Annotated in this window: 53 protein-coding genes (2 of these 53 cut by a window edge); 32 read left to right on the forward strand and 21 right to left on the reverse strand. The window is 45.9% G+C overall.

What is annotated here, in order from left to right:
• On the reverse strand, positions 1-358 hold the 5' portion of the coding sequence (locus tag VC178_RS03765) for a YaeQ family protein (protein WP_216124065.1). The gene continues 191 nt to the left of window position 1, outside the view; 358 of the gene's 549 nt are visible here — the first part of the coding sequence; the start codon lies at positions 356-358; its stop codon lies beyond the left edge, outside the window.
• Between the two features lie 78 nt (positions 359-436).
• Here VC178_RS03765 and VC178_RS03770 point away from each other — a divergent pair, with 78 nt between their 5' ends.
• Both VC178_RS03770 and VC178_RS03775 read left to right on the forward strand, forming a co-directional pair.
• Positions 437-1,426, forward strand: a complete 990-nt coding sequence (locus VC178_RS03770; protein ID WP_323481643.1) for a tripartite tricarboxylate transporter substrate-binding protein — start codon at positions 437-439, stop codon at positions 1,424-1,426.
• Between the two features lie 27 nt (positions 1,427-1,453).
• The gene (locus tag VC178_RS03775; protein WP_323481644.1) at positions 1,454-3,064 is read left to right on the forward strand and encodes an NAD(P)/FAD-dependent oxidoreductase; all 1,611 of its coding nucleotides are present in this window, start codon (positions 1,454-1,456) and stop codon (positions 3,062-3,064) included.
• A 6-nt stretch (positions 3,065-3,070) separates the two neighbouring features.
• Here the strand turns inward: VC178_RS03775 and VC178_RS03780 are convergent, their stop codons facing one another.
• Positions 3,071-3,670 (reverse strand): AAA family ATPase, encoded by a 600-nt coding sequence (locus VC178_RS03780; RefSeq protein ID WP_323481645.1) that lies wholly within the window; start codon positions 3,668-3,670, stop codon positions 3,071-3,073.
• A gap of 76 nt (positions 3,671-3,746) precedes the next feature.
• On the opposite strand from VC178_RS03780, the gene VC178_RS03785 reads away from it, so the two are divergent.
• Entirely contained in the window at positions 3,747-5,675 is a 1,929-nt protein-coding gene (locus VC178_RS03785; protein WP_215296677.1) for an ATP-binding cassette domain-containing protein, read from the forward strand.
• Between the two features lie 12 nt (positions 5,676-5,687).
• On the opposite strand, the gene VC178_RS03790 is transcribed toward VC178_RS03785, so the two are convergent.
• The 4 genes from VC178_RS03790 to VC178_RS03805 are packed head-to-tail and all read right to left on the reverse strand — an operon-like array spanning position 5,688 to position 9,587.
• Positions 5,688-6,008 (reverse strand): chaperone modulator CbpM, encoded by a 321-nt coding sequence (locus tag VC178_RS03790; RefSeq protein WP_215296678.1) that lies wholly within the window; start codon positions 6,006-6,008, stop codon positions 5,688-5,690.
• 4 nt (positions 6,009-6,012) lie between these two features.
• On the reverse strand, positions 6,013-7,002 hold the full coding sequence (locus VC178_RS03795) for a DnaJ C-terminal domain-containing protein (RefSeq protein WP_323481646.1): 990 nt from the start codon (positions 7,000-7,002) through the stop codon (positions 6,013-6,015).
• A 48-nt stretch (positions 7,003-7,050) separates the two neighbouring features.
• Positions 7,051-8,598 carry a UxaA family hydrolase gene (locus tag VC178_RS03800; RefSeq protein WP_215296680.1) on the reverse strand — a complete coding sequence of 516 codons (1,548 nt, stop codon included), beginning with the start codon at positions 8,596-8,598 and terminating at the stop codon, positions 7,051-7,053.
• 26 nt (positions 8,599-8,624) lie between these two features.
• Entirely contained in the window at positions 8,625-9,587 is a 963-nt protein-coding gene (locus tag VC178_RS03805) for a tripartite tricarboxylate transporter substrate binding protein (protein WP_323481647.1), read from the reverse strand.
• Between the two features lie 64 nt (positions 9,588-9,651).
• Here VC178_RS03805 and VC178_RS03810 point away from each other — a divergent pair, with 64 nt between their 5' ends.
• Positions 9,652-10,797, forward strand: coding sequence for a mandelate racemase/muconate lactonizing enzyme family protein (locus VC178_RS03810; protein WP_323481648.1), 1,146 nt, complete (start codon positions 9,652-9,654; stop codon positions 10,795-10,797).
• On the opposite strand, the gene VC178_RS03815 is transcribed toward VC178_RS03810, so the two are convergent.
• A complete protein-coding gene (locus VC178_RS03815; RefSeq protein WP_323481649.1) occupies positions 10,784-11,719 on the reverse strand; it encodes a 3-hydroxyacyl-CoA dehydrogenase family protein in 936 nt (311 codons plus the stop codon). The two genes, VC178_RS03810 and VC178_RS03815, sit on opposite strands and share 14 nt — an antisense overlap.
• Positions 11,720-11,861: 142 nt before the next feature.
• Here VC178_RS03815 and VC178_RS03820 point away from each other — a divergent pair, with 142 nt between their 5' ends.
• From VC178_RS03820 to VC178_RS03835, 4 genes are read left to right on the forward strand one after another with little or no spacing between them, the layout of a single operon-like run.
• Complete coding sequence (locus tag VC178_RS03820) at positions 11,862-12,794, forward strand: SMP-30/gluconolactonase/LRE family protein (protein ID WP_251370061.1); 933 nt, start codon at positions 11,862-11,864, stop codon at positions 12,792-12,794.
• The gene (locus VC178_RS03825) at positions 12,795-13,529 is read left to right on the forward strand and encodes a GntR family transcriptional regulator (protein ID WP_216176148.1); all 735 of its coding nucleotides are present in this window, start codon (positions 12,795-12,797) and stop codon (positions 13,527-13,529) included. It abuts the gene before it with no gap.
• Positions 13,530-13,535: 6 nt separating this feature from the next.
• On the forward strand, positions 13,536-14,585 hold the full coding sequence (locus tag VC178_RS03830) for an Ldh family oxidoreductase (protein WP_323481650.1): 1,050 nt from the start codon (positions 13,536-13,538) through the stop codon (positions 14,583-14,585).
• A gap of 19 nt (positions 14,586-14,604) precedes the next feature.
• Positions 14,605-15,588: a tripartite tricarboxylate transporter substrate binding protein gene (locus tag VC178_RS03835; RefSeq protein ID WP_323481651.1), complete on the forward strand. Its 984-nt coding sequence runs from the start codon at positions 14,605-14,607 to the stop codon at positions 15,586-15,588.
• Between the two features lie 22 nt (positions 15,589-15,610).
• On the opposite strand, the gene VC178_RS03840 is transcribed toward VC178_RS03835, so the two are convergent.
• The gene (locus VC178_RS03840; RefSeq protein WP_323481652.1) at positions 15,611-16,312 is read right to left on the reverse strand and encodes a pirin family protein; all 702 of its coding nucleotides are present in this window, start codon (positions 16,310-16,312) and stop codon (positions 15,611-15,613) included.
• Between the two features lie 79 nt (positions 16,313-16,391).
• Here VC178_RS03840 and VC178_RS03845 point away from each other — a divergent pair, with 79 nt between their 5' ends.
• Positions 16,392-17,834, forward strand: a complete 1,443-nt coding sequence (locus VC178_RS03845) for a TAXI family TRAP transporter solute-binding subunit (RefSeq protein WP_323481653.1) — start codon at positions 16,392-16,394, stop codon at positions 17,832-17,834.
• A gap of 1 nt (position 17,835) precedes the next feature.
• Here VC178_RS03845 and VC178_RS03850 read toward each other — a convergent pair whose 3' ends face one another.
• The 3 genes from VC178_RS03850 to VC178_RS03860 are packed head-to-tail and all read right to left on the reverse strand — an operon-like array spanning position 17,836 to position 19,968.
• The gene (locus VC178_RS03850; protein WP_216860801.1) at positions 17,836-18,288 is read right to left on the reverse strand and encodes a phosphate-starvation-inducible protein PsiE; all 453 of its coding nucleotides are present in this window, start codon (positions 18,286-18,288) and stop codon (positions 17,836-17,838) included.
• 60 nt (positions 18,289-18,348) lie between these two features.
• A complete protein-coding gene (locus tag VC178_RS03855) occupies positions 18,349-19,623 on the reverse strand; it encodes an NAD(P)/FAD-dependent oxidoreductase (protein WP_215320105.1) in 1,275 nt (424 codons plus the stop codon).
• A 12-nt stretch (positions 19,624-19,635) separates the two neighbouring features.
• Positions 19,636-19,968 carry a c-type cytochrome gene (locus VC178_RS03860; protein WP_323481654.1) on the reverse strand — a complete coding sequence of 111 codons (333 nt, stop codon included), beginning with the start codon at positions 19,966-19,968 and terminating at the stop codon, positions 19,636-19,638.
• A 190-nt stretch (positions 19,969-20,158) separates the two neighbouring features.
• Here VC178_RS03860 and VC178_RS03865 point away from each other — a divergent pair, with 190 nt between their 5' ends.
• The 3 genes from VC178_RS03865 to VC178_RS03875 are packed head-to-tail and all read left to right on the forward strand — an operon-like array spanning position 20,159 to position 23,762.
• Positions 20,159-21,880, forward strand: a complete 1,722-nt coding sequence (locus VC178_RS03865) for an ArnT family glycosyltransferase (RefSeq protein ID WP_323481655.1) — start codon at positions 20,159-20,161, stop codon at positions 21,878-21,880.
• A complete protein-coding gene (locus VC178_RS03870) occupies positions 21,877-23,142 on the forward strand; it encodes a sialidase family protein (RefSeq protein ID WP_323481656.1) in 1,266 nt (421 codons plus the stop codon). Before VC178_RS03865 ends, VC178_RS03870 begins: the two co-directional genes overlap by 4 nt.
• Positions 23,142-23,762, forward strand: a complete 621-nt coding sequence (locus VC178_RS03875; RefSeq protein WP_323481657.1) for a hypothetical protein — start codon at positions 23,142-23,144, stop codon at positions 23,760-23,762. Before VC178_RS03870 ends, VC178_RS03875 begins: the two co-directional genes overlap by 1 nt.
• 55 nt (positions 23,763-23,817) lie before the next feature.
• Here VC178_RS03875 and VC178_RS03880 read toward each other — a convergent pair whose 3' ends face one another.
• The 6 genes from VC178_RS03880 to fabI all read right to left on the reverse strand — a co-directional run bounded on the left by VC178_RS03880 (position 23,818) and on the right by fabI (position 30,209).
• Positions 23,818-24,807 (reverse strand): tripartite tricarboxylate transporter substrate binding protein BugD, encoded by a 990-nt coding sequence (locus VC178_RS03880; RefSeq protein ID WP_215296694.1) that lies wholly within the window; start codon positions 24,805-24,807, stop codon positions 23,818-23,820.
• Between the two features lie 96 nt (positions 24,808-24,903).
• Positions 24,904-25,749, reverse strand: a complete 846-nt coding sequence (locus VC178_RS03885; RefSeq protein WP_323481658.1) for a CoA ester lyase — start codon at positions 25,747-25,749, stop codon at positions 24,904-24,906.
• A 19-nt stretch (positions 25,750-25,768) separates the two neighbouring features.
• On the reverse strand, positions 25,769-27,145 hold the full coding sequence (locus VC178_RS03890; protein WP_323481659.1) for an MmgE/PrpD family protein: 1,377 nt from the start codon (positions 27,143-27,145) through the stop codon (positions 25,769-25,771).
• A gap of 42 nt (positions 27,146-27,187) precedes the next feature.
• Positions 27,188-28,063 carry an FAS1-like dehydratase domain-containing protein gene (locus VC178_RS03895; protein ID WP_323481660.1) on the reverse strand — a complete coding sequence of 292 codons (876 nt, stop codon included), beginning with the start codon at positions 28,061-28,063 and terminating at the stop codon, positions 27,188-27,190.
• A gap of 32 nt (positions 28,064-28,095) precedes the next feature.
• A complete protein-coding gene (chrA, locus tag VC178_RS03900; protein ID WP_323481661.1) occupies positions 28,096-29,427 on the reverse strand; it encodes a chromate efflux transporter in 1,332 nt (443 codons plus the stop codon).
• On the reverse strand, positions 29,424-30,209 hold the full coding sequence (gene fabI / locus VC178_RS03905; protein ID WP_323481662.1) for an enoyl-ACP reductase FabI: 786 nt from the start codon (positions 30,207-30,209) through the stop codon (positions 29,424-29,426). Before fabI ends, chrA begins: the two co-directional genes overlap by 4 nt.
• A gap of 50 nt (positions 30,210-30,259) precedes the next feature.
• On the opposite strand from fabI, the gene VC178_RS03910 reads away from it, so the two are divergent.
• The 5 genes from VC178_RS03910 to VC178_RS03930 all read left to right on the forward strand — a co-directional run bounded on the left by VC178_RS03910 (position 30,260) and on the right by VC178_RS03930 (position 36,659).
• The gene (locus tag VC178_RS03910) at positions 30,260-32,128 is read left to right on the forward strand and encodes an extracellular solute-binding protein (RefSeq protein WP_323481663.1); all 1,869 of its coding nucleotides are present in this window, start codon (positions 30,260-30,262) and stop codon (positions 32,126-32,128) included.
• An 11-nt stretch (positions 32,129-32,139) separates the two neighbouring features.
• Positions 32,140-33,204 (forward strand): microcin C ABC transporter permease YejB, encoded by a 1,065-nt coding sequence (locus VC178_RS03915; protein ID WP_215297336.1) that lies wholly within the window; start codon positions 32,140-32,142, stop codon positions 33,202-33,204.
• Positions 33,201-34,226, forward strand: a complete 1,026-nt coding sequence (locus VC178_RS03920; protein ID WP_323481664.1) for an ABC transporter permease — start codon at positions 33,201-33,203, stop codon at positions 34,224-34,226. The genes VC178_RS03915 and VC178_RS03920 overlap by 4 nt, the downstream gene beginning before the upstream one ends.
• Positions 34,223-35,857 (forward strand): dipeptide ABC transporter ATP-binding protein, encoded by a 1,635-nt coding sequence (locus VC178_RS03925; RefSeq protein ID WP_323481665.1) that lies wholly within the window; start codon positions 34,223-34,225, stop codon positions 35,855-35,857. The genes VC178_RS03920 and VC178_RS03925 overlap by 4 nt, the downstream gene beginning before the upstream one ends.
• A 148-nt stretch (positions 35,858-36,005) precedes the next feature.
• Positions 36,006-36,659 carry a C40 family peptidase gene (locus VC178_RS03930; protein WP_323481666.1) on the forward strand — a complete coding sequence of 218 codons (654 nt, stop codon included), beginning with the start codon at positions 36,006-36,008 and terminating at the stop codon, positions 36,657-36,659.
• A gap of 27 nt (positions 36,660-36,686) precedes the next feature.
• Here VC178_RS03930 and VC178_RS03935 read toward each other — a convergent pair whose 3' ends face one another.
• Entirely contained in the window at positions 36,687-37,589 is a 903-nt protein-coding gene (locus VC178_RS03935) for a patatin-like phospholipase family protein (protein ID WP_215296704.1), read from the reverse strand.
• 191 nt (positions 37,590-37,780) lie between these two features.
• Between VC178_RS03935 and scpB (VC178_RS03940) the strand changes: the two genes are divergently transcribed.
• From scpB (VC178_RS03940) to scpB (VC178_RS03985), 10 genes are all read left to right on the forward strand, one after another.
• Positions 37,781-38,464 carry an SMC-Scp complex subunit ScpB gene (gene scpB, locus VC178_RS03940; protein ID WP_215296705.1) on the forward strand — a complete coding sequence of 228 codons (684 nt, stop codon included), beginning with the start codon at positions 37,781-37,783 and terminating at the stop codon, positions 38,462-38,464.
• A 6-nt stretch (positions 38,465-38,470) separates the two neighbouring features.
• The gene (locus tag VC178_RS03945; RefSeq protein WP_323481667.1) at positions 38,471-40,237 is read left to right on the forward strand and encodes a pseudouridine synthase; all 1,767 of its coding nucleotides are present in this window, start codon (positions 38,471-38,473) and stop codon (positions 40,235-40,237) included.
• Between the two features lie 173 nt (positions 40,238-40,410).
• Positions 40,411-40,902, forward strand: coding sequence for a ribosome maturation factor RimP (gene rimP / locus VC178_RS03950; protein ID WP_215320133.1), 492 nt, complete (start codon positions 40,411-40,413; stop codon positions 40,900-40,902).
• On the forward strand, positions 40,899-42,380 hold the full coding sequence (nusA, locus tag VC178_RS03955) for a transcription termination factor NusA (RefSeq protein WP_071465019.1): 1,482 nt from the start codon (positions 40,899-40,901) through the stop codon (positions 42,378-42,380). Before rimP ends, nusA begins: the two co-directional genes overlap by 4 nt.
• 13 nt (positions 42,381-42,393) lie before the next feature.
• Complete coding sequence (gene infB / locus VC178_RS03960; RefSeq protein WP_215296708.1) at positions 42,394-45,132, forward strand: translation initiation factor IF-2; 2,739 nt, start codon at positions 42,394-42,396, stop codon at positions 45,130-45,132.
• Positions 45,133-45,142: 10 nt separating this feature from the next.
• Positions 45,143-45,511 carry a 30S ribosome-binding factor RbfA gene (rbfA, locus tag VC178_RS03965; protein ID WP_215296709.1) on the forward strand — a complete coding sequence of 123 codons (369 nt, stop codon included), beginning with the start codon at positions 45,143-45,145 and terminating at the stop codon, positions 45,509-45,511.
• A gap of 2 nt (positions 45,512-45,513) precedes the next feature.
• Positions 45,514-46,425 (forward strand): tRNA pseudouridine(55) synthase TruB, encoded by a 912-nt coding sequence (truB, locus tag VC178_RS03970; protein WP_323481668.1) that lies wholly within the window; start codon positions 45,514-45,516, stop codon positions 46,423-46,425.
• 35 nt (positions 46,426-46,460) lie between these two features.
• Positions 46,461-48,278, forward strand: a complete 1,818-nt coding sequence (gene typA, locus VC178_RS03975; protein ID WP_215296711.1) for a translational GTPase TypA — start codon at positions 46,461-46,463, stop codon at positions 48,276-48,278.
• Positions 48,279-48,533: 255 nt separating this feature from the next.
• Positions 48,534-48,749 carry a hypothetical protein gene (locus tag VC178_RS03980; RefSeq protein WP_216124155.1) on the forward strand — a complete coding sequence of 72 codons (216 nt, stop codon included), beginning with the start codon at positions 48,534-48,536 and terminating at the stop codon, positions 48,747-48,749.
• A 26-nt stretch (positions 48,750-48,775) separates the two neighbouring features.
• Positions 48,776-49,564, forward strand: a complete 789-nt coding sequence (gene scpB / locus VC178_RS03985; protein WP_215296713.1) for a methylmalonyl-CoA decarboxylase — start codon at positions 48,776-48,778, stop codon at positions 49,562-49,564.
• 22 nt (positions 49,565-49,586) lie between these two features.
• On the opposite strand, the gene VC178_RS03990 is transcribed toward scpB (VC178_RS03985), so the two are convergent.
• Complete coding sequence (locus tag VC178_RS03990) at positions 49,587-51,206, reverse strand: FMN-binding glutamate synthase family protein (RefSeq protein WP_323481669.1); 1,620 nt, start codon at positions 51,204-51,206, stop codon at positions 49,587-49,589.
• A gap of 114 nt (positions 51,207-51,320) precedes the next feature.
• Here VC178_RS03990 and VC178_RS03995 point away from each other — a divergent pair, with 114 nt between their 5' ends.
• The 3 genes from VC178_RS03995 to VC178_RS04005 all read left to right on the forward strand — a co-directional run bounded on the left by VC178_RS03995 (position 51,321) and on the right by VC178_RS04005 (position 53,785).
• Positions 51,321-52,235 (forward strand): pseudouridine synthase, encoded by a 915-nt coding sequence (locus tag VC178_RS03995; protein WP_323481670.1) that lies wholly within the window; start codon positions 51,321-51,323, stop codon positions 52,233-52,235.
• 173 nt (positions 52,236-52,408) lie between these two features.
• Positions 52,409-53,311, forward strand: coding sequence for an AAA family ATPase (locus VC178_RS04000; RefSeq protein WP_323481671.1), 903 nt, complete (start codon positions 52,409-52,411; stop codon positions 53,309-53,311).
• Positions 53,312-53,320: 9 nt separating this feature from the next.
• Positions 53,321-53,785, forward strand: a complete 465-nt coding sequence (locus VC178_RS04005; RefSeq protein ID WP_215320144.1) for a bactofilin family protein — start codon at positions 53,321-53,323, stop codon at positions 53,783-53,785.
• On the opposite strand, the gene VC178_RS04010 is transcribed toward VC178_RS04005, so the two are convergent.
• Complete coding sequence (locus tag VC178_RS04010; protein WP_323481672.1) at positions 53,782-54,684, reverse strand: M23 family metallopeptidase; 903 nt, start codon at positions 54,682-54,684, stop codon at positions 53,782-53,784. The two genes, VC178_RS04005 and VC178_RS04010, sit on opposite strands and share 4 nt — an antisense overlap.
• Positions 54,685-54,765: 81 nt before the next feature.
• Positions 54,766-55,581, reverse strand: coding sequence for an SPOR domain-containing protein (locus VC178_RS04015; protein ID WP_323481673.1), 816 nt, complete (start codon positions 55,579-55,581; stop codon positions 54,766-54,768).
• A 282-nt stretch (positions 55,582-55,863) separates the two neighbouring features.
• On the opposite strand from VC178_RS04015, the gene VC178_RS04020 reads away from it, so the two are divergent.
• Positions 55,864-56,913, forward strand: coding sequence for a tetratricopeptide repeat protein (locus VC178_RS04020; protein ID WP_323481674.1), 1,050 nt, complete (start codon positions 55,864-55,866; stop codon positions 56,911-56,913).
• Positions 56,897-57,671 carry the 5' portion of a L,D-transpeptidase family protein gene (locus VC178_RS04025; protein ID WP_323481675.1) on the forward strand. 296 nt of this gene lie beyond the right edge of the window, so the window shows 775 of its 1,071 coding nt (coding positions 1-775); its start codon is at positions 56,897-56,899; its stop codon lies off the right edge, out of view. The genes VC178_RS04020 and VC178_RS04025 overlap by 17 nt, the downstream gene beginning before the upstream one ends.

Here is a 57,671-nt window from a genome sequence, read left to right on the forward strand (position 1 = left end):
CAATGCCATCCCACCAGATTTTGCTAGTATGTCCACCATAGCAATACACAACAACTTGGTCTGCCCTTCCACAAGCTTTGAGAATGCGCCGTTCATCGGGTTGACCAATTTCAATCCAGAGCTTAATAGCATCTGTCAGATCTTTAATCCATAAATCAGGTTCATCGGTATCGCTCAAGCCTTTAGTGAAGACGAGGTCTTCGTGGGCCTGTAATGCAAAAGCGATGATTCTGACCATCATTCGCTCCTCAGTTTCAGAGGGGTGCTTTGCGATGGTTAGAGAATGACTACCATAGTAGTGGCGGTCTGAATCTGCGACATGAAGGTCGACTTTATGAATAGTTGCGCGGAGAGCCATACGGCATTATCGCCTTTAAATGGTGGCACCTCAGATTGCCGTATCATTTTAGTAATTTATTCTTCCCCTGGGCCTCCTATGAACACTGCTATTACTTGGAAAATTCGCATTGCAGCGATTTTTTTGATAGGTACTTGTGCTGCCAGTTTTCATCATGCAGCAGTAGCGGCAGATGTATGGCCGAGTAAGCCCATGAAGATCATCGTACCTTTTTCTCCTGGAAGTGTTCAGGATGCTTTGGCAAGATCATTTTCCAATGAATTAGGTTCAGCACTAGGTGAACCAGTCGTAGTTGAAAACAAAGCAGGTGCAGGTGGTACGGTTGGCACTGGCATTGTAGGAAAGTCTGCGCCCGATGGATATACCTTTTTAATGGCAGCCGCAAGTCATAACATTAATGGCAGTCTATTTAATAAACTCAGTTTTGATCCGATAAAAGATTTCACGGGCGCAGCATATATTGGTACTAGTAGTTACATCATGATGACCAATGCAGAGTTTCCAGCGAAGTCTGTTGCAGAGTTTATTGCCTTAGCAAAAGCAAACCCAGGACAATATAACTATGCTAGCGCTGGTAATGGCAGTGCTTCACATTTGGCCATGGCTTACTTTAATAGTATGGCCGGCATTCAGCTGGTGCATATTCCAACCAAGGGTACGGGGGACGCTATTACCGAGTTGTTAGCAGGACGTGCTCAAGCAGTCATTGCTGCCAATGTAGCGGCATTGCCTTTTGCTAATGATTCACGGATTCGTTTCTTGGGCGTTTCCTCAGAAAAGCCATCACCGTTTGTGCCTGGTGTTTCTCCAATTGGCGATACCTTGAAAGGCTATGTCTTTGATAGCTGGTTTGGGCTACTTGCTCCAGCTAGTACTCCGAATAAAATCATCACGAAGATGCAATCTGAAATGAGTAAGTTATTAAAGCAGCCAGAGATTATTGAACGTATGCGCCGCCAAGGTATTGAAATTGGCAACTTATCACCTAATGACTTCAATCAGCTATTGGTGAGGGATTATGTACGTATGGCTAATGTAGTAAAAGCTTCCGGCGCGAAAGCCGAATAAGAAAATGACTATGTACCGTAGAGCCCCATGATCCGTATCACCGAACTGCGTTTACCCATTGCTCATGCTCCAGATGATCTTGAGCTGGCGATTCTGAAGCGTCTGAATTTATCATCAAAAGATTTAATTTCTTTTGCAATCTTTAAGCGTAGCTATGATGCGCGTAAGAATGTTGCTCTAGCCTTCATTTATACAGTAGATCTTTCAGTCAGAAATGAAGCAGCGGTACTCAAGCAGTTTGCTAACGACACTCATGTCAGACCATCGCCGGACACTAGTTACCATTTCGTAGCTAAAGCACCTGAAACTATAAGCGCTGGCAAAGTATTGCGACCTGTAGTGATTGGCTTTGGCCCTTGTGGCATCTTTGCTGCTTTGACCTTGGCACAAATGGGATTTAAGCCCATCGTGCTTGAGCGCGGCAAGCGAGTTCGAGAGCGCACTCAAGATACTTGGGGTTTGTGGCGCAAAAATATTTTGAATCCTGAGTCTAATGTCCAGTTTGGTGAGGGTGGTGCTGGAACGTTTTCCGATGGCAAGCTCTATAGCCAAATTAAAGATCCGAAATTCTATGGACGTAAGGTGATTGAGGAGTTTGTTAAAGCGGGTGCACCAGCAGAAATTCAATACGTGGCAAAACCCCATATTGGCACTTTCCGTCTAGTTGGCGTAGTTGAAAAAATGCGTCAAGAAATTATTGATCTGGGTGGTGAAATTCGTTTTTCTCAAAAAGTGATTGGCTTTGATATTGAGAACGAGCAAATTGCTGGAGTCAAAATCGAAGGGCAACCTGATTTGCAGGCTAAGCACGTAGTGTTGGCTTTGGGTCATAGTGCACGTGATACTTTTAAGGCTCTGCATGATGCAGGTGTATTCATGGAAGCCAAGCCCTTCTCGGTGGGATTTCGTATTGAACATCCTCAATCCTTGATTGATAAGGCGCGTTTAGGGCCCCATGCAGGTAATGAATTAATTGGCGCTGCAGATTACAAGTTGGTACACCACGCCAAGAACGGACGAGCCGTTTATAGTTTTTGTATGTGCCCCGGTGGAACTGTAGTTGCTGCAACTTCAGAACCTAATCGCGTTGTTACTAATGGGATGAGTCAATATTCTCGTAACGAGCGCAATGCAAATGCTGGCATCGTTGTTGGCATTACTCCAGAAGACTATCCAGGCGGACCGCTTGCTGGACTTGAGTTTCAGCGTCAACTGGAGTCAAAAGCATTTGAACTTGGTGGTAGCACATATGAGGCTCCAGGGCAATTAGTGGGAGATTTTTTAGAGGGCAAGGCTTCAACTGAGTTTCGAAGCGTACTGCCATCCTATAAGCCAGGTGTTCATTTGACTGACTTAGCACAAGCCTTGCCTGCTTATGCGATTGAAGCTATTCGTGAGGCCTTGCCTGAATTTGAAAAGCAAATCAAAGGTTTTTCAATGAAGGATGCTGTTCTCACGGGCGTTGAGACTAGAACTTCATCACCTTTGCGCATTACTCGAGGATCAAACTTTCAGAGCTTGAATATTAAAGGCCTCTACCCAGCTGGCGAGGGGGCTGGATATGCCGGTGGCATCTTATCTGCTGGAGTGGATGGGATTAAAGTAGCAGAAGCAGTAGCGCTGGACTATTTTTCTTGAGCCACTTTATTGCTTGATTAATTTGCCAATCAGTTTTTCAAAGTCGGCTTCATCGAAGTGGAGATTATCAAAGCGCATGATCGAAAGATGCTGAGGCGGATCAATTCTACGTTGGGCATATTGATCCCAGTGCGCTAACTTCCATTCATCTCTAGCGTCACCACGCTTTTGCATACGAACCTTTGCTTCATTCTCATCGAGATCAATCCACGCAATGGATATGCTGGTCTGGAGTGGTATCCCCAATGCTTCTGGATCCAGCATCCTGCCGCTGTGTATTTCTTTCGAAAAGGGACCCACCAAAATCACGTTTACTCCAAGTAATAAGTTTTCTCTGGCGATATCTAGTAAGCCTTGATATTCCCAGTCACGCAGATTCTCGAGATAGTAGGGGCTATCGCGATCATTGGGGTTCTGGGTGGTAAGTTGCATCACATGGGCGCTATAAGCTCCATAGACCGTATCTTTATCCAAGAAGAAAAAGTCCTCCCCTGTTTTCTCAATAATGAGGGGAAGTGCCTTTTTGGCTAAAGTGGACTTGCCAGTCCCTGCGTGCCCTGCAAAGAGGATCAGGCGGGGTGCGTTAGGGGTGAGTTTGCAGATCATTTGTTACTAGTCTCGCAGAAATGAGGGGTAAGAGTGGAAATATCTCCTATTTTTCTGAAGTGACGATAATGTCGCCATGGCTTTAATCGTACTGACTGATGCAAAACTGGCTTTTGGCCATGTTGACCTCCTCGCAAATACCGCTTTTTCACTCGAATCTGGCGAACGTGTTGGCCTCATTGGCCGCAATGGCACAGGTAAATCTTCTTTATTGAAGATTTTGGCTGGTATTGAAAAAATGGATGATGGCTTGTTGCAATATCAACAAGGTCTGCGAATTTCTTATGTACCTCAAGAACCGATCTTTGATGCTGAAGAAACCGTGTTTGAAGCAGTTTCAAAGGGTGTAGCTGAGGCTAAAGCTCTGCGCGAAGAGTACGAAGCCCTGAGCGTGGGCGAGTGGGATGACGCCGCTCACCATCGTTTAGACGAGGTGCAATCTAAGCTTGAGGCTTTGAGTGGCTGGAACTGGGAGCAGCGTGTTCATGAAACCTTAGACCGCTTGCATTTAGATGCCGAAGTCAAGATCAGCACTCTTTCTGGTGGCACAAAGAAGCGGGTGGCTCTAGCGCGTGCTTTAGTAGAGGTGCCTGATGTGCTGTTATTGGATGAGCCCACCAACCACTTGGATTTAGATTCGATTGCCTGGTTAGAAGAGCTCCTGAAAGAATATCAAGGTTCTGTCATTTTGATTACCCATGATCGTGCTTTCTTGGATAACGTTTGTACTCAAATTGTTGAGCTTGATCGCGGTATTTTGAGGAGCTACCCTGGTAATTTCACGCAATACGAAGTTCTTAAGGATCAAGAGCTAAATGCAGAATCCCTAGCTAATGCTCGTGCAGATAAATTGCTAGCTCAAGAAGAAGTCTGGATTCGGAAAGGGGTCGAGGCGCGCCGCACACGCAGTGTGGCCCGAATCGCTCGCTTAGAAAAGTTACGCTCTAGTCGTGCGGAGCGCAGAGATGCGATCGGTCAAGTCAAGCTTGCAGTATCTGCTGGAGATCGCAGTGGCAAGATCGTTGCAGAACTAGAAAACGTGAGTAAATCTTACGGCAGACCGATTGTGAAAGATTTCACGGCAACCATCTTGCGCGGTGATAAGGTTGGATTGCTTGGACCTAATGGCGCAGGCAAAACCACTTTGCTAAAACTCATTTTGGGTACGATTGCACCCGATTCTGGAACGGCAACGATGGGTACTCGTATTGAAGTGGCTTATTTTGACCAGATGCGGGAAGGTCTTGATCTCAATGCTTCTCTTGAGGATTACATTAGTCCGGGGAGCGAGTGGATTGAAATTAACGGCAATAAAAAACATGTCAAGAGTTATTTGAGCGATTTCTTATTCGCGCCTGAGAGAACCAATTCCCCTGTCAGCACCTTATCTGGTGGCGAGCGCAACCGTCTTTTACTCGCACGTTTGTTTGCTCGCCCAGCCAACGTCTTGGTCTTGGATGAACCAACCAATGACTTAGATATCGATACCCTTGATTTGCTGGAGCAATTGTTACAAGACTATAAGGGTACGGTTTTCTTGGTGAGTCATGATCGTTATTTTTTGGATAACGTAGTGACCAGCATTATTGCTAATGAGGGTGATGGCTTCTGGCGTGAGTATGAAGGTGGCTATGAAGACTGGAAAATTCAAAAGGCGCGCTCTGACAAAATTCGTGCTGCAAACTCTAATCAAAAGTCCACCCCGAAGGCAGAAGTCAAGTCTGAGCCTATAGTAGAAGTAAAGTCAGTGGCTAAGCCAGCAGCTAAGAGTGGGGTGCAAAAACTCAATGGCAAAGAGCGTCAAGAGCTAGAGACCTTGCCTTTGGAAATTGAGCAATTCGAAATAGAGCAAGCTGATATTGGCATTGCCATGAGCAATCCTGATTTATATAAGAATGAACCAGAGTTAGCCGCTAGTATGCAAGCGCGTTTAAGTGAAATTACTGAGCAGTTAGAGCAAAAATTACAGCGTTGGGAGCAACTCTTAAGTCGCTCTGAGTCTTAATGCCTTATGGGATCAATCGCCCCGTTTCAGGCGAGCCCGTAACTCAGCGATTTCATCAAGAAGATTCAAAGCCAGGGCAACGCCGGGAACATTGAGTTCTAAGTCATGACTCAGATGCGCTGCGGTCTTAGCTCTTCTCAAAGAGTCACCACCAAAACGCCAATCCTCTGGGGAAGAGCCGGTAGGACTTAAAACTCCTTCTGTGACCCACGACATGATCATGTCCTCAGGTGTACGTGAAGCGTGTGAGAGCTCCACAATGCTCATATGTACTTCGTTTTCAACCACGCTACCTTCAATCCAAGTGATATTTGTAGTGTTTATTTGCGTCATCGCATCATCCCTTCAAATGGGTTCTGGGGTTGAAATCAAAAGCCTTTTCAAAAGCTTGATAAGCCTCTTTGTGGGCGTCACTATCTGCAGGTGGTAGTGCAATGGTTGGGACAACAAACAGATCACCCGGTTCAGCGCTTGGAATACCCTTACCTTTAAGGCGCATCTTGCGGCCAGCCACAGTGCCTGCAGGAATCTTCAGTTCTAAGGTAGAGCCTGTAGGAGTGGGGATATTCACTGTTGTGCCCAAGGTGGCTTCCCATGGTGCTAAAGGAATATCAATGAATACATCTTTTCCATCCACGCGATAGATCGGGCTTTGGTGGAATTCAATTTCGAGATAGAGATCACCCGCTGGCCCTTCGCCAATTCCAGGTCCACCTTGGCCGGAGAGCCTGAGGTTTTGCCCAGCTTTAATTCCCTTCGGAATGCTGACATCGAGTTTGCGTTCTTGCGTAGTGACATGCCCACTCGCATCTTGGGTCGGCATGTGTAAGGCAATCGTCCGCTTGGCGCCGTTATAGGCGTCAGCAAGATCAATCAAAATTTTGGCGTGATGATCTTGACCTTTGAAATTCATGCCTTGGCGTGGATTACCGCTGTTACTGCCTCGTCCACCTTGGCGATGCTTGCCTCTACCAAAAAGAGATTCAAAGAATTCACTTTGATCACCCTCGAAGCCGCCACCATAGCCAGGGTGACCGCCACCATAGTCGGTATCAGAATATTCAAAGCCTTCATTCCAATTTGGGGGAGGCGTGAAGTCTTGACCGTTTTTCCAGTTAGCACCAAAGCGATCATAGGCAGCACGCTTCTCGGTATCTTTTAAGACTGCGTAAGCTTCGCCAATTTCTTTGAACTGCTCTTCAGCACCAGCCTCTTTATTCACATCTGGGTGATATTTGCGAGCTAACTTTCGGTAAGCTGTTTTGATTTCTGCCTCGGTGGCCGTCCGTGCAACACCGAGGGTTTCGTAGTAATCCCTAAATTTCATAAGCCAGTATTAATCCTAAATACGTAGTGGATTAATTCTACAGGCGTATTAGCTCATGACACCAATTTGCCAGGGCACAAACTCATAATCCCCCAAGCCTAAAAGCTCGCTCTTGGAGGGTTCGCCTGAGGCAGTTCTGAGGAACAATTCAAAAATGCGTTGACCCATCTCCTGAACCGAGACCGTGCCATCCAATATTTCCCCGCAATTAATGTCCATGTCTTCGGTAAGTCGCTGATACATCGGGGTATTCGTAGCCAGTTTGATACAAGGAGCGGGCTTAGAACCGAACATCGATCCACGACCAGTCGTGAAAGCGATGAGATTAGCGCCGCCGGCAATTTGTCCGGTAGCAGAAACTGGATCAAATCCAGGGGTATCCATAAAGACAAACCCCTTAGTTGTAACTGGTTCTGCGTATCGGTAGACTTCCATGAGTGGGCCAGTGCCACCCTTCATAGAAGAACCTAGAGACTTCTCAAAAATATTGGCGAGACCACCAATTTGATTGCCTGGGCTCACTTGACCATTAATTTGCACATCGCGACCTACTGAGTACTCATCTTTCCACCAACGAATCCGTTTGATGAGTTTTTCGCCAACCGATTGATTTGCTGCGCGGCGGGTGAGGGTATGTTCAACACCATAGATCTCTGGCGTCTCAGACAAAATTCCAGTACCGCCATGACGAGACAAAATATCAATCGCTGCTCCTAATGCTGGATTGGCAGTAATCGAAGAAAAGCCATCGGAACCGCCGCATTGCAAGCCAACAGTCAGATGACTGGCGGAAACAGTTTCTCGTTTGGCTTTATTGGCTTCTGGTAATAGAGCCTTCACTGCCTCGATACCCGCTTCAATTGTTTTGCGAGTGCCACCAGACTCTTGCATGATGAAGGTATGTAAGTTTGTTCCTGCCTTGAGGTCTTCCTGTTCCATCAAGCCTTTGAGTTGATTGCGCTCACAACCTAAACCGACGATGAGTGCAGCAGCGAGGTTAGGGTGGCGTGCATAACCAGCAATCGTGCGGCGTAGCAATTGCATGGGCTCACCACTCATTTCCATACCGCAACCGATATCATGGCTAAATGCCACCACACCATCTACATTCGGAAACTCTTTTAATCTTTCGGGTGTAAACCAATCCGCAATTTTGTTCACAACCGTTGCAGAGCAGTTTACGGTTGACAGGATGCCTATGAAATTGCGGGTGCCTACTTGACCATTCGGTCTGACGTAGCCTTGGAAAGTGGCACGCTCTGACTCAGGCAACATTTGTGTAGGTTTGAATTCGCTTGCATAGGCATAGTCACGATCAAATTCACGAAACTCTGTATTGTGGCTATGAACCATGGTGCCAGGTTCAATATCGACGTTAGCAAAACCTACAGTGACGTTGTATTTCAGAATGGGCTCGCCCTTGAGAATCTTTTTGGCAGCTATCTTGTAACCTGCAGGCACTTGGCTACGACTTGTAAAGCCCTCGCTCGGCACTTCAGCACCAATGCCGATGTCAATTCGTGCCACGACTATATTGTCGTTTGGGTGTAAGCGAATGATCGGGCCGATCAGGCGTTTTTCGGAAATTTCAATCATGGATTTCTTTCAATAAGATAGTTTGATTATTCAGCAGTCGCGCCAGATTTCTTCACAATCGGACCCCACTTAGCAACCTCGGACTTAATGTATTCGCCTAATTGATTGGGTGTGCTGGTGATGATTTCAAATCCTTTGCCATTTATTTGACCTTTGATTTCTGGATTATTCAGAACGCTAATGAGTTGAGAATTGAGTTTGTCAACTACTGATTTTGGCGTATTCGCTGGCGCTACGATTGCATACACGAGCTCTACTTCAAATTTTGGTAAGTATTCTGAAATTGCTGGAATCTCAGGAGCACTAGGCGAGCGTTTTAGGCTCGTAATGCCTAGAGGAATTAATTTTCCAGAGCGAACATAGGGGAGTGCAGCTGGAGTACCTACTAGCGCAGTCTCAATTTGACCGCCAAGCACATCTGTTAATGCCGGTGCAGCACCTTTGTAAGGCACGTGCAGAATATCAGTGCCTGCCTGAGTATTAAAGAGCTCGCCACCAAGGTGAAGCGGTGTGCCAGCTCCCGATGAACCAAAGCTCACCTTATTTGGGTTGGCTTTAGCGTAAGTAATCAATTCAGGAATAGTCTTGAAAGGTGCGGAAGGGTTTGCTACAAATAGCAAAGATGAAGAAGCGACTAGGCTTACTGGTGCAAAGTCTTTAATCAGGTTGTAATTTAATTTTTTATACAAAGTTTCGTTAATCGCTTGTGTACCTACCATCATGAGAAAGAGGGTGTATCCATCTGGTTTGGCGTTAGCAACATATTCTGCTGCTAGGTTAGCGCCAGCACCTGGTTTATTTTCAATAATAATGGGCTGACCAAGATTGTCACCCAGCTTAGGAGCAAAACCTCTCGCCAAAACATCTGAAGGACCGCCAGCAGCAAATGGAATGATCAATTTGATGGGTTGAGTAGGGTAGCTCTGTGCCTGTGAGCTTGTGGCAAAGCTCATAGTGACCAGCGACAATGCTAAAAAGATTTTTCTCATGTAATGTTCTCCGTGTTCTTAATGTGTATTCTTATTCAATCTTGATTTAAATGCATTGTAAAAAATGAAAATTATTCAGGCGACAATCTTTCCGCTGTCAATACCGCTGATTGAGCCCATCAAAATGGCCAAAGAGCTGATTGTGGATGCCAAAACCGTATTACTTCGTTTAACGGATGATGAGGGGCGCCAAAGCTGGGGTGAGGCTTCTGTTGCACCACTCATGACTGGGGAGACTCTCGATAGTCTATTGGCTAGCGTCAAGTATCTGGTAGAAAGCGCCCGCGCTATCGACTGGAGTGACCCAGCGCTGTTCTCCACATCTTGTGATGCGATCCTATATGGCAATCCATCTGCCAAGTCTTGCCTAGAGATGGCATTACTTGATCTATATACGCAGAAAAAATCTATTCCTTTATGGAAATATTTGCGCACATTAACTGGTGATGCTGTTTCATCGGCGCCGGCTGATCTTCCATTGCTTCGGATGCTAGGCGGTTCGCTAGAAAAAGAGATGGCTGATGCCAAATCATTTCGCGAAGCTGGATTTAAGCATTGGAAAATTAAGATAGGCTCGCTATCACTTGAAGAAGACCTACATCGCGTAAAGCTACTTTCCGATCTGCTCGAAGGTGATGTTATCTCGGTAGATGCTAACGGCGCTATGTCTTTGGATAATGCAATTCGTTTTTGTGAATCTACGCAAGCAAGCAAATTATCTTTTGCAGAACAGCTCATCCATGCAGATTCTCCCTTGGCAGATTTTGTATTGCTCAAGCAGCGCTCGCCAATTCCAATTGGCCTAGATGAGTCTATCCATGGCTCTAATGAAATTGAGGAATTCAGGAAGGCGAATGCGCTCGATGGCGCAAGCCTCAAGTTAATTAAGACGGGCGGAGTATTAGGGGCATGGAAATGCGCGCAACTCTTGCGAAGCAATAATCTCAAGCTCAATCTTGCTTGCAAAGTAGCTGAAACATCCTTATCAGGTGCTGCAACAGCAGCTGTTGGTTTTGCGATCGGTGAAGCGCCTTGGGGATTTAGCATGTCAAATCAATATCTACGTTTTGATATTTGCGATCAACCATTAATAGCAAAGCATGGTCATCTTGATGTTCATCAGCTCAGCAGTACCGGAGTTGGAATTACTCCCAACCTGGATCGCGTTAAAGATGCTGTAGCTCAAGCCTATTCCATCATTCAATATTAAGAACATCAAAAGCAGCTTTTAATCTCTTGGAGTAGGAGTCTGAAACGGTTTTAATTTCTTCTGGGGTCCACTTCCTAAAGCCTTCGCCTGCTTTCATGCCCGTTTTTCCATCGGCCATGAGTTGAACAACTTTAGGTGGCAGGGTGGTGATATTAGAAAGTGATGGGTAAATCTCTTTAGCGGCATTAGCCATGCCATCCCATCCTGAAATTTCTTTTTGGGTCATAGGTCCAACGGCAGCATAGCGGAAACCAAAGCTATATCTCACTGCATCATCAATATCTTCCGGTGTCGCGATACCCTCTTGAACTAGCGAGAGGGCCTCTCTCATTAATGCATGTTGAATACGATTGGCTAAAAATCCGGGGATATCTTTTTTGACCAAGACAGGCTTCTTACCTATGGCCTTATAAAGCTCGCAAGCTTGCTCCGCAAATTGGATGGCAGTCTTTTGTCCCATGACGATTTCAACTAAGGGTACGACTTCTGCTGGCATGAAGTAGTGAGCACCCATCATGCGCTTGGCAGTCTTGAGCCCCTCTGCAATTTTGCTGATGGGGAAGCCAGAACTATTGCTACCAATCGGAATATTTTCTGGCACCACTTGATCAAGATACTGGAATACCCGTTGCTTGAGTTCTAAGTTCTCGGCCACGGTCTCAATCACCCAAGAAAAGTTGCCCCAATCTTGCCATTTCTCTAAGACTCCAACGAATTGCTGCTTCTTCATGTCAGCTTCATCTTTGGTGGCATTGTCTCCATCCACGCCAATTTTTTTTGCCAGAGCGATGGCTTTATCCAAGCAAGCATCAGCCTTGTCTTTTGATCTACCTAAAATAACCACTGGGATATTTTTGGCAATAAAGCCGGCTGCAATGCCAGCACCCATTATCCCGGTTCCGATAACAGCTACAGATTTCATAGTTTTAAACCTATACGGTTAAGTAATAAATGATTGCTGATCACTTCAGATCAATAAGTGCTTAAGGTTATCATTAATTATGGTTTAATAGTTCAATAATAAAACTTACTTGTCCGTATAACTTATCTAAGGAGCCCCCTTCATGACGATGCATAACCCCTTCCAGCCGGTTGAGAAGATCAAAACAGAAGTTTTTTCTACGATGCCTGAGAAATTCAGAAAGAAATCACGCACAGGTTGGTCCGATCCAAATCGTCAAGGCGCTGAAGTAGAGTGCTTTTTAGAGGGGCCCTCCTTTGATCGTGAAGGCAATTTATGGTTTGTCGATATTCCTTTCGGTCGCGTTTTCCGCATTGATACCAAGGGTGAATGGGAGCTTATTACTCAGTACGACGGATGGCCTAATGGCTTGAAGTTTCATAAAGACGGCCGCGCATTTATTTGCGACTACAAAGCAGGCTTGCTTGCACTTGATCCAAAGACTGGAAAAATCGAAACAATCTTGGGTTCGATGTATAGCGAAAACTTCAAAGGTTTAAATGATTTGCATTTTGCCTCCAATGGCGATTTGTATTTCACTGATCAAGGGCAGACAGGTATTGCTGATCCAACAGGGCGCGTATTTAGATTGCGCGCCAATGGTCAATTAGATCGCTTAGCGCTCAACGTACCAAGTCCTAACGGCATCACTTTGAATACACAAGAAAAGCATGTATTTGTAGCGGCTACTAGATCCCAGCAAATCTGGAGACTACCTTTGATGGCTGACGGCTCTGTGTCTAAAACAGGCGTGGCAGTTCAACTGACTGGCGGCGTAGCAGGTCCTGACGGGATTGAGATGGATTCAGAAAATGGCTTGTTGGTATGTCATCTTGGGATTGGTATCTGGAGATTTGATAACAATATGTTGCCAACTCACTTGATCTATTCTGAGAACCCACATCACCATCATTTGGCCAATATGTGTTTTGGTGGTGCGGATGGTAAAGATCTCTACATCACCGAGTCTTTATCTGGCGACATTCTGAAAGCACGCGTACCAGTTGCTGGTAAAAAAATGTTTGGGCTTTCTTAATTGGCTGAGCGATTACCGTTATATAAGTCTCTAGCAAATACGCTAGAGCAGCGTATTTATAACGGTGATTGGTCTGTGGGATCTGTCTTACCTGCCGAGGCGGACCTCTGTCGTGATTTTCAATCCAGTCGGCACACCTTGCGGCATGCCCTGCAAATTCTGGAAACGAATGGCTTGATTTATCGTCATCAGGGCGCTCCTACTAAAGTGGTATCACGGCAGCGCTTACGGCGCTTTACACAAAGCTTTAATTCTCCAATCGATATCTTGAGTTATTCACGAGATACTTATCGTGAAAATTTAGTTGAAGAATATATCGAGCTCAATGAGCGCCTCAGTCAAATTGTTGGGGCGCCTCTGGGATCATCTTGGTACCACATTGGCGGGATTCGTAAACGTCAACAAGCCGAAGAAGTTATTGCTTGGACCGATATTTATATCTTGCCTCGGTTTGCCTCGCTGACAAAAGATCCCGAACATACTCAGGTGATGGTTTATGAGCAGATCGAGAAAAAGTATGGTGCTCGAATTGAGCGGGCTGAAGTCGATGTGTACGCCGCTTTGGCGCCACCTGAGGTTGCAGTAAAGCTCAACATCAAGCCTGACACCTCATGCTTGGTAATTATTCGTCGCTACTTCGACGATCAAGATAAGTTATTTGAGGTAACAGTAACGCATCACCCAGAAAATAAGTATGTCTACAGCATGGAATTTAAAGCGAGCTCAGAGGTTTAGGTCACGATGAAATATTTAGCCATTGCTGACGCTGAAGTATTCATTTCAAAAGCACTGCAGTCGCAAAAAGTTCCTGCGGCCGATGCCGATACGATTGCAAATCTCATGGTGCAGTCTGATCTGGTTGGGGCTGATGGTCATGGCATTTTTCGTTTACCCGCTTATCTCAAAAGAATTCAGGCTGGGGGCGTGAATCTCAAGCCGAACATTCATATAGAGCGTGAGCAGGGTGCTACAGCACTGATTAATGGTGATAACGCTTTAGGTCATTTGGTGATGGACAAAGCCGTTCAACTTGCCATTGAAAAGGTAAAGCAACATAGTGTCTGCTGGATTGGTAGTCATTACGGCAATCATTCAGGCGCCGCCTCAGTCTATGTTCGCAAGATAGCAGAGCAAGGCTATATTGGAATTTATATGGCAGTTGGTAATGCAAACCATATGGCGCCCTGGGGAGGAATTGACTTATTACTCTCTACTAACCCTATCGCTATTGCAGTGCCAGCGGGTGATGGCCCTATGGTACTGCTGGATATTGCGACGACTGTAGCGGCTTATGGCAAGGTGAAAGTCGCGGCACAAAAAGGCGAGACTATTCCGGATGATTGGATGATTGACCGTCAAGGTAAGCCCATTACAGATCCTAAAAAATCGGCTGAGGGTTCACTATTGCCCATTGGTGGCTATAAGGGATATGGCTTAGCAGTGATGATTGGCTTGCTTGCAGGCACCCTGAATAATGCGGCAGTTGGTAAAGGTACGATTGATTTCAATGCACATCACGACTTAGTAACCAACACTGGGCAAACGATTATTGCAGTTGATCCAAGCGCTTTTGGAGATCAGGAAGCTTTTATTGGTAGAGTGATTGCATTGATAGAGGACTTAAAAAATTCTGCCACACTACCTGGTGTTAAAGCAGTTCGTGTTCCAGGTGAAGGCTCAGCCAAGACTATGGCCGAGAGAAATCGAATGGGTATTCCGGTGTCCCCGGAGCTGCTCGATGTATTAAACACTTGCGCTCAGGAGTGCGGTATTACAGCTTTAGATTTATAACATGACTGGAGGAGACAATATGTTCAAAAAATTTATTAAAAACATAGCAATCAGTGCAGCAGTGATACCAGCAGTTGTTCCAGTCCTGATGGGTTCAGCATTTGCTGCTTACCCAGATAAACCGATCAAGATGATGATCGGCTATGCTCCCGGAAGCTCTACTGACATTGTTGGTAGGATGATTGCCAATGATCTTAGTCTTGCTTTAAAGCAGCCCATCATTGTAGAAAATCGTGGCGGGGCTGCTGGTAGCTTAGCTGCAGACGCAGTTGCAAAAAGTAGCTCAGATGGCTACACCATTTTATTTGCGCAAAATGGTTTAGCAATTAATGTGGCAGCCAATCCAAAGCTACCATTTAATGGACAAAAAGATTTACTTCCAGTGGTCGGTGTTGCAGCGACTCCCCATATCTTGATCGTCAATAACAATTCTCCAGCTAAGACAGTGGCCGATTTAATTGGGATGCTCAAAGCCGATCCCGGTAAGTTAAGTTTTGGTTCTTCTGGAATCGGAAATTCAGATCACATGGCAGGCGAATTATTTTTAGCTACTACTGGATTGCAAGCGATTCATATTCCGTACAAAGGTGGGTCACCTGCCGCAACGGATTTAGTTGGTGGTCAAATTGATTTTTACTTTGCCGGCATGCCAGTTGGTCTACCTCTATATAGGGGCGATAAGGTCAAGGCCTTGGCAGTGACTAGTAAGAATCGCTTTAGTGGTGCTCCAGAATTGGTCACTATTCAAGAGGCGGGTGTGAAGGGTTATGAAATGGCTTTGTGGCAGGGTATGTTTGTGCCAGCTGGCACGTCACCAGCCATTATTAAGGAGCTGAACAATTCTGTTTTGAAGATTTTAGAAACACCTGAAATGAAAGATCGCTTTCAAAAGGCCGGTGTACAAATTGCCCCAATGAATACACAGCAATTTTCAGACCTTTATTTCTCCGATATTGCTCGGTGGAAAGTCGTTATAGAGAAAGCCAAGATCAAGCTAGATTAACTCTTCATTTCTCTAAACATCATTAAGCGCTGAGGTCGAATACTAAGACTTCAGCGCTTTTTCCATGAGAGATAGCCAATTGATTTTCATCCTGAAGCATGAGGGCGTCTCCATCATTCAAAACCTGACCGTTCACCTGCAGTGAGCCACGAATCAGGTGAACGTAGGCTTTGCGGCTCGGGTCCAATGTAAGCGAAGTGGATTGATCGTCATTAAATAGGCCCGCGTACATCTTCGCATCCGCAGAAATCGATACCGACCCATCTTGACCATCTGGCGATGCAACCAAGCGGAGGGTACCTTCTTTGCTTGCCGGCGGAATGGTCTTCTGCTCATAGCCAGGTGCAATTTCTAAAACATTAGGGTCAATCCAGATTTGTAGGAAATGAGTCGTTTGATCTTTTGCGTGATTAAATTCGCTATGGGTGACACCGCTACCTGCGCTCATGCGTTGGATATCTCCCGGAGGAATACCTTTGACGTTTCCCATACTGTCTTGATGTGCCAATTCACCGGATAGTACATAGCTGATGATTTCCATATTGCGATGACCGTGCTTACCAAAGCCCATTCCTGGCGCAACGCGGTCTTCATTAATGACTCTGAGATTCCCCCAACCCATAAACTTCGGGTCCTGGTATCCCGCAAAGGAAAATGAGTGGAAGCTTTTGAGCCAGCCATGATCTGCATAGCCCCTATCTTCAGATTTTCTGAGAAATAACATGTTGACCGCCGTTTATTTTGATGAAATTGGGATAAGGACATTATCATTAGCTTTTAGAATATTTGCTGATCGGTAGCGTATGGCAAGCTTTAAAGACAATACTAAGGAAACCTTTTTAGGTCTCATTGAGAGCGCTCAGGAATGGTGGGCAGACTTTACTCAATTCTTGCAAGAGACTTGGCCGCTTTTGATATTGCTCCTAGCTATTCTCATGGGTATCTGGTGGTACGCAGATCCACCTCCACCTCGCCATGTATTAATGGCAACCGGATCTCCCGGTAGTTCTAATGAGCTTTTAGGCAAACGTTACGCTGAATTTTTTGCTAAAAAAGGAATTACTCTTGAGCTAGTGGCTACCAATGGCGCACAGGAAAATATTGATCGCTTAGCAGACCGTAAAGATGATCTCCAAGCTGCTTTTGTTCAGGCAGGCGTTGTCCATACGTCAGGAGTGACTGGTGTCGAGTCCTTAGGTGTTATTGCTTATGACCCTGTTTGGTTTTTCTATCGGGGCTCAGAACTGAAGGAGAAAGATTTTCAAGGTTTTGATAGCAAGTTTCAGTATTTCTTAAGCAAAAAAATCTCCATTGGCATAGAGGGTAGCGGTACTTACGCACAGGCCACGAAAATTCTCAAACTTTCAGGCTATGAGCCAGGACCCAGTTTTCTAAAACTTCCACCAGATCAGGCTATTCAGGCAATTCAAAAAGGAGAGATTGATGGAGTTTTTATTGTAGATACCTATTACTCTCAAAATGTACAAGCCTTATTGAATGATCCTAATTTACAAATTGGTACGTTTGGAAGAGCAGAGGCCTATGTCAAACTGATTCCATATCTGCGCATACTGAATGTACCTGAAGGTGCATTTGATTTAAAACGTAATTTCCCCAGTAGTGATATGAAACTTCTTGCCACTACTACCAATCTGCTGATTGATGATCGCATGCATCCGGCAATACAATTTTTATTTCTAGAAGCCGCAAAAGAGATTAATGGCAAGGCATCTTTTTTTGCTGCTAGAGGCGAGTTCCCCTCATTTAAAAATACGATGCTTCCAGAAAGCTCGGTTGCGATTCATTACGAAAAGAATAGCTATCCATTTTTAGTGGCCTACTTACCATTCTGGCTTGCAGAATTAGTCAATCGACTGGTTTTTATTTTGCTGCCATTCCTGGTGATTTCTTATCCCTTGTTGCAAGCACTGCCTGGCTATAGAACAAGGCGGATGCAAAACAAAATTAATCGCTTGTATTCGGACTTAAAAGGTTTTGAGCAAGAGTTGCTGACCAATTTTGATTTAAGTCTTCGGGATGAGTACCTGAAAAGATTAGACGTCCTCGAATATCAAGCTCTCACCATTCAGGTTTCTAGGCGTCTAGCAAGCGATTGCTATGCTTTGCGCACTAGCATTGACTATGTGCGTAACTGTCTCAATCGAGGGGTTCAACCTTATCAGATTAACGAGACATCAGTCGCACTTGCAACACAAGTAATTAATAAGATGGAGCCACCTGTATAACTTATTCACTTTCCCCGGATCTGCTGGGGAATTTAAAGGAAGCGTAACGCACAATCGCATTTGCGATGGCCAAGATGAGAATAGTTAACCCCATGAGAAGAATTGCCATATCTGCTTCATGCTTGGTGTTGACTAAATCAATAATGAGGCGAGTGACCGCAGTAATGGCAACATAGATCAAGAAGCGCACGGGCATGTGGTTGGTCTTGAAATAAATACCAACCATCGCGCCAATTTCTAAGTAGATAAATAGAAGTAGCAAGTCCTCAATCGATGCAACCCCTTTACCTACCATTCCCATGAAGGCGACTGCTGCAGACCAAACAGTAGCAGCACCAATGCCAAACAAGGCAATGCGATGAAAGAGCGAGACAAATAGATTGCCAATAGGCACTGTCCATTTTTCTACGATAGCCTCAATCTTGTTCGCGTCTTTTGGGGAAGTCGGGGTCATATTTATAAGGCCTCTATCGTTTTATCAATGAGTTTCTGTGTATTTCTCAAATGGGCAAAATTAACCAAGGGTGTCAGCCCAGATATTGTGAGCCCAGCCCCAGGCATAAACACCTTCTAGGGTGGTTGGGCCAGGTGAGACTCCTCCAGAACCAGGGACTGGCTTAAAGGTCTTTTCAGCGGTGATGTATTGATGAACGCTCGCTACGTGTACCACTTCTTTGGCATTGACAAAGCTGTAGCAAGTATTGGTCAACACAGGGGCGGGATTCATTTCCCAGCCGCTGAGTTCGGCCACAATGGCTGCGGCTGCAACTTTAGCGTGCTGGTTAGCCATGTGTCCGGATTTAGGCATAGCAAAGGCCACTTGAATCGAATCGCCCAATACGTGGATATCTTTTTGAGCAGTCGATTCAAAATTGATGAAGTTCACATTCACCCAGCGTCCATTCGAATTCGCAAGTCCAGTTTTGACAGCGATGTCACCAGCGCTCATGGCTGGCAATAAGTTCAAAACATCCGCTTTGAGATCATCTTGTATTTCAAACTTAATCGTTTTAGTTTTAGCATCTACAGCAGTCACATTATGTTTTGGCAGATACTCGATCATGCCGGCGTATTGTTCAGCCCATACCTTCTTAAATAAGGCACCCTTAGAAGTGACATCTTGATTGGCGTCGAGGATGAGCACCTTTGACTTTGGCTTGTTCTGCTTGAAGTAGCTTGCTACTTGGCAGGCGCGTTCATAAGGGCCAGGAGGGCAACGATAAGGAGCTTCTGGAATGCTCAGGGCATAAGTCCCACCATCGCGCATGGAGGCGAGTTGTTTATGGAGAGCAACAGTCTCAGCTCCAGCCTTCCATGCTTGGAGGGTGACGCCCGCTTTGTTGGCTTGCGCAAGCCCTTCAATGCTATTCATCATTAAGGAAACACCGGGCGAAACAATGACTTTGTCATAAGGAAGTGTTTTTCCGGATGCAAGCTTCACGGTCTTCTTATCTGGGTCGATACTCGCCACGCTGTCCTGAATAATCTTGATGCCATGACGTTTGCTCAAATTGTCATATGGACTAGTAAGCTCTGCTAGCTTACGTGAGCCGCCAATCACTAAATTCGAGAGTGGGCAAGAAACAAACGAAGCATTGGGCTCAATTAAGGTTACCTTAGCGGTGTTGTTTGAAAAGAGGCGCAGATACTTAGCGGCGGTAGCACCACCATAGCCGCCACCAATAACAAGGATTTCTGCTTTTTGTAAGTTTGCGCGTGCTTGACCAGAGAAGCCAGCAAGTAATCCCAGTGTTGCTGCACTGTGGCCAATAAAGTGACGACGATCCATGATGTGCTCCTATTATTTCTTGCCAAGTTGATTGGCGATGATTTCGAGTTGCTCGTCAGAGTAGCCTTTAGCTAACTGCGGCATGATGGTGCCTTCGCGCGCTCCAGATTTAAATGCCTTGAGTTGGGTCAGCATTTGCTCGCTGCTCAATTGGTTGATGAGTGGCATGCCGCCATCAACCACACCTTTACCATCGGTTCCATGGCAGTTAGCGCAAGTCGCAGCTAATCCACGGTGATATAACTTGGTAGCATCGGCACTTTGTGCATGGCTGATACCAGTCAATGCATAAAAGTGAACAAGGGCGCACATCAATAGGGCAGACTTTATTTGTTTAGCTTGCATAGGAAGCAATCTCCGTTCTGATGAATATGCGCCAAAAGTAAGCGGTCGCATAAAAGTTTCTAGCCCTATCTTAAACAAGAAATCCCTGATTAGGGGCATATGACTCATAGGGATTTTTCATAAGCTCATTCAATAAAGTGTATATGTCAGCTTTTCATTGGCAGGGGGCTTAAGCCTATAAACTATAGGTATGCGTGGTTCCTTTCCCCTTCGATATGCACTCCTTACCCTCGTTTTAGTGGTAATTACCTATCTTTATGGCTTGGACAGTCGCTTTGCCCCTAAAAATGGGGACGAGTATCCCTATATGCATATTGTTCGGATGACAGCTGATACTGGTCATTGGTTGCCACTCCAATCTCAAATGGACGGGATTAAAAATACCAAGCCCCCATTAATTTTTTGGCAAGGCATTGTGAGTACCAGTTGGGCAAGCCAATGGAGTCTCGAAAACTTACGTTTGCCTAGCGTTCTCTATACAGGGCTCACTGCTTTTTTTCTCTTTTTAGCAGTACGTCGATTTACCGGTAATACCCAAACTGGATTCTTGGCAGCCTTCGTTTGGTTATCTTTTTTTGCAACTTATCGTTATGGGCGCCCATTTCTCACGGACCCTCCAGAAGTGCTGTGGCTAAGCTTGCCATTCTTGGCGCTTTTATATTGGGGGAAGAGTGCCTTTGAGTCCAAACTCTTATTCCCACTATTGGCAGGCCTGAGTTTTGGTTTAGCACTCTTTGCAAAATCATTTGCGTATATTGTTCCTGCTTCCTTAGCGCTCGGCTTGTATTACTGGTACTGGCGAAAATGGAATATTTCTCAAACGCTCATCCGAGATCTCTATAAATTAATCCTCATTGGCCTGTTGGCCTTGGGCGTTTTCGGGTTATGGTTTGTTCTTGATCCTCAGCCAGATGCAGTTTGGAAAGAATTTGTGCTGGGTGAGAATGCTGGTAAGTTTGCCGCACGTAGCTCTAACTACTTGCTAGATTTCGTTCGCGGTGGCGATAGCATCTGGATGTTGCTCATTACGACGATCGCTAATACTGGCTTATTTATATTTGTACTTCTGTCCACATTAATCCAATGTTGGCGTGAACGTCGTCTTTTGTCGACAGAAGAAATTTTATTGTTCTTGCTAATTGCTACATTCTTGCTGGTGTTCAGCTTACCAAGTCAACGCTCTGGTCGTTATCTCTTGCCCGTGATGCCTGCCTTTGCAGTACTGATTGCTTTGCGCTGGGAGCGTTTACCTTTATGGGGCTTTCGCATTAGCTTGGTATTGCAGGGTATGGTGCTAGCGATTTTGTTCTGGCTTGGGTTGCATTTACAAGGCTCTCATTTTGATGGTAGTTCAGAGTCGTGGATGTATCACCCGCTGCACTGGCTATTGATGGGCACCTCTTTCATCATTGTGTTACTTGGTCTGATCAAGAGAGGTCACTGTAAGACTTTGGCACTCATCGGATGCTTTTTAATTTACTGTGCACTTACGAGTAGTCTTAGTCCATTAGAGGGGCATTTGGGTCGCTTTTCTGCAGCGACGATTGCGCAAGTCAATGGTAAAGATGTTTGGATTCCCTGTGACTATCGGGCAAAAGATGAAGAATATCGCTTGCTATTGCCAGGTGCTCAATTGCATGGCTATCTTGCGAAAGAGGCAGGTAATGTTGAGGGTCTTATCAAAACCTATCCTTTAGTTGCGGTGCAGTCTCCATTGGGCCTTGCGCCTAGCATTTGTAGCTCATGTCAGATCATTGGCCAAAGAATGGAAATGAGGGCGCGTCACTCTGATGAAGAGATTAAAGCCATGTTACTTGGTAAGGTTGGTGAACATCTTTTTGTTAATGAGTACTTAATAGCAACACCGGTTTCTAATACTGAGTTGTTGAATGTAAAGGATGTTTGTAGATGAGTCGTGTGATTGCCCTCTGTTTTTTGTTACTAGCTGCTGTCATTGGATTTCTCCATATTGATAGTCGCCCTGCTTGGGCGCCATTTTCAGGAAATGAAGTGATTGCACAAGAAGCAGATGAAACAAATCAAGCGCAGCCAGAAAGCAAAGTAACTGCTAAGACAAAAGTACCTTCACAACCTTCTATTGCTAGCCCACGTACTGATTGGCTGCCCGATACCGGTGCACCGTCTGTGCATGCTGCCTCACTAATTGCATTAAAAGATGGTGCTGTTAGAGCGTTTTGGTTTGCAGGTAGCCGTGAAGGCGCGCCTGATGTGGTGATTAATACGGCTGTATTTGATCCCAAAACAAACGCTTGGGCGGCACCTACAGTGGTGATCGATCGAGTGGGTGCCGAAAAAGGCTTATCACGCTATATCGCCAAATTAGGCAACCCCGTTCCTGCGCGTTTGCCAGATGGCCGCTTGCAATTATTTTTTGTGACGGTCTCGATTGGGGGCTGGGCTGGAAGTTCAATCTCTACCATGCTGTCAGATGATGATGGTTTGACTTGGGGTCGTCCTCAACGCTTAATTACTTCGCCATTTGTTAATCTAAGTACCTTAGTGAAGTCGCCTGCAGTGCAAATGACCGATGGACGCTTGGGACTGCCGGCTTATCATGAATGGATCGGCCGCTTTGGTGAGTTTTTGAGGTTAGATATAACTCAAGTCATTGATAAGCGGCGTATGAGTTCGGGTCGTAGCGCAATTCAGCCGGCTGTGTTTGTGAATGAAGCCCAAGATGCTACTGCATATTTCAGGCAAACTAGAAGCGCTGGGCAAGCAAAGCGCATTCCGGTGAGTCTCACGCGAAATGCGGGCCAATCATGGCAATCTGCTACCGATCTGGAAATTGAGAATCCTAATTCTGCGGTAGCTGGATTAACTCTGAAGAACGGCGCCCATCTATTAGTGCTGAATAATATTGAGGCAGGGCGCTATCGCTTGGTATTCATGATGAGCAATCCTAAGTCGGGACAATGGCAAGTTATTGAGGTGCTAGAAAATGATGAAGCATTACCAGACCAAGAGCGCAAAGAGTTTTCTTATCCCTACCTAATTAGCGCCAGTGGTAGCGATGCGCACTTAGTCTATACCTGGGACCGTAAAAAGATTCGGCATCTGTATTTCTCCAGCGCATGGCTTGATCGTGCTTATAGTCAGTTGCCGGTACAAAGCAATGCTGGATCGAGTATCGAAGTGAAGGAGGCGCAATAATGAATGATCTGATGCAAACCTTTGCTTTGATAGAGATGTCTATTACTTGCTCTTTGGTCCTCATGTTAGGAATTCAAAAGTTCTCTCAACTGAAATTTCCATTAGCAGCAAAACTTCTCTTGTTATTCGTACTGACCAACCTCTTTTTTTGGCGATTAGGGATGTTTATGGAGCTTCCATTAGCGGCTTATGTGCGTGGGGTGGTCGGTGATTTAAGTATCGTGAGTACTTTGCTGTTATGGAGCACCTTGCTGCCTAGTCATAAGGGTGCCCCCATAGCATTTAAGTGGAGTATTGCCATCATTGCACTCTGTTTTTATCCTTTTGCATTAGGTCTGAGCATGATTGATCCTTATGCATGGGGTTACGGCTCGAATATTTTCTTGCTTGCCGTACTTCTATCGGCTGTCATTTGTGCGCTTGCCAATTGGACTAAGGGAACTTGGATCATTGGCCTAGCTATCATTGCTTGGGTCATTCATTGGCATGAGTCTGCCAATCTTTGGGATTACCTATTAGATCCACTCTTGGTAATCTGGTCAATCTTTGCGCTAGTGAGTTTGTTTCTTCAAAAGCGCAAAGAGAAGTTCCGCTCTGGTTATTTATTTAGACCGGGTTGAGATCAAAAATAAAGCCAGCGTGTAGCTGGCTTTATTCATAGACAGAGTGAACTGCTTAGTCTGCGTAAGCTCCAGCCTTACGAATCACAGGACCCCATTTATTGATTTCAGCATCGAGATGATCTTGCAATCCTTTTGGAGTTCTCTTTGCTGGTGAAACGATTTCAATGTTGGACTCCGCTAAGCGGGCTTTGACTTCTGGATCGTTCAGAGCAACGTTCAGTGCCTTGTTAATCTTATTAACAACTGCAGGAGGCGTGCCCTTGGAGACATACATACCATGCCAAACTTTTACTTCGAACCCTTTAAGGCCCTGTTCATCCAAAGTAGGGATGTTCGACAGAGCTGGCAGACGCTTTGGTGTTGTCACACCATAAGCTTTAACCAAGCCATCTTTAATGTAAGGGACAGTCTGTGTAGTCTGATCACAAAGGAGGTCTACTTGCCCACCCAGTAAATCTGTTAGAGCAGGACCAGTTCCCTTGTAAGGTACGGTGGTTAATTCAACACCTTCACGTGACATGAATAAGAGGCCGCATAACTGAGACACTGCACCAGGACCGGCATTTGCCAAAGTGACTTTATCTTTATTAGCCTTAATGTAAGCCTCTAACTCTTTAAAGTTATTCGGTGGGAAATTCTTACGACCTAAGAGCACCATGGGTACATCTACTACTTGGCCGATGTATTCAAAATCCTTCATTGGATCAAAGTTTAATTTTTTGTACAAAGCTGGTGCGGTTGCCATACCCATGTGGTGAATAAACACGGTGTAACCATCTGGAGCAGAACGTGCCACCCGGGTTGCAGCAATCGTGCCGCCAGCACCAACGGTATTTTCAACAATGACCGTTTGTCCCAATTCTTTGCCCATTGGTACGGCAATCAGACGCGCAACGGCGTCAGTTGGACCACCAGCAGAAAAGGGTACAACAAGCGTAATCGGTTTATTTGGGTAAACATCTGCACTCAATGCATTGCCAGCGAGTAGTGCTGAAGCAGCCATTGCGCAGAAACCAGTGAAAAGTGATTTACGTAATTTCATAGTTAGTCTCTAGTGTTAGTGATTAAAACGTTGGGGTGCAGATTTGTTAAAAGCTATTTTGCCAGTTTTCTTGATAAAAATGAGTTTTGCTGGGGATTAGTGTTTACCAGCAAGCGCCAGCGTTCTTTGGGCCAATAGGACCACTGGGCGATCAATCATTCTGCCATCCAGCTTTACAGCACCCCCTTTTGAGGCATGATCTGCTTCGATCACTCTCTGGGCCCATCGAATTTCTTCTTCAGTGGGCATAAACGCAGTCTGAACAATAGCCACTTGCTTAGGATGGATACACAGTTTTGCGCCAAAGCCCATGCGTTTCGCTCTTTCAGCATCGTCAGTGATACGAGGTAGATCATCGGTTGAGGGTGTCACCCCATCAATTGGAGGGGCAATTTGGGCCAAGCGGGAAGCTAAAACGATTTGATAGCGAGCCGTTTGCAGTTCAGTTTCTTGGGGATCACAGATCATGCCCAAGTCAGCTTGTAAATCAAGATTGCCTAGGGCAAGACGGAGCACTTGATTGGCGGTGGATATTTCTCGGAGTCGGTCTAAGCCAATCGCTGTTTCAATCATGGGAATGATGGCGGTGTTCGGTAGCACTAGGGCTGCACCATTGATTTGATCAACGGACTCGCTCTTGGGAATCAGTAAGCAGGCTACTTGTAATTCTTGGGCCAGAATCAAATCAGCGGAATAAAACTTGGATCCCGGAGAGTTGGTACGAATCACAAGACGCTTCTTTTGTTCAGCTGAAAACTGTGGCCAAGCAGTGCGGATTGCAGTTCGAGCTGCCTCTTTATCTTCTTCTGCTACAGCATCTTCTAGATCTAAGATAACCCCATGAGCACCGCTATCCAGGGCTTTGATAAAACGCTCGGGGCGAGTGCCTGGCACAAATAAAAAGTCACAACTAAAGCCTAGCGGGGTATCAAGTGGATTCATGAAAGTCTAAATTGGGGATTTAATTGGCAGGAAGTAAAGAACCCATCTTGGCCTGTTTGCGGATATTCCACAAGAGATCAATCGCTTTACTCATCTCAGCTGGATGAGCTCCACCGCTAAAGGTGGCTAAGCGCATTGCCTTATCGGTGATTTCAGCGCGTGAAAGGGTATTGCCAGGATCGCCTTTGGGTTCATCAACGCGACCATCGAGAACTTGACCGTTATTCAAATGAACTTTGACTTTGCCAATCCAACGTTGGGGATAAGCGCTATCCACTTCGGGATCGAGCGTCATCGTGACGCGATCTCTAAACAAGCAAATCGCTTCATCATGGAAGTGTTCATCGAATTCTTGTAAGCCAGCAAACTGATAGTGTGCAATGAGTGCCAATACAGTACCCATAGAAAACTTCGATTGATGCACTGTTGCAGGATCGGTGACTGGACCCAAGACATCAATTGCACCTTGGTGTACTAAAGTTTCCACTTTAGCGATATCACTAGGTTTGAGTTTGTTGGCAAGCATGACTTGCAGAAGAGCATCAGCAGCAGGATGGGTATGGCGACAAGAGGCATGATATTTAAAACTCGTTTCTGCTAAAGCCCAACGACTACCTAAGCGGTCCACTAATTTACTTGGATCTGCATCGCTAGACATGCCAGCGGCTAAACCTTGTTTGCCTTCTAGGATATGATGTGCGCCAGTAAAACCAGCTTGTGCAATATAGGCCGACATTAAGCCAGTAGCGGCAGCGTGTGCCGTATGCAATTGCTTAGAGTCTGCGGCATCGCGTAGAAATTCCCAAAGACCTGCCGATTGAGTGCCTGCAGAACCAAAAGCATTAAGCATTTTTTCAGGGTTGAGTTTGAGTAAACGACCGACAGTAGCAGCTGCTGCAAGCGTACCTGCAGTACCCGTAGTGTGAAAAACTTTGTAGTGTGAGCGGCCTAAAAATTCTCCAACCCGAATGCCTACTTCATATCCTGCTACTGCGGCAACCAGCATATCTTCACCAGAGGCCCCAATCGCTTGCGCACAGGCTAAGGCTGGAGGAAAAACTACAGTAGCCGGATGAAAGACTGAGCCATTGTGAACATCATCTTGCTCTGCTACATGTGAGGCCGCAGCATTCGCCATCGCTGCTAAGAATGGGCTCGAGGTTTTACGATTGATCAGGATTTCAGAAGGGCCAGTATGAGTAGCATCAAAGCCACCCATATTTAGGGCGAACTGGGTAAGCGTTTCTACAGGGCGCGAACCCTTACCCGCAATTGCAGATCCAAACCAGTCTACTAAAAGATCTTCTGCGCGACTAATCACATCGTTAGGAATATCAGCAATTTTTAGATTGCTAGCAAAGCTTGCTAATTCACGAGATAAATGTTCATTACTCATCGGGTTGCGGCCTCAAGTTTTCTTTTTTAAACGACTGTCTTATTACGCAAGAACAGCGGTAGCTTGCATCGTGAGCCAGCCTTCGTGGTCTTGTGCCCATATTGCAAGTGTTTTGCCAGAAGGATCTTTTTCTAGATCAGGCTTAGCGCTAACTTTAAAGAGATTGATATCAAAGGTAGGGCGTATCGCGCGGAACTCAAAGCTCTTTAACTTGCAACCAGGAATACTCTGACGCACAAGATCAACCAAGAGTGTCGCAATCAACGGACCATGAACGATCAAGCCTGGATAGCCTTCCACTTCGGTAACGTATTGACGGTCGTAATGAATGCGGTGTCCATTAAAAGTCAATGCTGAGTAACGAAACAAGAGAACATCATCGGGAGTAATCGTTTTGCTCCACTTGGCATTGGTAGGCGCTGGTGTTGGTGCTACCGGTTTGTCATCAGGACCAGGCGCATCACGATAGACAATGTCATGTTCTTCAATGATGGCTAAGCCTTGTTGATTTGAGACTTGATGTTTCACCAAAACAAAAATTAAATCACCAGTGCGACCTGCTTTATGAGTAACGGATTCAATTTTCGAAACACGCTGAATCTCATCACCGACGCTAATTGGCTCTAGCCATTGAATACGACTACCAGCCCACATCCGACGTGGCAGAGGAACGGGTGGTAAGAAGCCGCCACGCTTGGGGTGGCCATCAGGACCAATTTCAGACTGTCGTGCATGAGGTAAAAAATAGAGCCAATGCCATAGTTCAGGTAGGAAACTGCCCTTACTGGGTTCGGGATCAGGTCTATCTAGGGTTGCTGATAAAGCGCGCACTGGCGCGGCAGTGACGGTGTCAGATAGAGACTCCGTTTTACCGAGCCACTCTTGAAGATGGGTGATGGTTTGAGGTTGGATTCGCATAACTTCTATTATGCCAATCTTAGGAAAGAATCTTAGCTGATCAAAATAGCGGAAAAGTGGATCAACAGGCCCGCTAAGGCTGAGCCACCCAATACGGTCATCACCCCTTTTTGGAATTTAAAGAGGGCTATCGCTGCCAAGCCACAAATCAGCATAGAGATCCAGGAAATGGTGCCACCTAGACCATGGGGTAAAAATACGTGATAAGCAAAAAAGAGACCAAGATTGACGATCACGCCAACCACTGCTGCTGTAATCGCCGTGAGAGGTGCTGTAAAGCTCATCTTGCCATGGGTTGATTCCACCAAGGGTCCACCAACCAAGATGAAGAAGAAGGATGGCAAGAAGGTAAACCAAGTAGCCACAACTGCCCCTAGTGCACCAAACCAAAATGGACTGCTATTGCCAATGAGGTGCTGAATATGTCCAGCGAGGTAACCAACAAAAGCAACGACCATGATCAGTGGTCCCGGCGTCGTTTCACCAAGAGCCAAACCATCAATCATTTGGTTGGCACTTAACCAATGAAATTGATCTACTGCACCTTGGTAGACATATGGCAACACGGCATAAGCGCCACCAAAAGTCAGAAAGGCTGCCTTTGTAAAGAACCAAGCAAGATTGGGAAAGAGCGTTTTCCAATCAAAGATAGCTATCAAGATGCTCATCGGAAGTAGCCAGCAAGCAAAGGCAATGGCACTATGAACTAAAGTTTTTTGATAATGAAATTGAGCATGCGCTGGGGTAGGGGTGTCATCATCAATGATGGCCTTGCCGTAGCTTTTCACTGCTTTGTTGTTATGACCGCTTTGCTGAAAGTATTCTGGGTAACGCTTGCCGCCCCAGCAACCAATAGCGGCAGCAAGCAAAACAATGATAGGGAACGATAAGTTCAAAATAAAGATTGCTAAGAATGAACCCAATGCAATCCATTGCAACGCTTGATTGTGAATCGTACGTTTGCCAATACGCACTGCTGCATGCAAAACAATAGCAGTGACCGCCGGTTTGATGCCAAAGAAAATCGCAGCGATCCAAGGCACTTGTCCATAGGTGAGATATACCCAAGACAGACCAATCAAAATCAATAGTGAGGGCAATACAAATAGGGTGCCAGCCAGAATGCCGCCCCAACTACGATGCATTAACCACCCAATATAGGTAACTAGTTGCTGGGCTTCGGGGCCAGGCAAGACCATGCAATAGTTCAGCGCATGTAAAAAGCGCCGCTCAGAAATCCAGCGACGCTTCTCTACTAACTCTTGATGCAGAACAACGATTTGTCCTGCGGGCCCTCCAAAACTAATAAAGCCTAACTTAGCCCAGAATTTGAGGGCTTCGCCTAATGAAACCGAACTACTCAAGCGTCTTCCATTCCACCAACGACTTGGCTAAAGCCGTTATCAACATAGATGATTTCAGCGGTAATGCCGTTGGCTAAATCCGATAACAAGAAAGCAGCAGTATTGCCAACATCATCAATCGTGACGTTGCGACGCAGTGGTGCAGTTTTTTCAACCGCTTCTAAAATTTTGCTGAAACCTTTAATGCCAGAAGCAGCCAAGGTTTTGATTGGGCCAGCAGAAATACCATTTGCACGAATACCCTTAGGACCAACAGAGCCAGCGAGGTAGCGCACGGAAGCTTCGAGGGATGCTTTGGCTAAACCCATGGTGTTGTAGTTGGGAACATTCTTCATTGATCCAAGGTAGGTCAATGTTAGTAATGAAGATTTATCGCGCAGCATTGGCAATGCTTCCTTAGCCATTGCTGGGAAGCTGTAAGCAGAGATATCATGGGCAATCTTGAAGCCCTCGCGTGAGAGACCTTCCAAAAAGTCACCAGCAATCGCTTCACGTGGGGCAAAGCCAATCGCATGGACAAAGCCATCAAATTGTGGCCAGGATTTGGCTAGATCTTTAAAGAGGGCAGAAATTTGCGCATCGCTACCAACATCACAGTCAAAAATGAGTTCGGTATTGAATTCTTTTGCAAAATCGACGATTCGGTCCTTAAAGCGTTCACCCACGTAAGTCAGGGCAAGTTCAGCGCCTTCGCGATGGCAGGCCTTGGCAATACCATAGGCAATAGAGCGGTTGGAGAGGAGGCCGGTAATGAGGATTTTTTTGCCGGAGAGAAAGCCCATGATGTGTCCTTTACTTCAAATATGATTTGCTATCTACAATTGTTGCATATATGTCAGCTCAAACCCCTTTTCGCCAAATTGCTCATTTCTTGCTGTTAGCCCTGCTAGTTGGGGTTGGCAGCAATATTGCGCAAGCGGCGCAAGGTATAGCGCAGTACGGTAAGCCGAAGTACGCAGATGGATTTGCCCATTTTGACTATGTCAATCCCAATGCCCCCAGAGGCGGCACTCTGACTTTGCCAAACCCTGGGCAAAGAACCAGTTTTGATAAGTTCAATCCATTCACCTTGCGGGGTGTCACGGCCCCAGGAATAGATTTGATGTTTGAATCCCTCGCCGAGGGTAGTGCGGATGAAGTATCTAGTATTTACGGACTACTTGCTGATGATATTGAGATAGCTAAGGATCGTCAGTCAGTCACGTTTCGTATTCGTCCAGAAGCCAAATTTTCAGATGGCAGTCCAGTATTAGCGGCAGATGTAAAACATAGTTTTGACACCTTGATGAGTGGCCTTGCACATCCTCGCTATAAAACGACGTTTGCTGATGTGAAACAAGCAGTCGTCATCTCGGATCGAGTAGTACGGTTTGACTTTAAGAACAACAATACTGAATTGCCGATCATGGTAGGAACGCTGCCCATTTTTTCTCGTAACTGGGGAAGGCGTCCTGATGGCAGCATGATTGCTTTTGATAAGCTAGCCTTTGACGCACCGATTGGCAGTGGCCCCTATCTGATTGAGTCCTTTAAGGCGGGGAAATCAATTGTCTTTAAAAGAAACCCGCAGTATTGGGCTGATCAACTTGCAAAGCCATTAAATGTGCGGGTGGGTTTCTATAACTTTGATCGCGTGCTCTACAAACTTTATAGTGACGATGCTGTGCGACTCGAGGCATTCAAAGCAGGGGAGTTTGATGCTCTAGTGGAATATCGCGCCAAGATTTGGGCGAAGGGTTATGTCGGTTCTAAATTTGACAATGGCACACTCTTAAAGAAGGCCTTCATTAACCATAATGGCGCAGGTATGCAGGGCTTTGCCATGAATGTACGTAAACCGATTTTTCAAGATCCGCGCGTGCGGCAAGCATTAGGCTTAGCTTTGGATTTCGAGTGGTTGAATCGCCAAATATTTTTTGATCAGTACGGTCGTATTAATAGCTTCTTCACTAATAGTGATTTAAGCGCAAACTTCGATGGTCCCCGTAAACCCACAGAAGCAGAACTCAAATTACTCAAACCGCTCAAGGCGAAATATCCACAATGGGTGCCAGATGCCGTATTTGGTCCGATGCCATTACCACCATCAACCAAGTCACCGGGTAGTCTTCGTCAAAATCTGCGTCAAGCTCGTGAATTACTCATGCACGCTGGCTGGCAGTATCGTGACGGTGCTTTGCGCAATGAAAAGGGTGAACCGTTTCGTATGGAGATGGTGGAGAACGGCGGTTTTTTCTTGAGAATTCTCTCTGCTTATGGTCGCAACTTAGAAAAGTTGGGTATTCAGCTTGATATTCGTACAAGCGATTTTGCCTTGTACCAAAAGCGCATGAATGAATATGACTTCGATATGACAACCACTCGCTTCCCAGATTCTCAGAATCCTGGTAATGAATTGTGGGATCGTTTTGGTAGCCAGGCTGCCAAAGAAAAGGGTTCAGACAATATCATTGGTGTGCAGTCGCCAGTCGTAGACGCTTTAATCGAAGAAATCACTAAGGCGCAGAATCGCGAAGAGTTGCGTGCTGCTTGTAGAGCGCTCGATCGTGTACTGTGGAATAGCTATTACGTGATACCGCAGTGGTACAACCCCACTCACCGAGTTGCCTTCCGCAATGAGATGCGCTACCCAGAGCCTCCTTTGTATTACCAGGCAGAACCTTGGATCATGCAAAACTGGTGGAAAGAGGGGGCTAAATAATGCAAGGACAAATGCGCGCCTATATTTTTAAGCGTTTGTTACTTATGATTCCAACTTTGTTGGGTGTCTTGACCTTAACCTTTGCAGTGGTTCAGTTTGTGCCGGGTGGTCCAGTCGAGCAAATGGTATTGGAACTTAAGGGTAAAGGTGATGCAGCGGTTGGGGGTACAGAATCTTCTGGTGCTGGAGCGACCTATCGCGGACGTCAAGGTATTGATGCGCAACGCTTAGAAGAAGTCAAAGCCTTATATGGTTTTGATAAGCCACCACTCGAGCGTTACTTCATGATGTTGGGCCGCTTTGCTAGATTTGATTTAGGCGACAGCTATTACCAGCATGAGAGTGTTTGGCGTTTAGTAATTTCTAAGTTGCCGGTATCAATCAGTATTGGTTTGTGGACATTCTTTATTACCTATTTAGTTTCTATTCCATTGGGAATAGCCAAAGCAGTGCGTGATGGTTCTCGTTTTGATGCGGTGACTAGCACCATGATCTTAGTAGGCTATGCCATTCCAGGTTTTGTCTTAGGCGTTCTTTTATTGGTGATCTTTGGTGGCGGTAGTTTTCTGCAAATCTTTCCCTTACGAGGGCTGACCTCCGATAACTGGAGTGATTTGAGCTTGATTGGTAAGGTGATGGATTATTTATGGCACCTAGTGTTACCAATTACCGCTTCGGTATTAGGTAGCTTTGCAGTGGTGACGATGTTGACCAAGAACTCTTTCTTGGAAGAGATTCGTAAACAGTATGTATTGACTGCAAGAGCCAAAGGCCTCACGGAAAAGCAAGTGCTTTGGAAGCATGTGTTTCGCAATGCGATGTTGCCCTTAGTCACCGGTTTTCCAGCAGCTTTCATTGGTGCCTTTTTTACGGGATCCCTCTTGATCGAAACCTTGTTCTCGCTAGATGGTCTTGGTTTGCTCTCTTATGAATCCGTAATGCGCCGTGATTATCCAGTGGTCTTTGGCACTTTGTATCTCTTTACCTTGATTGGCTTATTTACGAAGTTGATCTCTGATCTTTGCTACGTCTATGTTGATCCTCGCATTCAATTTGGTGCTGGAGGCGGGTCATGAGCCGTTGGCAGCGTTTTAGAAGTAACCGCAGAGGTTATGCCAGCCTGTGGATCTTTCTGATTCTCTTTGGTCTTTCTCTGGGTGCCGAGCTCATTGCGAATGACAAGCCTCTATTAGTGCGTTATGACGGCCACTTTTATTTTCCAATAGCAAAGAATCAGGCTGAGACTGTCTTTGGTGGAGACTTTGCGACGCCAACGGATTTCTTGGATCCTGATATTCGTCACAATATTACGAGTGATGGCAATTGGGCGATCTATCCACCGATTACTTATAGCTACGAGACGCTGAATTATTTTTCTCAAGTTCCTAATCCGGCGCCACCGTCTTGGCAAAACTGGTTAGGCACCGATGATCGTGGACGCGATGTACTCTCGCGTCTCATTTATGGCTTCCGACTATCAATTCTGTTTGGTTTAGCACTCACGATTGTGGGCGTGAGCGTCGGCATCATTACTGGTTCTCTAATGGGATTTTTCGGTGGTAAGTTTGACTTAATTTCCCAGCGCTTGATTGAGATTTGGTCGGCAATGCCTGAGTTATATCTGCTGATCATCTTCGCCTCAATCTTTAATCCCAGCGTTTCGCTACTTATCATTTTGTTAGCGGCATTTGGTTGGATGGGTTTATCTGATTATGTCCGTGCAGAGTTCTTTCGTAATCGAGCCCTTGAGTATGTGCGGGCTGCGCGGGCATTGGGTCTCACGAATCTGCAAATTATGTGGCGCCATATTCTGCCCAATAGTTTGACACCGGTGATCACCTTTTTGCCATTCCGAATGAGTGCCGCCATTTTGTCGCTGACAAGTTTAGATTTTCTTGGTCTGGGTGTTCCTCCAGGAACGCCTAGCCTGGGTGAGTTACTGTCACAGGGCAAGGGTAATTTGGATGCATGGTGGATTTCGCTCTCCACTTTTATTGTCTTGGTGGCGACATTACTGTTGCTGACCTTTATGGGTGAAGCGCTGCGTGATGCGTATGACTCTCGCAAAGCTGGCCTGATGAGTGGAGGCCGCTCATGAGTTTGCTGCGCTATGAAGACCTTTGTATTTCTTTTGGCGCTGGGCGCCGTGAGAAGTTTGCCGTTAATCATCTCAACTTAGAAATTGGCATTGGTGAGAGAGTAGCCTTAGTGGGTGAGTCTGGCTCAGGAAAAACCTTAACTGCGCTTGCCCCTTTGCGGCTAGAGCCTGAGGGCACTAAAGTCTCTGGAAAAATTCTGTGGAATCAAAAAGATGAAGGGATAGTCGATTTGTTGTCCTTGCCCATAGAAGATATTCGTGAGATCCGTGGTCGTGAAATTGCCATGGTGTTTCAGGAGCCGATGACGGCACTGAATCCTTTATTTACCATCGGCAATCAAATTATTGAAGCAGTGCAGATTGATCAGCCCCTCATTACTAAGTCTGACAGCATAGATGCAGCGATTGATCTCCTTAAAAAGACGGGTATCCCGGAACCCGAGCGCCGCTTTCATTCCTACCCACATCAACTATCTGGCGGTCAACGTCAGCGTGCCATGATTGCGATGGCATTAGCTTGCAAGCCACGTCTGTTGATTGCAGACGAACCAACTACTGCCTTAGATGTCAGTTTACGTTTGCAAATTTTAGATTTGCTGAAAGAGTTACAAGAAGAATCTAAAGAAGATGGTGGCATGGGAATTTTATTGATTACCCATGACCTCAATCTCGTAAAGCACTTTGCTGGACGTGTGGCCGTCTTGAATCAAGGCAACTTGATGGAGTCTGGGCCAACTAAACAAGTGTTTAATCATCCGACCGATCCTTACACGCGCGCTTTAGTGAATAGCGAGCCTGTTCGCGAGCTCGCACCGGTGATGCCCTTAGCGCCCGTACTATTAAAGACAGAAGAGTTATCTGTCGCATACCCAAGTTCAGAGTCGACTTCTTGGTTTAAAAAAGCACCTCCCCATAAGGTCTTGAAAAAAGTCAGCTTTCATTTGAAGCAAGGCCAGACCATTGGCGTCATTGGTGAGTCGGGTTCAGGTAAGACTACTTTAGGTATGGCCGTGCTTGGTCTCTTAGGAGATTCTGCAGCGCAAGTAACAGGTGATGTCGATGTACTTGGTAAAGATTGGCAAACACTGAAGCCGGTAGATCGACGTGCGATGCGTTCTAGCCTGCAAGTGATATTTCAAGATCCCTTTGGTTCGCTCTCACCGCGGATGAATGTGATGCAAATTATTGCGGAGGGTTTGGATGTTCACCATCCGAACTTATCGCCAGCCGAGCGTGAATCTCGTGTGGTCGATATGCTCAAAGAAGTGGGCTTGGATCGCTCAGCGTTAACTCGCTATCCGCATGAGTTCTCTGGAGGTCAACGGCAGCGTATTGCGATTGCCCGCGCTTTGATTTTGCGGCCGCAGATATTGGTCTTGGATGAACCTACATCCGCATTAGATGTTTCGATTCAGAAACAAGTGCTCGCCTTACTTTCAGAATTGCAGAAGAAGTACAACTTAGCTTATTTGATGATTAGTCATGACTTAGCAGTCATCCGCGCCATGTCTCATGAGGTGATGGTGCTCAAAGAGGGCAAGGTGGTTGAGTTTGGCGACACTGAGACCCTGATCAAGCACCCCAAACAGGTCTACACCAGAGAATTATTTGCGGCTGCCGAACTGACTTAGTTAGAGCCTAAAACCCTATTCTATGGGCTATTTTGGTGCATTTGACCCGCATTCATGCACCAAGTTCTGAAAAATCATCCATGTAAACAAAGACTTAAGACTATAGTCAAGGCTTGGTTAAATAAGGGTTCTTTGTTAAACTGGTTCGATGTCACTAAAAAAAGCGCTGCTTACACAAATCTTGGGTCTCGCCCTGGGTTTGACTATCTCTGTATCTGCAAATGCCGCAGATACCGTGGTGGTAGCTGACGCACCAACTGAAGCAGTAGTTCCAAAAGAAAGTATGTTTCAAGCTGGTAGGGCTTATATCTCTCGAGTGTCTGACCGATTAGCGGATACCGTGACCGGAAAATCTGAAGAGATGATTAATCGCGCCATGGAAGTGATTGGTGTGCGTTATCGCTGGGATGCTGAATTACCTCAGTCTGGTTTGGACGGTAGTAGTTTTGTTGGTTATGTATTCAAAGACAAGTTGGGCTTCTTGTTGCCACGCAAGTCAACGCAAATGAGTCGGGTTGGTAAACCGATTGGTCGCGATGAGCTGCAACCAGGCGACCTTGTATTTTTCAACACGATGCGTTTAACTTTTTCTCATGTGGGTATTTATGTTGGTGACAATAAATTTATTCACTCACCATCCAAAGGCACCAGTGTTCGTGTCGACGATCTAGGTAGCCTGTATTGGGATAAACGTTTTGATGGCGCCCGTCGTCTAGATGGCACTGACAACCTCAATGATGCCGAGCGTCAAGAGTTGTTAAACGAAGTCAAGAATCTCAAGCGTAAGTCACGCAGTCTCTAAAGTCCTCCCTTTCGGGGCTTTACCTAGTTAGCCTTTCAGCTTTTCCTTGATCAAAGCCATTTGTTCTTGGCTTGCGACTTCGCCAGCCAAGATGGCTGCATTTCTGGACTTGAAATCGCCACTACTCATTTGCTTCAGTTGCGGAGTAATCACGATATCGGCACTCTTGAGTTCATATTGATTAATGCTTCTTTGCATAATCGAAATGGTTTGTTGTAACACTCCAAAGGTGCCACTGGCATCTTGATGGACTGGCTCTGAAGAGATGTTCACTGCAATCACTAGAGTAGCTCCCATTTGTCGGGCATAACTTACGGGCACGGGGGCTACTAGACCGCCATCCAGATATTCCTTGCCGCCAATCAGAGTGGGTTGGAAGACTCCAGGTACGCTACACGATGCGCGCACTGCTTGGCCAGTATTGCCTGTACGAAATAAAACACCTTTGCCTGATTGCAATTCGGTGGCGACAATTCCTAATGGAATACGCATCTGTTCAATGGCCTTGTTTTGTACTTCTCGATTTACCATGTTTTGCAGGGCATCACCTTTAATAAGTCCGCCAAAACGTCCCGCAAATGGCAGCCCCCAGTCTGCAATCGTGGCTTCATCGAGATTGAGGGCTAGGCGATTGAGATCATTACCGGTGGCGCCAGAGGCAAGCAGGGCAGCAATGACGCTACCGGCACTGCTACCGACCACAATATCAGGGCGGATGCCTTGAGCCTCTAGGGCCTTAATTACCCCAATGTGGGCAAATCCTCTTGCTGCACCGGCACCTAAAGCCAAGCCAACTACTGGCTTTCTTGTTCCCATGAGGCCGCACGAGCTGAGGGCTCCAGCACTGAATAGGGCGCCCATACTGATGCCAAGGCCCAATAAGTGGCGTCGTTCAGGAGAAACTAGGCGTTTTGATGAAATATTGTGCATATGGCTATTGTATTGAGCCTACCTTATAATAGGTTTACGGTGAACGAAAAGGACTTCGTTGCAGCGCGGGCATATTCCCTAACTAGAAATTATGAGATGGATTGTCCGTAGTCGCTAGAAAACACCAAAACCCATTACTGAAATACATTTTTTAAAGCCTACTCAGGATGATTCCTGACAGCCCGACTTTTATGGACGATCACAACAAGCGCGTTATTGAAACAGCCCTCCTGTGCGCGCAGGAGCCACTCACGGTTGCTGACCTGTCTCGTCTATTTGTCGAGGACATCACCACTGCTGATATTGATGAGACATTGCTTGAGTTGCAGCGCGCTTGGGACAATAAAGGCATGGAGCTGGTGCATATTGCAACTGGCTGGCGCTTCCAGAGTCGTTTATCGATGCGTGAGTATCTTGATCGCTTAACGCCTGAGAAGCCACCGAAGTACTCCCGTGCAGTGATGGAGACCTTGGCAATTATTGCCTATCGTCAACCAGTCACTCGTGGTGAGATTGAAGAAATTCGTGGTGTTGCTGTGAGTAGCAACGTGATGAAGCAATTAGAAGACCGTGGTTGGGTGGAAGTGATTGGCCATAAAGATACGATTGGCCGCCCTGGTTTGTATGCCACTACTAAACAATTTTTAGACGACTTGAGTCTGACCAATCTTCAAAGCCTGCCTATGTTAGAAGATGCAGCGCCGATGGCTGCTGCTGAACAATTAGGTCAGGTTGTCATGGAATTTGATCCTACTGCCACAGTAGAAACCGTTGTGATTGAAGAGTCTGAAGAAGTGGTAGTTGAAGAAAGCTCCGAAATCATCGCTGAAGAAGTTACCCCCGAGTCTGAAAATCCATCAGACGAAACAAAATAATTATTAATGACAAGTTCTAACGAAAACGATTCAACTCCAGTAGTACCTGCAGCAACGCCATCACATACTGATACAGGTTCTTCTCATGCAGAAGGCCCTCAGGGTGAGGGAGGTGAGCGCCCGACACGAGATGATCGTGGCCCACGTCATCCCCGTCGCGCTGGAACAGGTAAGCACCCTTTTAATAAGAAGCGCCCCTTCAATAAGGATAAGCCTCGTCGTGAAGGTGAGGCCTCGCAAGGTCCGCGTGAAGGTGGTGGCAATCATGCGGCTAAGTTAGCCCCAAATCCTGCAGACGTTGAAGCATTATTTGCTTCGGTGGTGTCTGGTGAGTTTGATGCAGCTCTTGATGCGCCAGAAGCATTAGAGGTTAAAAATTCAGATGGTTTCAATGAGAATGAAATCTCTCATCAAACAGGTGCTGAGCATCGCGCACAACGCGCACATGGTGCTCGCGAGGATGAAGATCCAGATGCGCCTACTGAAGAAGAGATGAGCAGTTTGCAGTTTACAAACATCGATGAATTGCCTCTCAGTTTGCGTGATGAAGTATGGTCTGACCTCGATGGTTTAGATGATGATGCTGATGACGAAGATACCGTCAAGCTCCATAAAGTGTTAGCAGATGCTGGCATGGGCTCACGCCGTGACATGGAAGATTTGATTGTGCAAGGGCGCGTATCAGTTAATAGTTTGCCTGCACATATCGGCCAACGCATTGGACCTACAGATCAGGTGCGCATTAATGGCAAGCAAGTGCATCGTAAGATTCAGACTAAGCCACCACGCGTCATTTTGTATCACAAGCCTGCTGGCGAAATCGTAAGCCAATCCGATCCAGAGGGTCGTCCAACCGTATTTGATCGCCTGCCAAAGCCTCGTCAAGGTCGCTGGATCGCAGTTGGTCGCCTGGACTTTAATACTGAAGGCTTGTTATTGTTCACCACCTCTGGTGAATTAGCTAATCGTTTAATGCATCCGCGTTATGGTGTGGAGCGTGAATACGCAGTGCGTATTTTGGGTGAGCTAAGTCAAGACAACACTGCACAATTAAAGAGTGGTATCAAGCTCGATGATGGTCAAGCACGATTTTTACGGTTAGCAATGGGTGGTGGCGATGGTGCAAACCGTTGGTATCACGTTGCTTTAACAGAAGGTCGTAATCGTGAAGTGCGTCGCATGTTTGAAGCAGTAGGTCACACGGTTTCTCGTTTGATTCGGACACGTTATGGCATGTTCCTTTTACCTCCACGTTTAAGGCGGGGAAAATGGGAGGAAGTTGAGGCCGGTGGCATCTATAACTTGATGAAGTCTGCTGGCTTAAAAATGCCACAGCCGCAAGATAAGAGTCGCAATCCAAATGCTGGTGGACAAAGTCGTAATCCTGCTAGCGCAGATTTCCAACCCGATCCAATGCAAACCTCGGTTTCTTATTGGGGCTCACGCGATGCTTTAACCCTAGCGAGTGGTCATAACGGTTTGACTCATCAAGGTAGGGGCGGCAAGCCTGGCGGCAGTGGGTCTGGTGAAGGACGCGGTCCTTTCCGGGGCCGCACCCAAGGCGGTCGACCTGGTCAAGGCGGTGGTCAAGGCAGCCAAGGTGGCCAGGGTCAAAACCGTAATAAAGGCAAAAAAGTACACCATGGTCAATCTGCATTTGTGACCGCCAACGCCCAAAGCCCTGGAAATGGGCCTAAGCGCGGCGCACCAAAAGGGCGTAAACCTTTTAATAAGGGCCCTAGAAAGCCCCGAAATCCTGGCGAAAGCTTCTGATTTCTAACAGTTTTCTCTAAAAATCAGCTATAATTTTGGTCTTGCAGCACAAACATGCTGCAAGTGTTGTTACCGACTGATGTTGCGATCAACGTAAGTCGGCCTGTTCTGAATTTCGAGAATATGGGCTTTGAAGCCCATTTTTTTTTGCCGTTTTGGTTTGAAGGGAAGTTGTGAGGGATCAGAAGATCATCTCTGCAGAGTTGGAGAACTTGGGCTACACGCTAGTCGATATTGAGCGTGAAGCTGGAGGATTACTGCGCGTCACAATTGAAAACCCGGATTACGAGCGTTTGATTACTGTTTTGGATTGCGAGAAGGTAAGTCATCAATTGAGTTACACCTTGCCGGTAGAAAACATTCCTTATGAGCGTTTGGAAATTTCTTCCCCAGGCCTGGATCGTCCCGTAAAGACAGCAGTTGATTTTGAGCGCTTCACTGGAATGGAAGTAGATTTGAAGTTGCGTGTTGCTGTTGGTAGTCGTAAGAATTTTCGTGGTGTATTGCAAGGTTTGCTGAGTGGTGAATTGAATTCACCGGATGCGAAATTTGGTTTGGTATTTGAGGGTGCTGATGGTCAGCCCTCTCAATTGGAGTTTTCTTTAGCCGAGGTCGATAAGACTCGGTTGGTCCCTGTTATTGATTTCAAAGGAAGAAAGTCATGAGCCGAGAAGTTCTCATGTTGGCAGACGCCCTAGCGCGTGAAAAGAACGTTGATCAAGCCATTGTGTTTGAGGCGCTTGAAATGGCGTTGGCATCAGCCACTAAGAAGCGTTACGCAACTGAAGATGTGGATATTCGCGTATCTATCGACCGTGAGTCTGGTGAATACGAAACCTTCCGCCGTTGGTTGGTGGTTCCTGATGAAGCCGGTTTGCAAGAGCCAGATAAAGAGATTTTGCAATTTGAAGCCAAAGAGCAAATTCCTGATATGGAAGTAGGTGACTATATTGAAGAGCAAATCGAATCTTTAGCTTTCGGTCGTATCGGTGCACAGGCTGCTAAGCAAGTCATTTTGCAACGCATTCGTGATGCTGAGCGTGAACAGATTTTGAATGATTACCTCGAGCGTGGCGAAAAAGTCATGACCGGTACCGTTAAGCGTGCTGATAAGAATGGTTTGATTATTGAATCTGGCCGTGTTGAGGCATTGCTGCGTCGAGATCAAATGATTCCTAAAGAGAATTTGCGTTCTGGTGATCGCGTACGTGCATACATCCTCAAAGTGGATCGTGAAGCCCGTGGCCCACAGATCGAACTGTCCCGTACTTGCCCAGATTTCTTGATCAAGTTGTTTGAGAACGAAGTTCCAGAGATGGAGCAGGGCTTGTTAGAGATTAAGGGCGCTGCCCGTGATCCTGGTATCCGCGCAAAGATTGCGGTGGTGACTTATGACAAGCGTATTGACCCAATCGGTACATGCGTTGGTGTGCGTGGTACACGCGTTACTGCAGTGCGTAATGAAGTGGCTGGCGAAGCAGTGGATATCGTGTTGTGGTCTGAAGACCCAGCGCAGTTTGTGATTGGTGCTTTAGCACCAGCACAAGTATCTTCAATCGTAGTGGACGAAGAGCGTCACGCCATGGACGTGGTGGTCGATGAAGAGAACTTGGCAATCGCCATTGGCCGTAGCGGACAAAACGTTCGTTTGGCAAGTGATTTGACTGGTTGGCAAATCAACATCATGACTCCTGAAGAGTCTGCTGAGAAAACTGAAAAAGAAGCTTCTTCCGTGCGCCAATTGTTTATGGACAAATTGGACGTAGACCAAGAAGTGGCCGATATTTTGATTGAAGAAGGTTTCAATACATTGGAAGAAGTGGCTTATGTGCCATTGTCTGAAATGTTAGAAATTGATTCATTCGATGAAGATACTGTGAATGAGTTGCGTACCCGCGCACGTGATTCCTTGTTGACGATGGAGTTAGCAAAAGAGGAGCGTATTGGCGAGGTGTCACAAGACCTACGTTCCTTAGAAGGAATGACCACAGAATTGATTGCCAAGCTTGCTGACAATCAAGTACATACCCGTGACGACCTTGCTGAACTGGCTGTTGATGAGCTGGTTGAGGCGACACAAATTGACGAAGAAACTGCGAAAACGCTCATCATGAAAGCGCGCGAACATTGGTTTACTTCATGAGAGGAAGTAGTACATGGCAACAACAACAGTAAAAGTACTCGCTAAGGAACTGAAAAGAACTGCGGCTGACCTCTTGGATCAATTGAAGGCAGCCGGGATCGATAAAGGTTCTGAGGATGACAGCATTACCGATAAGGACAAAACTGCCTTGCTCGAGTATTTGCAAAAAGCACATGGCAATACTGAAGCAGGGGCTCGTAAGAAGATCACTTTGATCAAGCGCGAGAACTCTGAGATTCGTCAAGCAGACTCTGCTGGACGTACTCGTACTGTGCAGGTTGAAGTTCGTAAAAAACGTGTGCTAGTAAAAGCAGGAGATAAAGCACCTGTAGCTGAGGAAGCTCCAGCAAAATCAGCTAAAGCAGCTTCGCCAACTAAACCAATTTTGTCAGAAGAGGAATTGGAAAAACGCGCCGCTGAAGCCACACGTCAAGCCGAGCTATTAGCTCGTCAAGAAGCAGAGATGAAGGCGGCTGAAGAAGCGCGTCAAAAAGAAGCTGCTGCTCCTGCTGAGGATGACAGCAAAGCTTCTGACGCTGCAGCTGTTGAGAAAAAAGCAAAGGCAGATAAAGCTGCAAAAGAATTAGCTGCCAGCAAAGAAAAAGAGTTGGCGGATATTCGTTCACGTCGTGCAACTGCTGAGGCAGAAGCCTTAGCCATTCGTGACATGATGAGTGCGCCTGCTCGTGTCCTGAAGGCTCCAAGCGAGATTGCTGCTGAAGATGCGAAAAAAGGGACTTTGCACAAGCCTGCAAAAGCAGAAGGTGCTGAAGATAAGAAAAAATCACCCGCTAAAGTTGGTGGCAAAACGATTAAGTCTTCCGAGACTTCATCTACTTGGCAAGAAGAGGGCGCTAAGAAACCAGGCGGTCTGAAGACTCGTGGCGACACTTCTGGTGGCGTTGGTGGTTGGCGTTCAGGTGGCGGTCGTAAGAAGCAGCGTCAAATCGCTGAAGCGAACGTCGATACCAACTTCCAAGTGCCAACTGAGCCTGTAGTGCGTGATGTGCATGTTCCAGAAACGATTACCGTGGCTGAGCTTGCTCACGCTATGGCAGTCAAGAGTGCAGAAGTCATTAAGTTATTGATGGGTATGGGCCAAATGGTCACCATCAATCAAGTGCTGGACCAAGATACCGCGATGATCATTGTTGAAGAGATGGGTCATAAAGCCCACGCTGCAAAATTAGATGATCCGGATTTAGATATCGGTACAGACGGTCATGATGCTGAATTGTTGCCGCGCCCTCCAGTGGTGACTGTGATGGGTCACGTTGACCACGGTAAAACTTCTTTGCTCGACAAGATTCGCTTAGCAAAAGTCGCCTCTGGTGAAGCTGGTGGTATTACTCAGCATATTGGCGCATACCACGTAGAAACTCCGCGCGGCATGATTACTTTCCTAGATACTCCGGGTCACGAAGCGTTTACCGCAATGCGTGCACGTGGTGCTAAGGCAACTGATATTGTGATCTTGGTAGTAGCTGCAGATGACGGTGTCATGCCGCAAACTAAGGAAGCGATTCACCATGCGATTGCTGCTGGCGTACCTTTGGTGGTTGCCATCAATAAGATCGATAAACCAGAAGCCAATTCAGAGCGTGTGAAGACTGAGTTAGTGGCTGAACAAGTGGTTCCTGAGGAATACGGTGGCGATGTGCCATTTATTCCGGTATCTGCCAAAACGGGCGAAGGCATTGATGCTTTATTAGAAAACGTTCTCTTACAAGCCGAAATCTTGGAACTCAAGGCACCTAAAGATGCTCCTGCACAAGGCCTTGTCATTGAAGCGCGTTTGGATAAAGGTAAAGGTCCGGTTGCAACGGTATTGGTTCAATCGGGCACACTCAAGCGTGGCGATATGTTGCTAGCAGGTTCTACCTTTGGTCGTGTACGTGCTATGTTGGATGAAAACGGCAAACCCTGTAATGAAGCTGGCCCCTCTATTCCAGTGGAGATTCAAGGTTTATCCGAAGTTCCAGCTGCTGGCGAGTCAGTTCAAGTGGTTCCTGATGAACGTAAGGCGCGCGAAATTGCACTCTTCCGTCAAGGTAAGTTCCGTGATGTGAAGTTGGCTAAACAACAAGCATTCAAACTTGAAACCATGATGGAAAACATGGAAGAGGGCGCGATTGAAGCGAAGTTGTTGCCATTGATCATTAAAGCTGACGTACAAGGCTCTCAAGAAGCTTTGTCACAGTCCTTAATGAAGCTTTCTACACCAGAAGTCAAGGTACAAATCGTTCATGCTGCTGTGGGCGGCATTACTGAAACTGATGTGAACTTAGCGGTTGCCTCTAAAGCGGTCATCATTGGCTTTAACTCCCGCGCCGATGCAGCAGCGCGTAAGCTGGCTGAGAATAATGGTGTCGATATTCGTTATCACAACATTATTTATGATGCGGTTGATGAAGTAAAACTCGCCTTGAGCGGTATGTTGACTCCAGATAAGAAAGAAGAAATCACTGGCTTAGTTGAAATTCGTCAGGTCTTCTTGGTATCTAAGGTTGGCGCTATTGCAGGTTGCTTAGTTGTTGACGGTATCGTTAAACGTACATCAAGTGTGCGCCTCTTGCGTGAGAATGTCGTGATCTGGTCAGGCGAATTAGATTCACTCAAACGCTTTAAAGATGACGCAAAAGAAGTTCGTGCCGGTGTTGAGTGTGGCTTGTCATTAAAAGGCTATAACGACATTAAAGAAGGCGATCAACTAGAAGTATTTGAAGTGACTGAAGTCGCTCGTTCACTCTAATTGATTGACTATGCATAAGACGAGTCCGCATCGTAACCAGCGTCTTGCTGATCAGATTCAGCGAGACCTGGCCGAGTTAATTCCTCGCGAGTTGCGCAGCCCAAGTCTAGGTTTAATTACTTTGCAAAGTATTGAACTCTCGCCTGATTTGGCACATGCCAAAGTCTTCTTCACAGTGCTAGGTGCAGAACCAGAGCATGCTCTGAAGGCTTTACAGGAAAAAGCGGGTTACTTACATTCTTTATTGTTTAAGCGTTTGCATATTCACACTGTGCCAACTTTGCACTTTCACTATGACAGCTCAGTAGAGCATGGCATAGAAATGTCTCGATTGATCGACCAAGCTCTAGAGAGCGATCATCAAGACGAGAATAAATAAACATGTCCACGCGTATCGACGGCGTTGTATTGCTAGATAAACCCGCAGGCATGAGCTCTCAGGGGGCGGTGACCGCCGTCAAACGCGCATTCAACGCAGAGAAAGCGGGCCATACTGGTACTTTAGATCCCATGGCCACCGGATTGCTGCCAATTTGCTTGGGTGAGGCCACCAAATATTCTCAAGACTTACTGGAAGCAGATAAAACGTATATCGCTCAAGTGAAGTTTGGTTCTCGCACCGACACTGGTGATGCTGAAGGCTTAGTCATAGAAGAATTGCCATTACCTACTTTTGAAAATGAAGCGGTGATTCAAAACGCATTAGATGGATTGCTAGCAAAATTTACTGGCCTCATCACACAAATACCGCCGATGTATTCTGCATTAAAACGTGATGGCAAGCCTTTATATGAATATGCTCGTGCTGGTGTTGAGCTTGAGCGCACTCCGCGTGAGATTACGATTCACAAGATTCGCTGGACGAATATTCAATGGCCAGAAGCTATTTTAGAAGTTTCTTGCAGCAAGGGCACCTATATTCGTGTGCTCGCTGAAGATCTTGGTAACACTTTAGGTTGTGGCGCTCATTTAGTAGGGCTACGCAGAACGGAAGTAGGTCACTTAAGTCTTGAGCAATCCTTTACGATTGAATCGATTCAACAGGCTTTGCACGATAGCTCTAGCTATATCCTCCCGGTGGATGCGCTCTTGCAGACTTTGCCCCATCTGACGGTAGATGAGCAACAAGCTAAACGTTTAGAAATGGGCCAACGGGTTCCATTAAACCTGGCTTCCATTGAAGCTTTAGTTCGTATTTATCGCACTACAGCTGCACCCCATAACTTTATTGGCACTGCTGATTGGCGCTCTGGAGTATTGCATCCTAAGCGTTTGATTTCGCAGGCAACTTAACCTTTTTTACTGATCTTTAACCTTAGAAGCTTCACATGACTAAACGCGCACTTCGTAACATTGCCATCATCGCCCACGTTGACCACGGTAAAACTACTTTGGTTGACCAACTCTTGCGTCAATCTGGCACATTCCGCTCTAATGAAAAAATGACCGAACGCGTCATGGATTCAAATGATCTTGAAAAAGAACGTGGCATTACTATTTTGTCCAAGAACTGTGCAGTTGAATATGACGGCACACATATCAACATCGTCGATACCCCTGGACACGCAGACTTCGGTGGTGAAGTAGAGCGCGTACTCTCGATGGTGGATGGCGTATTACTCCTGGTGGATGCGGTTGAAGGTCCAATGCCACAAACCCGTTTCGTCACCAAGAAAGCCTTGGCTTTGGGATTAAAGCCTATCGTGGTGATCAACAAGGTAGATCGCCCAGGCGCACGTTGTGATTATGTTATCAACGCAACCTTTGAGTTGTTTGACAAATTAGGCGCAACTGAAGAGCAGCTGGACTTCCCAGTCGTATTTGCTTCTGGTTTGAATGGTTATGCTGGTTTGACTGATGATGTCCGCGAAGGGGATATGCGCCCATTATTCGATACCGTACTCAAACATGTTCCAGTGCGCGATGACAATCCTGAAGGTCCTTTGCAATTACAAATCACCTCTATTGAATACAGTACTTACGTCGGTAAGATCGGTGTGGGTCGTGTAAACCGTGGAACAGTGAAGCCATTGATGGACGTAGTCTTTATGGATGGCCCTGATGGCACTCAGCGTAAGGGGCGTATCAATCAAGTATTGAAGTTCCGTGGCTTAGAGCGTGAATTAGTAGATGAAGCGCAAGCGGGCGACATCGTATTGGTTAATGGTATCGAAGACTTGGCTATTGGTACAACCATTTGCGCACCAGACGTGCCAGAAGCGTTACCAATGCTCAAGATTGACGAGCCTACCCTGACTATGAACTTCATGGTCAACACTAGCCCATTAGCTGGTCGTGAAGGCAAGTTTGTAACAAGCCGTCAGATTCGTGAGCGTTTAGACCGCGAATTAAAATCCAACATGGCATTGCGTGTTAAAGATACTGATGATGACACCGTATTTGAAGTGTCTGGTCGCGGTGAATTGCACCTCACCATCTTGGTAGAGACGATGCGCCGTGAAGGTTACGAGTTGGCGGTTTCCCGTCCTCGCGTGGTGTTCCATGAAGAAGACGGCGTCAAGATGGAACCATACGAAAACTTAACAGTCGACCTTGAAGACACCACACAAGGTGCTGTCATGGAAGACTTAGGTAAGCGTAAAGGTGAATTACTCGATATGGTGAGTGATGGCAAAGGTCGTACTCGTCTTGAGTACCGTATTCCTGCACGGGGCTTGATTGGCTTCCAAGGCGACTTCATGACCATGACCCGTGGTAACGGTTTGATGAGCCACACTTTTGACTCTTATGCTCCGGCAAAAGAAGGTATCTTGGGTGAGCGCCATAACGGCGTATTGATTAGTCAAGATGACGGCGAAGCCGTTGCTTATGCTTTGTGGAAGTTGCAAGACCGCGGCCGTATGTTTGTGAGCCCTGGCGATCCTTTATATGAAGGTATGGTGATTGGTATTCATAGCCGTGATAATGATTTGGTTGTGAATCCCATTAAAGGCAAGCAATTAACTAACGTTCGCGCCTCTGGTACCGACGAAGCAGTGCGCTTAGTTACTCCAATTGCTATGAACTTAGAGTACGCAGTAGAGTTTATCGATGATGATGAATTGGTTGAAGTCACGCCAAAGAGTATTCGGATTCGTAAGCGCTACCTCAAGGAGCATGAGCGTAAAAAAGCATCACGCGAATAAGCTCGCTCAAATGAAGTAACAAAAGCCACCTGCGGGTGGCTTTTTTCATTAACTTAGAACTTTTTTCAAAGGTAGATTATTACCCCGCACAAGATTAGTGCGCCAGTAGTATCTATGCCCAAAATTGGGTTAAAGTCGTCAAAAAGAGGGCATTCTTAATATTTCACCTTAATCAAAAGGAATAATTTGGAGTTACAGACTATCTGAAAGTAGTTTCACATGGGCTAAATATCCTGAATCAATCAAGGAGTAAATATGGTCGTTTACATCACTCGCAATATTGTCGCCAGAAAGCGTCGCAACGATGGTACGGATCAAGGTTGCTTTCCACTACATCCCGGCAAGTATGAGGCCAATAAAACCAATGATGGCGCCCTCGAAATTCTTCAAGATGCAGGTGAGCCAGTTTATCTACTGCCATTTATCTGGTGGGAGAAGATGGAGCTTGGGGATATCTTGATTGCGGCATAAGTAACCAAAGAAAGAAGAGAATTTAAATGAATTATCAGTACATCAAGACCGAGCAGGCGGATTTAATCGCTACCATTCGTTTCAATCATTACAGCAAGCGTAATGCTTTAAGTGAATGCTTGATTGAAGAAATGCACCATGCCCTTGATGTATTTGGTAAAGAAGATGTGCGTGTGTTGGTACTGAGATCTGACCAGAAGAATAAGGTATGGTCTGCAGGGCACGATGTGATGGAGCTGCCGAGATCTGAACGTGATCCCTTGCCAGCTGATGATCCTGTCATGGTCTTACTCAAGTCCATCCGCGCATTTAGAGCGCCAGTCATTGCAATGGTTGATGGCTCTGTTTGGGGTGCATCTACGGACCTAATTATGAGTTGCGATATTGCGATTGGGGATCATGACTCTACTTTTGCGATTACTCCTGCAAAGTTAGGTCTTCCGTATACTGCCAGCGGTATCTTGCATTTCATGTCTCGTATGCCGCTGAATGTCGTAAAAGAAATGTTCCTAACTGCGGATCCGATTGGTGCTGATCGTGCCTTACAAATCGGTATTCTGAACCATCTTTATGTCTCTGGTGAGTTAGAGGCAAAGACTTATCAAATGGCTAGAACGATTGCCTCACGTTCACCACAAGCTAACTCCGTTCTTAAAGCCCAGGCACAAATGCTCTCTGATGCAGCTGTGTTGAATCCTGCCGTATTCGAGCATCTTCAATCCCTTCGGAGAAATGTCTACATGGGTAGCGACTACCGAGAAGGTATTACTGCATTTTTAGAAAGGCGTGATCCAATCTTTGGTCAGGCCAAGTAAAAGTTGTAGTGCACTAGACTGTTTAATGCTGCTTAGCGGCAAAGCTATCTGCTTGGGCAATATCCCAGTAAAGCTGAAATACTTTTGGCAAAGTACTACCTTCCTCATTGGATAACAAGCTGCCTGCAGCAACGTCTGGTAAGAGATCTTCAAGCAGCCGCACCTCATTTGCACTCACCCGTCGTACGATATGACGTGTGTTAATTTCAACTGGATGATGAAGGCCTGCTGCTTCCACAATTTCCTTGAGAGCCTTGAGTGTTTCTTTATGAAAGTGATACACACGTTCTGATTTATCAGTGACTACTAATGCTTTTTGTCGGCTTGGGTCTTGTGTGGTGACGCCAGTGGGACAGAAGCCGGTATCACAAACTTGAGCTTGTATACAGCCGACTGAGAACATAAAGCCGCGAGCGCTGTTACACCAATCAGCCCCCAAGGCAAAGACAACCGCCATGTCAAAAGCGCTGATGATTTTTCCAGAGCAGCCAATTTTAATTTGGTCACGTAAATTGGCTCCAACCAAAGTATTGTGTACTAGGCGCAAACCTTCTTGCAATGGAGTGCCAACGTGATTACTAAACTCAACAGGAGATGCTCCAGTGCCACCCTCAGTACCGTCTACCACAATGAAGTCTGGATAAATTTTTGATTTCAGCATCGCCTTCACAATCGCAAACCATTCCCAAGGATGGCCAATGCATAATTTAAAGCCTACTGGTTTGCCGCCAGAAAGTTCACGTAAGCGCTGAATAAACGCCATCATTTCTAATGGGGTAGAGAAGGCGCTGTGCGAAGATGGCGAGACGCAAGCTTCACCCACCTTGACACCGCGTGCCTCGGCAATTTCTGGGGTGACCTTGGGCCCTGGCAAGATACCGCCATGACCTGGCTTTGCGCCTTGACTGAGTTTGATTTCAATCATTTTGACTTGGGGGTCTAGGGCATTCTCCGCATATTTTTTGGGATCAAATTGACCATCCTCTGTACGGCAACCAAAATATCCCGAGCCAATCTCCCAAATGAGATCGCCGCCATGCATGCGGTGATAACGAGAAATTGAGCCCTCGCCAGTATCGTGCGCAAAATTTCCTTTTTTTGCACCTAAATTAAGCGCCATGACTGCGTTAGCACTCAAAGCGCCAAAGCTCATGGCTGAGATATTAAAGATGCTAGCTGAATATTTTTGGGAGCAATCTTTGCCGCCAATCTCGATCCTAAAGTTATAGTCAGAAAGATGAGTGGGAGCGAGCGACTGATTAATCCATTGATAACCGGGTGCCATGACATCAAGCGTGGTGCCAAATGGACGTTTATCTGAAACTGCCTTAGAGCGTGAGTAAACCAGGGTGCGCTGGCTTCTGGAGAAGGGTGTTTTGTCGTTATCACCCTCAATAAAATATTGCCGAATCTCTGGTCGAATAAATTCTAATAAGAAACGCATATGACCCAAAATGGGGTAGTTGCGTAACACAGCATGCCTCGTTTGGAGGCGATCATGAATTCCGACGAGTGTCAGAAAGCCAAAAATAGCCAATGGGTACCATGCCGCAGCATTTACTAAAAGGCCAAAGATGCTGATCAGGGTTCCAGCAATACAAATTACAAAAGTGCTAAGGCGTATCGGTAGGATGGGGCTCATTTTGCGCACTCACTTAGGTTTGTTTGATGGCTAAGTATAAGCATGCAATAGAATCAATAGGTGACAGTCTCTCTACAATTTCATCAATATTGCTACTGACAGCCTATCCAATTTATGAAAGTTAATGCTGAAGGAGTCTCTTCATCACGCGTTTATTTGCCGGCTGATCAAAAATACCAAGATTTATTGGCTTTCTTTATTCACACCTTTCCCCATATTGATTCTGGAGAATGGCAGACCCGTTTTGCTGAAGGTTTAGTCATGACTATGGATGGCGAGCCAGTGCATGGTGACGATCCTTATCAAGCGAATACCCATTTAATGTATTTCAGGCGATTGGCACGTGAACCTGAAATTCCTTTTGCAGAAGAAATCCTTTATCAGGATGAACATATCATAGTTGCAGATAAGCCCCATTTTTTACCAGTGACACCCAGTGGCCTTTATTTGCATCAAACCTTATTGAATCGGCTTAAGAAGCGAACTGGTATTCAAACCTTGAGCCCGATTCATCGCATTGATCGTGATACTGCAGGCTTGGTGATTTTTTCAGTCAGGCCACCAGAAAGAGCGCAGTACCAAAATCTATTTAGAGATCGAGCAGTTAAGAAGGTATATGAAGCGATTGCTCCCTACCATGATGAGCAAGCCCTCAGATTGCCTATGACTTATCAAAGCAGACTAGTAGAGTCCGAACATTTTTTGCAGATGAAAGAAGAGCAGGGCGAGCCGAACACAGATACTTATATAGAGTTGATCGAAGTCGATAAGCCCTGGGCTCGGTATCGCTTAACTCCTGGTAGCGGTAAGAAACATCAATTGCGTAGTCATTTAAATGCTCTAGGTATACCCATTCGGAATGATCAAATTTATCCGCACCTGACGCCCTATCAAGAGTACGACCTAGATTTTTCCAAACCTTTGCAGCTCTTGGCGAAAGCAATTTATTTTGTAGATCCCATTAGCAAGCAAGAGAAATCATTTTTCAGTAAACGAGAGTTAAATCCGCTTTCTTCTTCTAAAAAATAGACTCCGTATTGATCAGGCGATCCAGTGCCCTAATCATGAACCTCTGTAAGGAAAATACTGACTTTTACATGCTCTTGCGCTTCAATGTGTGTTTTTAAGTTGAAGTTTGATCTGCAATTCCTTAATTTTTATGAGAAATTTGTTGCAAATTGTGATGCATAGCAATAGGATAAATGTCCTATTTCAGTAAAGCAGAGCGGGTGATTGTCATGGAAACGATAAAAGTGCTGGTAACAAATCGCAAGGGTGGGGTTGGCAAAAGTACGATTGCCGCCAATCTTGCTGCGTACCTAGCTCTTCAAAAAGGCTTAAAGATTTCATTGATTGACTACGATGAGCAGAGCTCATCTTCTGCTTGGATTAAAAAAGCTCCCAATATTGGTATTGAGACCTATCGCGCTGAAATGTCTTATCAAAGCGCAGGCATGACTCTTTTGAGTGCTAGATCTTCATTGCGTAAATTTTCAACAGGTTTTGATGTCAGTATTTCTGACCTCACTTGGACGCCAAATATGGCTGAAAATTTTATGCATGATTTCGATATTGTTTTGGTTCCTACTTCAACCTCTAAGTTTGAATTAGCGAGTACTGAAATTTTTATCTTGGAATATGTATTGCGTAATTCGCTTTTGATTTCTAAAAATAAACAAATCATCATGGCAGTGCCTAGTAGAGTCGAGACCAATTTTGCAGAAACTAGCATCTCCACCAATCTTGCCTCTTTAGGTATGTGCTATATAACCCCGCCAGTACTGCGCGCCAATGAAATTGATAACTTCGTCTATGAAGATTTTTTCTGCGTCTCCAGTAATGCCACTATCTCAACTTACTTCTGCCGCTTCGGTGAGTTTGTTGCACAACAGATTTTGGATAAGAAGCGTGAGCGCGAAGCGCCTACTTCTAAATTAGGCGCTATTTATTCTGGTCTAGGCAAAGGTATTTTGATCTTAGATCGCTACCGTCAGAACAAAAAGATATCTGGTATGCAGGCTCGTTCTCAAATGCAAGCATTTAAAGCGAGCGAACAGAGTCCTGCCGATACTTCTATTCCGGCTTTTCTCAGCAAGCAAAACTAAAGAGGTGTGATGATGTTCGGTAAGAAAAATAATGAACATAAGTTCTCTGAACCTCAGATTGAATCTTTCGGCACGATTGTTGGCGCTGCTACTGAATTTCATGGCGCCTTGATGGTTTCCGAGAGCGTGCGAGTGGATGGCAAGATATTTGGCAATATTGAAGAGCGTGCTGGCCAAAGAATTACGATAGCGATTGGCAAGGGTGGTGAGGTACATGGCGATATTTATGCATTTCGCGTACTCATTGCGGGTATGGTGAATGGCAATACTTACGCGCATGAGAGAGTAGAGTTACACGCAACCGCCAATGTCCATGGAGATGTGACTTACGACACGATTGGAATTGAGCCTGGTGCTACCCTCAATGGCCAGATGATTTCTAAAAGAGCAGAGCCGAACACGACACCTGATTCAGCGACGCAGCTGCAAGATACGATCAATAAGATCAAGCAGGACGCCGGTATTTCTTCTTAGTTTTCCTTGTTGGCTGCTGGCTTAGTAAAAGCCAACACATCCATCGGATTGAGTAGGGCGCCATTCTTATAAACGCTGAAATGCAAGTGTGGTCCCGTCGAGCGGCCAGTATTGCCGACCTCTCCAATTAATTGACCGCGACTAACAGTGTCTCCTTGGCTTACTAAGAGTTTCTGACAATGCGCATAGAGGCTAGTGAAGCCTTCGCTATGCTTGATCTCAATGACGTTTCCTAATTCTGCATCGTACTTTGCCTTGGTGACAACGCCATTACCTGCAGCTAATACTTGTGTGCCGGGCTTGGCATTGAAATCAATGCCAGGATGAAAGGCAGGACTATTAGTAATGGGGTCTACGCGTGCACCAAAGTTGCTACTTAAACCATAACCAGCGGCCAGAGGTGGTTTTGTGGGCAATGGAATCAAGCGCTCGTATTTCTCAAGCCATATTTCTTTGAGGGACTGCATTTTTTTACTCAGACCTTCTGAAGACTCTAGCGTTTGGTTGATGCTTACTCGCAGGCTGGGATTTTCTTCAGAACGAATTTGATAAGGAAAGAGTGGTAAATAAGGACCGCCCTTACCAGTGCTGGCTTCGCTCTCTTTCTCTCTGTCTTTGCGCTTTTCTTTCATCGGCAGTGGTGTTGCCAGTGCAGCATATTGCTCGTTTATCTTGCTAAGCACATCTATTTTTTGGTCCATAGCCTTTAAAGAGCCTTGGAGCTTGCTGAGTTTTTCGCGATATTCTTCTTCAAGATGGTATAGCTCTTCTGAAGTAATCACGCCTCCCATATCACGTGCCATACCTGGATCAAATTTAATCGCAACCCTAAAGCCCATGAAATAGATGGCGCTACCAATCATGATGAACAACAGACCGAGTGCAGCAGCAAAACGCATTAGTTGAGTTTTGGTGATATTAAATTTTCTGTAGTGGGAGGTTGCCCCCGAAATCCAGATGATTTGCATAATGTGACTCGATTAGTTCTTAGAGCTTGCTTGCGAGGCTTCAATGATGGAGTTTGTAATGCCTTGGCTAGCCAATTTTTTGGATAGTGCTTCTGCACTTTGTTGTGTTGCTAAGGGCCCAATTCGAACGCGATAGATATTGCTGCCATTAATTTTCGCGGGATCAATAAAACTGGTGTAGCCTTTTTGATTAAATGCAGTCACCTGATCGTTGGCAATTTCTTTGGTAAAAAAAGCACCTGTTTGAATAAAGTATTTGGAGTCACTAGCACTACTTGTAGAAGCTTTATCAGGGGCAGCATTAGAAGAGGTTTGCGCTGGTACTGCAGCTACCGCAGGTGGGCTGGATATTGCTGGTGCTTTCTCAGCAGGCTTGATGTTGACTTTAGGTGCTGCTGCTTTTGGAGCTGGTTCAGTTTTATCAGTATTTTTGATCTCAGCCTGAGGGTTGCTCTTTGAAGAGTCTTTAGGGGTCTCGCTGGTCCCAAAATGCACTACCTTACGCACTACGCTAACGGAGTATTCACTCTTGGTTTGAGAATTTTCCAACTTGATTTCAGCGGTGCTACCAACTTTGCCACGCAGCACATTTTTAATATTGGCTGGATCCATCCCTTTAAGGGGTGATCCATCGATGCTAATCATGATGTCATTGACCTGAATGCCCGCCTGAGAAGCCGGGGACTTGTCCTCGACATGCTTAACCACAATCATCCCCTCCGCATTTTTGGTGTAGCGGATCCCAATAACGCCTTGCTTGTCGCCCTCTATATTTTGAGCAAAAACCAGTTGCGTGGATAACAGGAGAAGCGCGAGGAGGTATTTCACGGGTTTGTGGGCCTTAGAAGCTGGGTCGTATTGCGAGATTGCCGATCAAGGCTATTTTAATGTAGTTGTCAGTTCATGATGCTTGACTTGAAGTCTTTTGAAAAGACAGATAAATGCTCACAAAAAATGGGTAAAAAATAGGCACAAAACCCTTTTTAGGAGTTATTTTGATAAGGCTTTTTAAAGAGGGCAATTGGGCTATAAATGCTCTAAAGGGCTATCAGCATTGATAATTTCTATGAAAATGCTAAAATCGATTGGATTTAATGCCCCTTTTTCCTAATGCCATCCATTTTTACTGAAGTCCATCCCTTGAGAGCTAGAAAGTTGTGCCTATCGCAAAAACTATTGCAATGCCTCTACGGTGCTTTATTACTGTCATTGATCAGTATTAGCCCTGCGTCTGCTTATGTGTCATCCCAAGGAATAGAAGATCTCTTATTAAAAGGGGACTCCAAAGCGGCGCTTGCCCAGGCCGAGTCACTCAAAAAAGATCTATCGCCCATTGACTATGCCAATACCAAAGCTTCTGCTTTATTAATGTTGGGTCAGTGGCAAGAAGCCGCCAATCTCTTAGAGCCTTTCTATTCAAAGGATAGCTCTAATCTCCTCGTGGCTAATAACTATGCAGTTGCCTTATGGGGAATGGATAAAAAAGACCAGGCACGGAAGGTGTTAGAAAAAGCCTTAAATACTGCCTCTCCAGCTTTCAGAAGTTTGCGCAAAATTTATTCAGCACAGGCAGCAGAGGCCTATGCAAAAGCGCTCAATGAAAAGAATTCAGCTCCCCCGCCTGTGCTCTTAGCTGCTGCTGGCAATGGCTCTGATTTAATCGATAAGCCTGTAATGGTGGCACAAGCCCCAAAGGCAGCTGCCCTAGCACCAACTGCTGCCCCGAGCCTTCAGGCACCTAAGACTAGTCCTGTAGCCACTCCAGTGGTAGAGGCTCCGGCTCAGGCTGCGGCAGCTGAGAAAGATACAGCGCCAACTCCTCAAGAGCTTGAAGTGATCACTGCCAATATGGAAAATTGGGTCAAGGCGTGGTCGAGCAAAAACGTCAAGTCTTATTTGGCTTTTTACTCACCAAGTTTCTCGCCTGATAAGGGATTGTCTTATACAGATTGGTTGGAGCAGAGGAAGCAGAGGGTTGCCAAGCCGGGTGCGATTAATGTTGAAATCAGCATTATGAAAGTCGTTAAATCAAAGGGCAAAATTGTTGTAACCTTCAGGCAGAAGTACAACTCTGCAAACGTCAATACGAACTCTGTGAAGCTTTTGGAATGGGTTAATGACAAGGGCACTTGGTTAATTGCGCGTGAATTCAATAAATAACTCACCTCTCGATAGCGGAGCGCTGAAATTGCGTTGTAAGCTTTTATTGATTGCTTGCATCTGTATAACTCCCGTTGTTAGTTTGGCCAATGGGGACACTACAGTTCGGCAGGCCACGCAAGAATTGGTGCGCAATGGCAATTTAGATAAAGCCATGGACATCTTAAATAAGTCTGAAGTCGAACACCCCAATTTCCGTTTAGCAACATTTATGCGCGCTGAATTGCTAACTGCGCTGACTGGCGGGGCTATTGCGAATAAGTCCAAGAGTGAAGTGCGTGATGGGGAAGCGCCACAGAATCTATTGTCTGAGTTGCAGTTAAGAAACTCAGTCATTCCCAATTTAACTGATCTACGCCCAGCTCAAGTCTTAAAGATGCCTAAAAATGCAGATGTCATTTTGATTGATGCATCGCTTTCTCGCGCCTACCTCTTGCGCAATAAAGACGGTGACCCAGTCTGGGAAAAAGATTATTACGTCACTATTGGAAAGTTAGGCGTGGGTAAGCAAAAAGAGGGAGATCTTAAATCACCTCTGGGTGTGTACTCCGTCACCATGCAAATTCCGAAGCAACAATTGAGATCTATTTTTGGTGCTGGAGCATTGGAGTTAAGTTTCCCGAATGCGCTTGATAAGAAGTTGGATATCAGTGGCTCTGGAATTTGGTTGCACGGCGTACCTAAAGATACTTACAGCAGGGCACCTAAGGCTTCTGATGGTTGCCTCGCTTTTGCTAACGATGATGTTCGAGAAATTA

Source organism: Polynucleobacter sp. AP-Sanab-80-C2, from assembly GCF_035012965.1.
GTDB lineage: Bacteria > Pseudomonadota > Gammaproteobacteria > Burkholderiales > Burkholderiaceae > Polynucleobacter.

Bases quoted from the DNA above. Each gene is read 5' to 3' on its own strand.
- VC178_RS03770 (WP_323481643.1), top strand. From the start codon at position 437: ATGAACACTGCTATTACTTGGAAAATTCGCATTGCAGCGATTTTTTTG.
- VC178_RS03775 (WP_323481644.1), top strand. From the start codon at position 1,454: ATGATCCGTATCACCGAACTGCGTTTACCCATTGCTCATGCTCCAGAT.
- VC178_RS03780 (WP_323481645.1), bottom strand. From the start codon at position 3,670: ATGATCTGCAAACTCACCCCTAACGCACCCCGCCTGATCCTCTTTGCA.
- VC178_RS03785 (WP_215296677.1), top strand. From the start codon at position 3,747: ATGGCTTTAATCGTACTGACTGATGCAAAACTGGCTTTTGGCCATGTT.
- VC178_RS03790 (WP_215296678.1), bottom strand. From the start codon at position 6,008: ATGACGCAAATAAACACTACAAATATCACTTGGATTGAAGGTAGCGTG.
- VC178_RS03795 (WP_323481646.1), bottom strand. From the start codon at position 7,002: ATGAAATTTAGGGATTACTACGAAACCCTCGGTGTTGCACGGACGGCC.
- VC178_RS03800 (WP_215296680.1), bottom strand. From the start codon at position 8,598: ATGATTGAAATTTCCGAAAAACGCCTGATCGGCCCGATCATTCGCTTA.
- VC178_RS03805 (WP_323481647.1), bottom strand. From the start codon at position 9,587: ATGAGAAAAATCTTTTTAGCATTGTCGCTGGTCACTATGAGCTTTGCC.
- VC178_RS03810 (WP_323481648.1), top strand. From the start codon at position 9,652: ATGAAAATTATTCAGGCGACAATCTTTCCGCTGTCAATACCGCTGATT.
- VC178_RS03815 (WP_323481649.1), bottom strand. From the start codon at position 11,719: ATGAAATCTGTAGCTGTTATCGGAACCGGGATAATGGGTGCTGGCATT.
- VC178_RS03820 (WP_251370061.1), top strand. From the start codon at position 11,862: ATGACGATGCATAACCCCTTCCAGCCGGTTGAGAAGATCAAAACAGAA.
- VC178_RS03830 (WP_323481650.1), top strand. From the start codon at position 13,536: ATGAAATATTTAGCCATTGCTGACGCTGAAGTATTCATTTCAAAAGCA.
- VC178_RS03835 (WP_323481651.1), top strand. From the start codon at position 14,605: ATGTTCAAAAAATTTATTAAAAACATAGCAATCAGTGCAGCAGTGATA.
- VC178_RS03840 (WP_323481652.1), bottom strand. From the start codon at position 16,312: ATGTTATTTCTCAGAAAATCTGAAGATAGGGGCTATGCAGATCATGGC.
- VC178_RS03845 (WP_323481653.1), top strand. From the start codon at position 16,392: ATGGCAAGCTTTAAAGACAATACTAAGGAAACCTTTTTAGGTCTCATT.
- VC178_RS03850 (WP_216860801.1), bottom strand. From the start codon at position 18,288: ATGACCCCGACTTCCCCAAAAGACGCGAACAAGATTGAGGCTATCGTA.
- VC178_RS03855 (WP_215320105.1), bottom strand. From the start codon at position 19,623: ATGGATCGTCGTCACTTTATTGGCCACAGTGCAGCAACACTGGGATTA.
- VC178_RS03860 (WP_323481654.1), bottom strand. From the start codon at position 19,968: ATGCAAGCTAAACAAATAAAGTCTGCCCTATTGATGTGCGCCCTTGTT.
- VC178_RS03865 (WP_323481655.1), top strand. From the start codon at position 20,159: ATGCGTGGTTCCTTTCCCCTTCGATATGCACTCCTTACCCTCGTTTTA.
- VC178_RS03870 (WP_323481656.1), top strand. From the start codon at position 21,877: ATGAGTCGTGTGATTGCCCTCTGTTTTTTGTTACTAGCTGCTGTCATT.
- VC178_RS03875 (WP_323481657.1), top strand. From the start codon at position 23,142: ATGAATGATCTGATGCAAACCTTTGCTTTGATAGAGATGTCTATTACT.
- VC178_RS03880 (WP_215296694.1), bottom strand. From the start codon at position 24,807: ATGAAATTACGTAAATCACTTTTCACTGGTTTCTGCGCAATGGCTGCT.
- VC178_RS03885 (WP_323481658.1), bottom strand. From the start codon at position 25,749: ATGAATCCACTTGATACCCCGCTAGGCTTTAGTTGTGACTTTTTATTT.
- VC178_RS03890 (WP_323481659.1), bottom strand. From the start codon at position 27,145: ATGAGTAATGAACATTTATCTCGTGAATTAGCAAGCTTTGCTAGCAAT.
- VC178_RS03895 (WP_323481660.1), bottom strand. From the start codon at position 28,063: ATGCGAATCCAACCTCAAACCATCACCCATCTTCAAGAGTGGCTCGGT.
- fabI (WP_323481662.1), bottom strand. From the start codon at position 30,209: ATGGGCTTTCTCTCCGGCAAAAAAATCCTCATTACCGGCCTCCTCTCC.
- VC178_RS03910 (WP_323481663.1), top strand. From the start codon at position 30,260: ATGTCAGCTCAAACCCCTTTTCGCCAAATTGCTCATTTCTTGCTGTTA.
- VC178_RS03915 (WP_215297336.1), top strand. From the start codon at position 32,140: ATGCGCGCCTATATTTTTAAGCGTTTGTTACTTATGATTCCAACTTTG.
- VC178_RS03920 (WP_323481664.1), top strand. From the start codon at position 33,201: ATGAGCCGTTGGCAGCGTTTTAGAAGTAACCGCAGAGGTTATGCCAGC.
- VC178_RS03925 (WP_323481665.1), top strand. From the start codon at position 34,223: ATGAGTTTGCTGCGCTATGAAGACCTTTGTATTTCTTTTGGCGCTGGG.
- VC178_RS03930 (WP_323481666.1), top strand. From the start codon at position 36,006: ATGTCACTAAAAAAAGCGCTGCTTACACAAATCTTGGGTCTCGCCCTG.
- VC178_RS03935 (WP_215296704.1), bottom strand. From the start codon at position 37,589: ATGCACAATATTTCATCAAAACGCCTAGTTTCTCCTGAACGACGCCAC.
- scpB (WP_215296705.1), top strand. From the start codon at position 37,781: ATGGACGATCACAACAAGCGCGTTATTGAAACAGCCCTCCTGTGCGCG.
- VC178_RS03945 (WP_323481667.1), top strand. From the start codon at position 38,471: ATGACAAGTTCTAACGAAAACGATTCAACTCCAGTAGTACCTGCAGCA.
- nusA (WP_071465019.1), top strand. From the start codon at position 40,899: ATGAGCCGAGAAGTTCTCATGTTGGCAGACGCCCTAGCGCGTGAAAAG.
- infB (WP_215296708.1), top strand. From the start codon at position 42,394: ATGGCAACAACAACAGTAAAAGTACTCGCTAAGGAACTGAAAAGAACT.
- rbfA (WP_215296709.1), top strand. From the start codon at position 45,143: ATGCATAAGACGAGTCCGCATCGTAACCAGCGTCTTGCTGATCAGATT.
- truB (WP_323481668.1), top strand. From the start codon at position 45,514: ATGTCCACGCGTATCGACGGCGTTGTATTGCTAGATAAACCCGCAGGC.
- typA (WP_215296711.1), top strand. From the start codon at position 46,461: ATGACTAAACGCGCACTTCGTAACATTGCCATCATCGCCCACGTTGAC.
- VC178_RS03980 (WP_216124155.1), top strand. From the start codon at position 48,534: ATGGTCGTTTACATCACTCGCAATATTGTCGCCAGAAAGCGTCGCAAC.
- scpB (WP_215296713.1), top strand. From the start codon at position 48,776: ATGAATTATCAGTACATCAAGACCGAGCAGGCGGATTTAATCGCTACC.
- VC178_RS03990 (WP_323481669.1), bottom strand. From the start codon at position 51,206: ATGAGCCCCATCCTACCGATACGCCTTAGCACTTTTGTAATTTGTATT.
- VC178_RS03995 (WP_323481670.1), top strand. From the start codon at position 51,321: ATGAAAGTTAATGCTGAAGGAGTCTCTTCATCACGCGTTTATTTGCCG.
- VC178_RS04000 (WP_323481671.1), top strand. From the start codon at position 52,409: ATGTCCTATTTCAGTAAAGCAGAGCGGGTGATTGTCATGGAAACGATA.
- VC178_RS04005 (WP_215320144.1), top strand. From the start codon at position 53,321: ATGATGTTCGGTAAGAAAAATAATGAACATAAGTTCTCTGAACCTCAG.
- VC178_RS04010 (WP_323481672.1), bottom strand. From the start codon at position 54,684: ATGCGTTTTGCTGCTGCACTCGGTCTGTTGTTCATCATGATTGGTAGC.
- VC178_RS04020 (WP_323481674.1), top strand. From the start codon at position 55,864: ATGCCATCCATTTTTACTGAAGTCCATCCCTTGAGAGCTAGAAAGTTG.